Origin of the sequence: Polaromonas sp. (assembly GCF_010365105.1) — a bacterium.
GTDB lineage: Bacteria > Pseudomonadota > Gammaproteobacteria > Burkholderiales > Burkholderiaceae_C > Polaromonas.
The window spans coordinates 170,395-227,058 of record NZ_JAAFGZ010000001.1 but is presented as its reverse complement, the minus strand read 5'-3'; the positions used below and the strand labels follow the sequence as shown (position 1 = coordinate 227,058).

Sequence of the window (56,664 nt, the reverse complement as noted above, 5' to 3'; positions counted from 1 at the left end):
TCCCGGAAATCTCTTTGTTGTAGCCGCCCCCAGCGGGGCCGGCAAATCCAGTCTGGTCAAAGCCCTGATGGAACTCGATTCAGCCATCCAGCCAGCGGTATCACACACCACCCGCCCGCCACGCGGACAGGAAAAGCATGGCAGGGAATACTTTTTTCTCTCGACCGAAGAGTTTGACGGCATGGTGACGCGCGATGCCTTCCTGGAATGGGCCCATGTGCACGGCCACCGCTACGGCACGTCGCGCCACACCATCGAAGAACGGGTGGCGCATGGTGCCGACGTGATCCTGGAAATCGATTTCCAGGGGGCCATCAACATCAAGCAGATTTTTGCCAACGCGATCCTGATCTTCATTCTTCCGCCAAGCTGGGAAGAACTGCGCTCGCGCCTGCAACGTCGCGGCGAAGACAGTGCGGAGGTCATCGAGTTGCGGCTCCAGAATGCTGCCGTGGAGATGGCACAGGCGCAAAAATTCGACTTCGTTATAATCAATGAGTTGTTTGAGAGGGCAGTTTTCGACTTGAAAACCATTGTGCATGCCCAGCGGCTGAAATACTCAGCCCAGCGACGCGCCAGAGCCGAAACTTTCATGGCGCTTCACATTCCTTAAGTCATAACTCACCGATCACCTGAAAGAACACCATGGCCCGCATTACCGTCGAAGACTGCCTCGAAAAAATCCCGAACCGCTTCCAGCTGGTTCTGGCCGCCACCTACCGCGCACGCATGCTCAGCCAGGGTCATGCCGCCAGGATCGAGAGCAAAAACAAGCCCCGCCGTGACTGCCCTGCGGGAAATCGCCGCGGGCAAGGTTGGCCTGGAAATGCTGAAAAAAGTCCCCAACTAAAATTGCTGAATTCATGAAAAATAGCACCTTTCGAGGTGCTATTTTCATTTTAAAAGCTTTCTAAAGCCACTTTCCTTTGGCTTTGTTCAGCTAGGGTTACAGTGAGGGATATGAACGCAATGCCGACCACCGCCGTTCCCCACAAGCCGACACCTGCCGCAGCCAATGCGGCGGCGGCAAGTTTTGCGGCCCTGACCGCCAAACTCGACTACCTGAACGCCGCCGACATAGAAAATGTCCGGCAGGCTTACCGCTTTGCCGACCAGGCCCATCTGGGGCAGTTAAGAAACAGTGGCGAGCCCTACATCACGCATCCGATTGCGGTGGCCCAGCAATGCGCCGAATGGAAACTTGATGCGCAGGCCCTGATGGCGGCGCTGCTCCACGACGCCATGGAAGACTGCGATGTCAGCAAGCCGGAGCTGATCGAGCGCTTTGGTGCGCCGGTGGCCGATCTGGTCGATGGGCTGACCAAGCTGGAAAAACTCGAATTCAACACCCGCGAAGAAAACCAGTCGGAGTCCTTCCGCAAGATGCTGCTGGCCATGGCGCGCGATGTCCGGGTCATCCTGATCAAGCTGGCAGACCGCATACACAACATGCGAACGCTTGGCGACGCGCCGCGCTCGAAGTGGAACCGGATTGCCAGCGAGACGCTGGACATCTATGCGCCGATTGCCTACCGCCTGGGCCTGAACTCAACCTACCGCGAACTGCAGGACCGGTCCTTCCAGCACCTGCATCCGTGGCGCTATGCCATTTTGGCCAAAGCCCTGACCCGTGCGCGGGGACGCCGGCGCGACGTGATCAAGCGGGTGCAGTCGGAAGTTGAGGCGGCCTTTGCCACGGCGCAAATTCCTGCTCGGATTTACGGGCGTGAAAAAACGCTTTATTCGATTTACCACAAGATGGACCAAAAGCATCTGTCTTTTGCGCAAGTGACCGACCTGTACGGGTTTCGGGTCATCCTGAACGAGGTGACGACCTGCTACAGCGCCATGGGCATCCTGCACCAGCTCTACAAGCCCTTGCCGGGAAAGTTCAAGGACTACATTGCCATTCCCAAGGTCAATGGCTACCAGTCGCTGCACACCACGCTGGTCGGCCCGTTTGGCACCAATATCGAGTTCCAGATGCGAACCGAGGCGATGCATGTGGTGGCCGAGGCCGGCGTGGCGGCCCACTGGCTGTACAAGGCATCCGATCCGAACAGCGACACCTCGCAGCGCCTGGGAACCAAGTGGCTGCAGTCGCTGCTCGACATCCAGAATGAAACCCATGACGCGGCCGAGTTCTGGGACCATGTCAAGATTGACCTGTTTCCCGAAGCGGTTTACGTCTTCACACCGAAAAGCCAGATCATGGCGATGCCGCGCGGCGCCACGATTGTCGACTTTGCCTATGCCATTCACAGCGATGTGGGCCACCATGCGATTGCCGCCAAGGTCAATGGCGAGCAGGTTCCGCTGCGTACCGAACTGCTGAACGGCGATGTCATTGAAATCGTCACCGCGCCGGTTTCCACGCCGAATCCGGCCTGGCTGGGATTTGTCCGGACCGGCAAGGCGCGCTCAAAAATCCGCCACCACCTCAAGAGCATGGCGATCACCGAATCGCAGGAACTGGGTGAAAAAATGCTTGCCCAGGCGCTGCGGGCCGAAGGCATAGACCGGCAGCGTCTTTCGGAAGACGACGACGCCCATCACGCAACCTGGGAAAAAATCCTTCGTTTCACCGGCAACCGTTCGCGCGCCGAGTTGCTGACCGACATCGGCATGGGCAAGCGCATTGCCAGCATGATCGCCAAGCGCATCGTCGCCTTTCTGGCTGAGAAAGGCGAGAAACCCGATGCCTTGCTGATGAGCCGGGAACGCTACATCCCGCAGGAAGCCATCGCGCAGGGCGGCCTGGTGCTCGACGGCAGCGAGAAAAGCTCTGTCCAGTTCGCCCGCTGCTGCAGCCCGATTCCCGGCGATGCCATCGTGGGCTATCTCGGGCGGGGCGAAGGCCTGTTTGTGCACACCGAGGACTGTGCAGTGGCCAAGCGGCTTCAGCAACGCGACATTGAACGCTTCATTGCCGTGGACTGGGCAGACGAGCCCACCAGAACGTTTGAAACCAATCTCATGGTCACGGTCTCCAATGGCAAGGGCGTGCTGGCCAAGGTGGCTGCCGCGCTTGCCAGCGCCGAGGTGGACATCACCCATGTGGACATGGGGCATGAGCCGGCAAACGGCGCCACCGACCTGCAGTTCAGCGTGGCGGTGCGCGACCGGGTTCACCTGGCTGCAGCGATGCGCAACGTCAGGCGCGCCCCGTCGGTACTTCGGGTGCAGCGCATCAAGGCCAGCGCCTGAAGGGCTTGGCCCTTGCATGAGTGGATGGAGCGGATCAGGCTTGCCCGGCCTCCGTGCCGGCCTTCGGATAGTCCACTTTCAGCACTTCCAGCAACTGCATTCCCTGGGGCGTGACCAGGGTCACTTCATCGCCCGTCCGCGCTTTCAGCAACGCACGGGCCACGGGCGAAATCCAGCTGATCTGCCCCATTGCACTGACGGCCTCGTCAACGCCCAGAATGGTCACCGTTCTTTCATGCCCCTGGTCATCGGCATAGGTGACGGTGGCGCCAAAAAATACCTGGTCGTTGCCGTGGTGAAGGCTGGGGTCGCTGATTTCAGCGATTTCCAGCCGCTGGGTCAAAAAGCGGATGCGCCGGTCAATCTCCCGAAGGCGCTTCTTGCCGTACAGGTAATCGCCGTTTTCCGACCGGTCGCCATTGCTTGCCGCCCAGTGCACGATATCGACGACCTTGGGCCGCTCGTTGTCGATCAGATCCAGCAGTTCCAGCCGCAAGCGGTCATAGCCCTGAGGCGTGATGTAGTTCTTGCCGCTTGCCGGCGGACGGGGTACGGGGAGTTCGTCTTCGTCGTCAGCATCGGTTTCTTTGGTGAAGGCTTTGTTCATGCTGGCACCAGAATAGCATTCACCTGCAGCCCTTGCCGGCGCCGAACCTATTCCAGCGCCTTGAGTTTGCGGTAAAGGGAGCGCTCGCTGATGCCCAGCTTGTTCGCCAAATCTGCCCGGCTGCCCTGGTGGCTGCTGACCCATTGCTGCAGCGCAGCGCGTTCGATGGTCTTGAGAGCGCCCGGCCCCAAGGTCAAGTCCTTCAGGCTGCTGGCGGCAGCGTCACTAACGCCGTTAACGCCGAAAATGCCGGTCTCTAAAGCTTGCAGAGGCAGACGCGGCCCGGCCGGCGGGCGCCTTCCCGAGGACAAAGCCTGCTGGACATGGCTGGCTTCGACCGTATGGCCATCGCACAGCAGCGCTGCACGTTCCAGCAGGTTGCGAAGTTCCCTGACATTGCCGGGGTAATCCTGCGCCTGCAGCAAGCGCAGTGCGGATTCGCTGATGCGCAGCTTGCGCTGAGGAGCCACGCGCTCCAGCAAGGCGGCTGCCAGCAGCACAATGTCGTCCCGTCGCTCGCGCAAGGCGGGCAGGTGAATCGGAAACGTGCTCAGGCGGTAGTACAGGTCTTCCCGAAACAGCTCCTGCGACACCATGCGGTCCAGGTCGCGATGGGTGGCCGAGACCACGCGGATGTCGGCATGGCGCAGTTCGGTGCTGCCCACGCGGCGGTAGGTGCCGGTTTCCAGCAGGCGCAGCAGCTTGACCTGCATGGTCAGGGGAATATCACCCACCTCGTCCAGGAACAGCGTGCCGCCGCTGGCCGCCTCGATCAGCCCGCCCCGGGCGGTGCTGGCACCGGTGAAGGCGCCCCGCTCGTGGCCAAACAGCTCGGACTCGAACAGGTTTTCCGGCAGGCTGGAGCAGTCCACCGCCACCAGCGCACGATGGGCGCGCGGGCTGGCCGCGTGGATCGCCTGGGCGACCAGTTCCTTGCCGGTTCCGGATTCTCCCAGCAGCAGCACCGTGGCCTGCGAGGGCGCAACGCGTGCCACCAGCGCCAGCATGTGCTGAAAGGCAGGCGCCCGTCCGATCAACCCGTGAGCTGCCGGCTGACCCTGCGCCACCCGCAGCCGCTCCATTTTCTCGACGAAAAAAGCCTGTGCGCCATCGGCATCCAGCAGCGGCGTCAGCTCGATGTTGACGTACTCCTCGCCTTTGGGCGTGTGGTGCAGGTGCAGCACCCGTTCGCGCTGGCCGGAAGCGCGTGATTGCGCCAGCGGGCACGACTCACCGGCTTGGTCACACGGCACGTTGAAATGGTGCGACACCTCATAACAGGTGCGCCCCACCACGCTTTGCACCGGACTGAACTGCTGCCGGTAAGCCGCGTTGGCCGCCAGGATGCGGTATTGGGTGTCAAACAGGATGTGCGGCTCGCTCAAGCCCTCCAGGTAAGACGTCAATTCGGGCAATGGCTTCACGGCGGCTCCTTGGTTGGACTGACATGCAGTCTATGCCTGAATTGGCAGTTTCTGCCAAATATGGCGGCCAACTCCCTTCTGCTGCCTGATGCCGACCTTATTCAATGTCGTAACGCATTGAAGTTAAACGATATTTATTATTTTTACGCTGTGGCACGGTTCTTGGAATACAGAGCGCATGCGCGTTTTGATGGTCATGCCCCGCCTGAAAAATCCTCTCGTCAAAAAACGCTCCGATCCCTGCCGCTTGCGCAATGGTCTGCGCGGCCACCTTACTGAAGGAAACTCCATGATTCCAACTGCTGCCCTTTCAGCGTTCCCGGCCATTGCCAGTGCTACGCACGAACATGACGCCGAGCGCCGCCGCATGATCCTGCTCACGGCCGCCACGGCCAGCGCAGGCCTGGGCGCTGTCGCCGTGCCTTTCGTGTCTAGCTTTGCCCCCAGCGAGCGCGCCCGTGCTTCGGGGGCGAGTGTGGAAGTTGACATCTCGGACCTTGCGCCCGGCGCCCTTAAAACCGTGGAGTGGCGAGGCAAACCGGTGTGGATCATGCGCCGCACGCCCGAGATGCTGGCGCTCTTGCCAACGCTTGACGCCCGCCTGGCCGACCCGGCTTCTTTGAGGGATCAGCAACCCGACTACGCGCGAAATGCGCAGCGCTCGATCAGGCCCGAGGTGTTTGTCGGCGTGGGCATCTGCACCCACCTGGGCTGCTCGCCCAGCCGTGTGCCCGCAGGCAGCAGCAACCCCAGCGTGGGCGACGACTGGAAAGGCGGCTTTTTCTGCCCCTGCCACGGCTCCACCTTTGACCTGGCGGGCCGGGTGTTTTTGAACAAGCCCGCCCCCACCAATCTGGAAGTGCCGCCCCACAAGTACCTGGCCGACAGCAAATTGCTGATCGGCGAGGATGACCTCGGCACCGCCTGAAGATGGACATGTACTTCCGCATCCTGCATGACGAGGCCAGCGGCGAGCTGACTTACCTGCTGGCCGACCAGGACACCCGCGAGGCGGTGCTGGTGGACCCGCGCGGCCGCGATCTGCCGGTGCTGGCCGCCTTGCTGGCGGAGCGCGAGTTGCGTCTGCGCTGGGTATTGCGCACTCATCAGCACGACGCTCTGCACGTCCGGGAGCCGGCGCAACTGGCCCGCCTGGGCGCGCCGCTGGTGCAGGGCGCTGCCGGTGAAAACCTGCGCCTGGCTAGAGATGGCGACGTACTGCCCTTTGGCCATGAACTGATTCGCGTGCTGGCCACGCCGGGCCATACCGCCGGATGCCTGAGCTTTGCCTGGCGCGACCGGCTGTTTTGCGGTGGCCTGCTGGCGGTCGATGCCTGCCCGCACCAGCCTCTCCCCGCCCAGCCCGAAGCCCTGTGGGACAGCGTGACGCAGCGCGTGTTCACCCTGCCCGACGAGACGCTGCTGTTCGCCGGCCATGAGCGCCGCGCCCGCGCCGTCAGCACCGTGCTGGAGCAGCGCCGCTGGCATCCGTTTTTTGCCGGCCTGTCGCGCGACGAGTTCCTGGCGCGCGTCGCTGCCCTGCCGCTTGCTTTGCATCATGCAGCGCCTGATGCGTTTAACGCGCTGGTCTGAACCTGTCCAACTGACGCTTCCCTTCTAAAAAAACCATCATGACCACTCCCCGCAAAGTCATCCCGATCATCGCGCAAGCGGCAGACACCCAAATGATCTCCCCGTACGCGGCGCACGAAAAAATCTATCCCCGCAGCGTTTCGGGCTTTTTTGCGCATTGGCGCTGGGCCGTGGTGTTTTTGACCCAGCTGGTGTTCTACGGCCTGCCGTGGATCGAATGGGGACAGCGCCAGGCCGTGCTGTTTGACCTGGCCTCGCGGCGGTTTTACATCTTCGGGCTGGTGCTGTATCCGCAGGACTTCATCTACCTGACGGGCATGCTGGTCATCTCGGCGCTGTCGCTGTTCCTGTTCACGGCAGTGGCCGGACGTCTGTGGTGCGGCTACGCCTGTCCACAGACGGTCTATACCGAAATTTTCCTCTGGATAGAAAGGAAGATGGAGGGTGACCGCGCGGTCCAGATGCGCCGCGATGGCCAGCCCTGGTCGTTTGACCGGTTGTGGCGAAAAGGCGGCAAGCACCTGCTGTGGCTGGCAGTGGCCTTGTGGACCGGCTTCACCTTTGTCGGCTACTTCACGCCCATCAAGGTGCTGGGCCTGGAATTCGTGCAGATGAGCATCACGTCCTGGGAATCCTTCTGGGTCTTTTTCTATGGCTTTGCCACCTACGGCAATGCCGGCTTCATGCGCGAACAGGTGTGCAAGCACATGTGCCCTTATGCACGCTTTCAAAGCGCCATGTTTGACAAGGACACCTTGATCGTCACCTACGACGCCGAGCGCGGCGACCCGCGCGGCGCTCGCTCGCGCAAGGCCGACCCGGCAACCTTGAGTCTGGGTTCGTGCATCGACTGCAACCTGTGCGTCCAGGTCTGCCCCACCGGCATCGACATCCGCAACGGCCTGCAGTACGAGTGCATTGGCTGCGGCGCCTGCGCCGATGTGTGCAACACGGTGATGGACAAGATGGGCTACGAGCGCGGGCTGGTGAAATACACCACCGAAAACGCCATGAAGAACAAGTGGACCCAGGCGCAGACCTGGCGCCATGTGCTGCGCCCCCGCATATTGGTCTACACGGCCATCTTGCTGGGCATTGTCATGGCCATGCTGATCAGCTTGAGCCTGCGCACGCAGTTCAAGGTGAATGTGGTGCGCGACCGTGGCGTCATGGCGCGCATTGTCTCGGGCGGCAACATCGAGAACGTCTATCAGCTGCAGGTGATGAACGCCACCGAGGCCGACCAGCACTACAAGCTCCGCGTCACCGGTCTGCCGGGCCTGGCCATCACGTCGGAAGACGTGGTGATGGTCGAATCCACGCAGGCACGCCGGCTGGCCGTCCGGGTGCAGGTGCCCTACGAGGCAGCGGCGCCGGGAACACACCCGATCACCTTTGAAATCGATGCGCTGGACTCTGCCGGTCATTTGTCAGAAAAATCAGTGTTCATGGTTCCGCGCTAGCGCGAAATCAGGCGGGCTTTCAAGCACGGTGCTTAAGGCAGCCTGCAGGTTTTGCTACTGGATTCATAGCTGCTTGCGCATACTGCGCTTGCGCAAACGGCCTATTTAATACATAAAAGCAATTTTCTGGCCAAAAGGAAGACGCCCATGAAGTCCGGCAAGCCCTTGAGGTGGCCGAGGCAGGGGGCTCGCGGGCCTTGACTTGAAGACATCTACCCAAGGAACCATCGATGACGACCGAAGCCACCGCAACACCCTATGACGCCCTTGGCGGCGGGACCGGCATCCGACGCCTGGTTTACCGTTTTTATGAACTGATGGACGAGTTGCCTGAAGCCTATACCGTGCGGCAAATGCACCCGGAAAGCCTGCAAGGCAGTGCGCAAAGCCTGTTTGAATTTCTATCGGGCTGGTTTGGCGGCCCCGCCTTGTACATCGCGAAGAAAGGCCACCCCCGGCTTCGCATGCGCCATGCGCCGTATGCAGTCGGCCCGGTGGTGCGCGATGAGTGGATGCTTTGCATGCGTCAGGCGCTGACGGAGCAGGTCACCGATGAAGGGCTGCGCGGCCGCCTGATTGAAACCTTTTCCCAAATGGCCAGCCATTTGCTCAACACCCCTGAACAGCACGGCTGCGCCGCACACGGCCTTGGCGTCTCGAAAGCGGCTGTCGCGCTGTGATGAAACGCCTGCGTCAAGGGGTGCATGCGCAGATACTGCGCCGGCTGCGCGCGCCGCGCCTGCCCCACCACAGCGAGCCCTCCGCGCTGGGTCTGGACGCGCAACCGCTGCGCCTGCTGACCGCCGGCGGGAAAACCTTGTTTTCCTGGTTTGTGCCTGCGCCGGGCGCAGCGCCCGCGCCCGCTGTGGTGGTGATGCATGGCTGGGGGGCCAACGCCAGCCTGATGTTGCCGGCAGCAGCACCCCTGCATGCTGCCGGCTTTGCCGTGCTGCTGATGGATGCGCGCTGCCACGGCGCCAGCGACGATGAAGACTTCACCTCGCTGCCCCGCTTTGCCGAGGACATTGAAACCGGGCTTGACTGGCTGAAGCAGCAGTCCGGCGTTGACAGCGCCCGCCTGGCCCTCATGGGCCATTCGGTCGGTGCCGGCGCTTCGCTGCTGTGCGCCGCGCGCCGCGCAGACGTGCGCGCCGTGGTGAGCCTGAGTGCTTTTGCGCATCCCCGCGAGGTGATGCTGAGGTTTATGGCCGAAGCGCATATCCCTTACGCGGTGCTGGGCTGGTATGTGCTGCGCCATGTGCAGCATGTCATCGGCGCTCGCTTTGACGACTTTGCCCCGCTGACCAGCATGCGCCGGATACGCTGCCCGGTGCTGCTGGTGCATGGCACCGACGACGAAGTGGTGCCGTTCGATGATGCCCGACGCTTGCAGGCCGTCGGCCTTCAGGGTACGGTGCAGCGTCTTTCGGTGGCGGGTGGGCATGACCCGAGCCAGGCGATTGAAGAACACTTTCCTCAGCTGATTGAATTTTTGCAGCGTTCTTTCGCTACCGCTATAGCGCCGGGCAAGCCCGTTCTGCAGTGGCATGGCAACGAAAGCAATTTATGCAAATCGTGAATGACCTCTGGAATAGAGGCGCTAGCTTCAAAGAACCAGGCCTGGAACGCCGTTCTCCGTCAGGGAACATCCATTTTTGGCCATTCAGCAAATTTTTTGTATCAAACTGGCCTCTTGCGCATATCCAGCGTGCGCAAGTAGCTATGAATTAGCTAGCAATTAACGGCCAGATCGCGGCCTGCCGGAAAATCAGTTGCACACCCCGCCTTGACCATCCTTGAATAAGCGCCCAAACACCATGAAAACTCCCACCATTCAATCGTTTTTTGACCCTGACACGTCGACCGTCACCCACGTCGTGTCCGATCCTGCGACGGGGCACGCGGCCATCATCGACAGTGTGCTGGACTACGACCCCAAGTCGGGCCGCACCTCGCATGCCAGCGCTGACAAGGTGATGGCCTATGTCGAGCAGGCTGGACTCAAAGTGGACTGGCTGCTGGAAACCCACGCACATGCCGATCACCTGTCTGCGGCGCCCTACCTCCAGGAAAAGCTGGGCGGCAAGATCGCCATCGGGCGGCACATCTGTGAGGTCCAGGAAGTCTTCAAGAAAATCTTCAATGCCAAAGACATGAACACCGAAGGCGCAGATTTTGACCACCTGTTTGACGACGGTGAAACCTTCAAGATCGGCCAGATTGAAGTCCGCGTGATGCACACACCGGGACACACGCCCGCCTGCCTGACCTACCTTATGGGCCAGGATGCGTTTGTCGGTGACACCTTGTTCATGCCGGATTACGGCTCGGCACGCTGTGACTTTCCCGGTGGCGATGCGGCTGTGCTTTACCGCTCGATCCGCAACGTGCTGGCACTCGCGCCCGATACGCGCCTGCACCTGTGCCACGACTACCCGCCGGATGGCCGCGCCCCCGCCTGGGTGAGCACCGTGGCCGACCAGCGCGCCAGCAACATCCATGTCCATGATGGTGTGACCGAAGCCCAATTCGTCAGCCTGCGCACCGCGCGCGACAAGACGCTGTCCATGCCGGTGCTGATCCTGCCGGCCGTGCAGGTCAATGTGCGCGCAGGCAAATTGCCGCCACCCGAGGACAACGGCGTGCGTTACCTGAAGATTCCTGTCAACCTGCTCTGAGCGGCGGGCCATGGATCCCACAACTCTGGCGCTTGCACTGGGCGCCATCATTGGACTGGTGCTGGCGCTCACCGGCGCGGGCGGCGGCGTACTGGCCATCCCGCTGCTGGTGTTCGGTCTTCATTTGCCGCTGCAACAGGCCGCCCCCGTCGGCCTGGTCGCGGTGGGGCTTGCATCGGCCATTGGTGCGTATCTAGGCCTGCGCCAGCGCATCGTGCGTTACCGCGCTGCGGCAGTGATTGGGATAGCGGGCATGCTGATGGCGCCCATTGGCGTCTTCATGGCCCAGCGCTTGCCAAACCGGCCTTTGCTGGCCGCCTTTGCCTTGGTGTTGATGTACACCGCATGGCGCATGCTGCGGCGTGGCGCGCAGGCCGAACCAAGTGCCGCAAGCGTGCCATGCCGCGTCAGCAGCACCGATCAGCGGCTGACCTGGACCCAGCCTTGTGCCCGCGCACTGGCCGGCACCGGCCTGGTCTCTGGCATCCTGAGCGGCTTGCTGGGCGTGGGCGGCGGCTTTGTCATCGTGCCTGCGCTGACACGCTACACCAACCTGGAAATGCGCAGCATCCAGGCCACCTCACTGGCGGTGATTGCACTGGTTTCGATGAGCGGGGTCTCTGCGGCGGCCCTGGAAGGCACGCTTCCCTGGGAAGTGGCCCTTCCCTTTGCTTCAGGCGCCGTACTGGCCTTGGTGATGGGACAACTGGTGGCGGGCAAGCTCAATGCAAAAAGCCTGCAGCAGGCGTTTGCCTGGTTCACTTTGTCAATTTCGATTTTGATGCTCGCAAGGGCTTTTGGATGGTTCACTGCATGAATTTTTGGGATCAACAATTTTCTCTGCCTGCCTTCAAGTACGGCCAGCAACCCAACCGTTTTTTGAGCGAACAGGCCGCGCGCCTCAAGCCCCACAGCCGGGTGCTGCTGCCGGGTGACGGCGAAGGCCGTAACAGTGTCTGGCTGGCCGGGCAGGGGCACCACTGCACGGCGATGGACAGCTCACGCGTCGGGCTGGACAAGGCGGTGTCACTGGCTGCGCAAAGAGGCGTCAGCATCTCGGTCATCCATGCCGATCTGGCCGACTGGGTGCCCGAGCCTGCAAGCTTTGACGCCATCGTGCTGACCTATGTGCATCTGCCGGCAGCGCTTCGCCCGCTGGCTCATCAGCGGCTTGCGGCGGCCTTGCGCCCGGGCGGGTGGTTCATCCTGGAGGCTTTTCATCCGCGACAGTTTGGCTACCACAGCGGTGGCCCGAAATCACAGGACATGCTTTATTCAGCCGACATGATTCGCGCTGACCTGAACCCACGCGTGGTCCCGGCCCATGAGGAAATCATGGCCTGGGAAGGTGAGGCGCTGCTTGACGAAGGCAGCGGTCACCAGGGACTGGCTTACCTCACGCGATACATAGCCCGACGCACATCAACCTTGGAGAACTCATGAAAGCATTTCAGGACTATTACCCCGAAAATCTGGCGCATTGCTACGGCTGCGGCCGGCTGAACACGCAGGGCCACCAGATCAAGACCTACTGGGACGGCGACGAGACGGTCACGCGGTTCACGCCCGAGCCTTGTCACACCGCCGTTCCCGGCTTCACCTACGGCGGCCTGATCGCCTCGCTGATCGACTGCCACAGCACCGGCACGGCGGCAGCCGCCATGTACCGCGCCGAAGGGCGCGAGATGGACACGCAGCCGGCTTTTCGCTTCGTCACCGGCTCGCTCAAGGTGGACTTTCTCAAGCCCACGCCGATTGCAAGTGCGCTTGAGATTCGCGGCCGCGTGAAGGAAATCAAGGGCCGCAAGGTCATCGTTGAAACCACTGTGTGGGTCGATGGCATCGCCACGGCGCGCGGCGAGATGGTGGCGGTGCAAATGCCCGAGAACTTTGGCGCATAAGACGTTTGGAGCGCAGCCGTTTTAACCAGCAAACGGCTTTTTTGCATCAAATGTGCCTCTTGCGCACGCTGTGCATGCATATTCAGCTATGAATTAAGTAGCAAAAGCTATCGGGCCTGAATAGCCCGGAGCTTGACTCAGATCAAGCGCAGGAACGATGGGATCGGTAGATTCATGAGTATGCGTCCCTCAATACGTGATTCATTGGGTGGGGGGAAAGACCTGGTGCTTTCGGGCTGCTTGCTGCAGTTGCTGCGCAATCTTGCCGCAGACCAGATCGCACAGTTCGTACACCGACTCATCGGCAATACGGTAATAAGCGCTGGTGCCCCGGCTTTCGCGGGCCACCAAGCCGTGCTTGGTCAGCATCGTCAGGTGGCGTGAAATGTTGGCCGCCGTGAAACCGCACAGCTGCGCCAGTTCGCCCACGTTGCGCTCTTGCTGCCTGAGCAGGTTGAGGATTTGAAGCCGTGTCGGCTCCGACAGGGCCTGGAAATAGGCGGCGATTTCAGTCAGCGCCTCGGGCGGCAAATTTTCCATGATGGGAAGTCCTCATCGAACTGCTTTTTTAGAACCGGTCAAAACTGTTGCGAGGCAAACAGTACACGCAGATTATTATACAATTTGACTAATTAACTAAGTAGCTAAATAATCAACAATGATTCGCCGATGCACCGCCGTCGGGAAACACATGAGGAAATCCGGATGTCCCCAAACCGTCTTGTCGCGATGGCAGCCTTGACCAGCCTGCTGGTCTGCGCGCCCGCTTGGGCCGCTGAAAACAGCCCGCTCGCCACCGTGGCGGTTCAGTCGTCTGGCAATAGCGCCGCCGGCAGCATCAGCCTGGATGCCGTGGTGGAAGCGGTGCGCCAGACCACCCTGTCGGCCCAGGTGCCCGGAGCCATCGTGTCACTGCGTGTGAAGGCGGGCGACAGCGTCAAGGCCGGCCAGGAGCTGCTGCGAATCGATGCCCGCTCTGCCAGCCAGAATGCTGCCGCCAGCGATGCGCAGGTGCAGGCCGCGCAGGCCAGCCTGAATGTGGCCACCAAAGACTACGAACGGCAAAAGCAGTTGCTTCAGAAGCAGTACATCAGCCAGTCAGCACTGGACCGCGCACAGGCCCAGTGGTTGGCAGCGCAGGCGCAGGTCAAGGCGCTGCAGGCGCAAGCCGGTGTTGCAAGAACCCAGTCGGGATTTTTTGTGCTCAGCGCGCCTTATGCCGGGGTCATCAGCGAAGTGCCCGTTGCCTTGGGCGACATGGCGATGCCGGGCCGCGCGCTGGTCACGATGCATGACCCATCCGACCTGCGGGTGACGGCGGCCGTGCCGCAGAGCGTGATGGCGAGCCTGGGTGACACCAGCGCCGTCCAGTTCGAGTTGCCCGGCCTGGCCATCGGCCTGCTGCGCCCTACTAGCGTGCAGGTGCTGCCGGTGGTCGATGCCGCGACGCACACGGCCCAGGTGCGGCTGGGCCTGCCCAGCGGTATCAAGGGCGTGACGCCTGGTGCGTTTGCGCGCATCTGGCTGCCCATCGGGCCGGCAAAGGGCGCCATGACCAAGGAAGAACGTTTTTATGTTCCCGCCAGTGCCGTGGTCAGGCGCTCCGAAATGACCGGCTTGTATGTGGTCAACCCGCAAGGGCTGGCGTTGTTGCGCCAAGTGCGGCTTGGCAGCACCAAGGGTGATCTGGTGGAAATACTGAGCGGCGTCAGCAAGGACGACAAGGTGGCGGTGGACCCCCAGGCTGCCGCGCGGGTGCGCTGACATGAGCACGAAACAAACCCTTGGCGTTTCCGGCCGCATCGCCGCGCTCTTCCAGAGTGCGCAGATCACCCCGCTGCTGGCGCTGGTCGCCTTGCTGCTGGGCATTTTTGCGGTGCTGGTCACGCCACGCGAGGAAGAGCCGCAGATCAACGTCACCATGGCCAATGTGCTGGTGCCGTTTCCGGGCGCCTCGGTGCGCGATGTCGAGCAGATGGTGGCCACGCCGGGCGAACAGGTGCTGTCGCAGATTGCCGGCGTGGAGCATGTGATGTCAGTGTCGCGCCCCGGCATGGCGGTGCTGACCGTGCAGTTCAAGGTCGGCGTGCCGCGCACCGAGGCGCTGGTGCGGCTGCACGACACCATTCAGGACAACGCCGACTGGCTGCCCCAGGGCCTGGGCGTGATGGCGCCGATCATCAAGCCCAAGGGCATTGACGACGTGCCCATCGTCACGCTGACGCTCTACAGCAAGGACGCAACCACCAGCGCGTACGACCTGGAGCGGGTGGCGCACAGCATCGAGGCCGACATCAAGCGCGTACCCGGCACGCGCGAAGTGCAGACCCTGGGCGGCCCCGGCCGCGCCGTGCTGGTCGAGCTGGACCCGGGGCGCATGGCCGGCTCGGGCGTGACGGTGCCCGAGATGCGCCAGGCGCTGCAGTCGGCGAACATGGGCATGCCGGTCGGCGAGCTGATTGCCGGCAACCAGAGCATCGCCATCGAGGCCGGACCTTTCTTGTCGCAGGCCAGCGAGGTGGCCGACCTGATGGTCAGCGTGCGCGATGGCCGGCCGGTGTTTCTGAAAGACGTGGCCACGGTGCGCGACGGCCCCCTGCCCGCCAGCCGCTATGTCTGGCACGGCCTGTCCGCCCAGAGCGGCGGCGGCGAGTATGCGGCCGTGACCCTGGCAGTGACCAAAAAACCCGGAGAAAACGCCATTGACGTGGCCAACGCCGTCATGGCGCGGGTGGCGCAACTGCGCAATTCCGTGATTCCCGACGCGGTGCAGGTCGCCGAGACGCGCAACTACGGCGCCAGCGCCAACGACAAGGCCAAAAAACTGATCCAGAAACTGCTGTTTGCCACGGCCTCGGTGGTGGCGCTGGTGTTTCTGGCACTGGGCCGGCGCGAAGCGGCGATCGTCGGCAGCGCGGTGATTCTGACGCTGACCGTGACCCTGTTCGCCTCCTGGGCCTGGGGCTTCACGCTGAACCGCGTGTCGCTGTTCGCGCTGATCTTTTCCATCGGCATCCTGGTGGACGATGCCATCGTGGTGGTCGAAAACATTCACCGCCATCAAAAGCTCTTTCCCGGCAAGACCCTGACCGAGATCATTCCGGGCGCCGTCGATGAGGTCGGCGGCCCGACCATCCTGGCCACGCTGACGGTGATTGCCGCGCTGCTGCCGATGGCGTTCGTCAGCGGCCTGATGGGGCCCTACATGAGCCCCATCCCCATCAATGCAAGCATGGGCATGCTGCTGTCGCTGGCGATTGCCTTTGTCGTCACGCCGTGGCTGGCCCGGCTGTGGATGAAGGAAAGCCACAGCCACGGCGATGCCACCGGCAAGGCCACCGGTATGGCGGGCAAGCTCGCGCCGCTGTTCGAACGGGTATTCAAGCCCCTGCTGGACGACCAGCGCGGCGGCCGCAACCGGGGCCTGCTGGGCCTGGGCATTGCCGGGCTGATTGTGCTGTCTTTGGTGCTGCCAGCCACTGGGCTGGTGCTGCTGAAAATGCTGCCCTTCGACAACAAGTCCGAATTCCAGGTCATCGTCGATATGCCGGCCGGCACGCCGGTCGAAAGAACCGCCGCCGTGCTGCACGAACTGGGCGCCTACCTGGCCGGCGTGCCGGAAGTGACCGATTTCCAGGCCTATGCCGGCACCGCCGCCCCGATCAACTTCAACGGCCTGGTGCGCCAGTATTACCTGCGCGCCGGCGGCGAGGTGGGCGACATTCAGGTGAATCTGGTGGACAAGCACCAGCGCAGCGACCAGAGCCATGCGATTGCCACCCGGGTCCGTCCGGAATTGCAGAAGATTGGCCTGCGCTTTGGTGCCAACGTGAAGGTGGTCGAAGTGCCGCCCGGCCCGCCGGTGCTGTCGCCCATCGTGGCCGAGATTTATGGCCCGGACGCCGACGGCCGCCGCGCCGTGGCCAAGGCGGTGCGCGCCGTTTTCGAGAAAACCGACAACGTGGTTGATGTGGATGACAGCAGCATCGCCAGCGCCCCGCGCCTGGTGTTGCTGGTGGACCGCCGCAAGGCCGCCATGCTGGGCGTGCCGCAGCAGGCCATTGTCAGCACCCTGCGTGCCGGGCTGGCGGGCGAAGCCGTCACCTACCTGCACGACGGCAGCAAATACCCGGCACCGGCGCTGCTGCAACTGCCCGCCCAAAGCCATGGCGACCTCGATGCGCTGCTGCAGCTTGCCGTGCGCAGCGCCTCGGGCAAGCTGGTGCCGATTCGCGAACTGGTCACCTTCAGCGACACCCAGCGCGAGCAGCCGGTGATCCACAAGGACTTGCTGCCGGTGAACTTCGTGACGGCCGACATGGCCGGCAAGCTCGACAGCCCGCTGTACGGCGTGTTCAAGATGCGCAGCCAGATCAACGCCATCACGACGCCTGACGGCGGCAAGCTGGCAGAGTATTTCATCAGCCAGCCCACGGACGCCTGGCGCGGCTATGCGCTCAAGTGGGACGGCGAGTCGCAGATCACCTATGAAACCTTTCGCGACATGGGCGCGGCCTATGGCGTCGGCCTGATCCTGATTTACCTGCTGGTGGTGGCACAGTTCGGCTCCTACCTGACGCCGCTGATCATCATGGCGCCGATTCCGCTGACCATCATCGGCGTGATGCCCGGCCATGCGCTGCTGCATTCGCAGTACACCGCCACCAGCATGATCGGCATGATTGCGCTGGCCGGCATCATCGTGCGCAACTCCATCTTGCTGGTCGATTTCATCAATCTGCAAACGCGCGAAGGCATGCCGTTCAAGCAGGCCATCGTGCATTCGGCCATTACCCGCGCCCAGCCCATCATGCTGACCGGGCTGGCCGCCATGCTCGGCGCCTTCTTCATCCTGGACGACCCGATCTTCAACGGCCTGGCGATTTCGCTGATCTTTGGCATCTTTGTCTCCACCGTGCTCACGCTGGTGGTGATCCCGACGCTGTACTACGCGGCGTACCGCAAGAAGTTCTCGTCCCCTGAAACCCTCACTTCCAAGGAGTAAAAAAATGAAATCATGGCAACTCGTCCGGCTGCTGGCCGGCCTATTTATCCTGCTCTCGCTCGCACTGGGCGTACCTAGCAGTCCCGTGTTTGTCAGCCAATGGTGGCTGGCGTTCACCGCTTTTGTCGGCATCAACCTGCTGCAAAGCGCCCTGACCCACTGGTGCCTGATGGAGTCCATCCTGCGCAAGCTGGGCGTGCAGCCCGGCTGCTGAGCAAAGGCCTGCCGTGAAGCAACACCATTTTCTGGCCGCTGCCGCCCTGGCGCTGTGCGCCGTCTCGGCGCAGGCCACCGACCTGATGCAGGCCTGGCAGGCGGCGCGCCAGCATGACCCGCAAGCCGCCGTGGCCGATGCTGCCCGCGCTGCCGGGGAAACCCGCCGCGCGCAGGCGGCATCGTTGTGGCGGCCCAACGTGGCGCTCAGCGGCGGCGCGGGCCGCATGAGCGCCAACAGCGCCACCAGCGGCGCGCAGTTTGCCGCGCCCGGCTTTGGCCAGTCCAGCGGCGTGTCGTTTGACACCTCGGTCAACAACGGCAGCTCCACACGCTGGTCGGTGACGGCACGCCAGCCCCTGTACAACCCCGAGCGCAGCGCCCAACGCCAGCAGTTGGAAATTGGCGCCGACTCGGCAGATTTGCAATGGCAGGCAGCGCAGCAGGACTTGATGCTTGTTACCACCCAGCGCTATTTCGACATGGTGCTGGCCGAGCGCAAGCTGGCCTTGCTGCGCCAGCAACAGACGGCCGTGGACAGGGCCTTTACCGAAGCCAAGGACCGGTTTGAACTGGGCGATGCACCCATCACCGACACCCACGAGGCCTCGGCCCGGGCGCGCGGCCTGCAGGCGCAAGTGCTGGCCGCCCAAAGCGAGCTGGAACTGGCCCAAACCATTCTGCTTGATGCCACCGGCCTGTCGCCCGATGCCCTGCAGGTGATGGCGCCTGCCGGCGAGGTGGCGCCCCGCGACCTGCCGCCGCTGGCGCAGTGGCTCACCCTGGCGCAGGAAAACAATCCGCTGCTGCGCCTGCAGCGGGCCAATGCCGACGCCGCCCGCCAGGAAACACGCAAGCACAGCGCGCTTGCGGCGCCCACGCTGGACCTGGTGGCGCAGGCGGGGCGCGAGCGCCTGAGCGGCAGCGGCGACTTCGGCGCGGCCAGCAATACCTCGCGCCAGCAGATGATCGGCCTGCAATTGAATGTGCCGCTCTACACCGGCGGCATGCGCAGCGCCAAGCTGGACGAAGCCCTGCGGCTCGAAGACAAGGCGCGTGCCGAAGTCGAACTGGCCAGCCAGCAGACCCGCCAGCAAACCCGCGCCGCCTGGCTCGGGCTACAGACCGGACAGGCGCGCTTGAGCGCACTGGCCGAAGCCGTGACCGCCAGCCAGGCCCGGCTGGGTGCCACCCGGCTTGGCCGGCAGGTGGGCGACCGCACCACGCTGGATTTGCTCAATGCCGAAAACGATGCCAGCGCCGCCGACCTGGCGCTGCTGCAGGCGCGCATCGAGGTGCTGCAAAACCGCTTGCGCCTGCAGGCGCTGGCCGGACAGCTTGACGAAGCGCAGCTACTTCAGGTCAGCGCACTGCTGCAGAACTGAGCGTGCACTTGCCGGAAACGTCCATGAACATGCCGCCCACAAACGCCACCGCCCCTACTCGCCGCAGAGCACTGATGCGCACTTTCTGGCGCAGTGTTTTTGATTGCCACCTCTTTTGATTGGACCTGACCATGATGAACACGCCCTCCCTGCTCCTTGCTGCTGCGCTGTTGCCACTCTTGGGCGGGTGCGACACGCTGGCGCCCGAGAAGATCACGGCCGCCACCCCACCTGAACCGGCCTGGGTCCGGGAGGCGCGTGCCAGCGCGACCGCCCTTCCGCCGAAGCTGATGGCTGTGCTGAGCACCGCCATCCAGGCATCCGGCCCTGCAGACGCCATCGACGTTTGCAAGGAGGCCGCGCCCAGGATGGCACAGGCCGCCTCGGCGCAAAGCGGCTGGCAGATCAGGCGCGTCAGCCTGGGCAACCGCAATCCCAAAGCCAGCCCCGACGCCTGGGAACGCCGGGCGCTGGAAGCATTCGATCGCAGCCAGAAAGCGGGCGTTGCGCCGGCAAAGCTGGAGCACTGGGAAGTCGTGACCGAGAACGGGCAAGCCATGCGCCGCTACATGCGCGCCTTGCCGACCCAGCCGCTGTGCATCCAATGCCATGGCACAGCCGACCAGCTGGGCGCCGGCGTCGCCCAGCGCCTGCAGCAACTCTACCCGCAGGACCGGGCCACGGGCTATGCCGTCGGGCAGATTCGCGGCGCCATGACCCTGCAGCAGCCCGGGCCGCTCGATGAAACACGGCGACAGACCGTGAACGAGCTGCTCAAGCCCTGAAGACTTTTCCCCTTTATCTGTTACCCGGCCCATTCCAACCACAAAGGAGACAAACCATGGCCCATATCATCATCCTCGGCGCAGGCACGGGCGGCATGCCCGCCGCCTACGAATTGCGCGAAAAACTCGGCGCGCAGCACCAGGTCACCGTCGTCAACGCGGTGGACTATTTCCAGTTCGTGCCGTCCAACCCGTGGGTGGCGGTGGGCTGGCGCCAGCGCGATGCCATCACCTTCCCGATCCGGCCGCACCTTGAAAAAAAGGGCATCGGCTTTGTCGCGCAGCCGGTCAAGCGCATTGATGCCGAGCACAACGCGCTGGAGCTGAACGACGGCAGCCGCCTGGACTATGACTACCTGGTCATCACCACCGGCCCCAAGCTGTCGTTTGACGAAGTATCCGGCGCTGGCCCGGCGGGCCACACGCATTCGATCTGCACCATCGACCATGCCGAGAAGACCTGGGCGGATTACCAGGAGTTCCTGAAAGCGCCGGGGCCGGCGATCATCGGCGCCATGCCGGGCGCTTCGTGCTTCGGCCCGGCCTACGAGTTCGCGTTCATCTTCAACAAGGACTTGCAGCGCCGCAAGCTGCGCAACAAGGTGCCGATGACCTACATCAGCCCCGAGCCCTATGTCGGCCACATGGGCCTGGGCGGCGTGGGCGACTCCAAGTCGATGCTGGAGAGCGAGTTCCGCAACAACGACATCAAGTGGATCACCAACGCCCGCGTCACCAAAGTCGAAGCCGGCAAGATGTTCGTCAGCGAGATGGACGACAGCGGCCAGCTCAAGAAAGAGCATGAGCTGCCTTTCAAGTTCAGCATGATGCTGCCGGCCTTCAAGGGCGTGGACCCGGTGGCCGCCGTTGAAGGACTGTGCAACCCGCGCGGATTTGTGCTGATCGACGACTACCAGCGCAGCAAGAAATACCGCAACATCTTCTCGGCCGGCGTGTGTGTGGCCATTCCGCCGGTCGAGGTCACGCCCGTGCCGACCGGCGCGCCCAAGACCGGCTACATGATCGAGACCATGGTGACGGCCATCGTGCACAACATCGCCGCCGACCTGGCCGGCCAGAGCGCCACCGCCAAGGCCAGCTGGAACGCCATCTGCCTGGCCGACATGGGCGACACCGGCGCGGCCTTCGTGGCGCTGCCGCAAATCCCGCCGCGCAACGTCAACTGGTTCAAGAAAGGCAAGTGGGTGCATGTGGCCAAGGTCGGCTTCGAGAAATACTTTCTCTACAAGATGAAGAACGGCACCTCCGAGCCGATCTATGAAAAATACCTGCTCAAGGCGCTGGGCATCGAGCGGCTTGAGCGTTGAGCTTGAAGCCTGATTTTTTTGATCCTGAAAGAAGCCTATGAACTGGTTCTCCAGAATGCGCGGCGCCACTGAACCGGCCGCCGCCCCCCTCGCCGGCAACGCCCTGGTGATCGACGTTCGCTCGCCAGGCGAATATGCCTCGGGCCATGTGCAAGGCGCGATCAACCTGCCCCTGAACCGCCTTGAGCAAGAAATCAGGCACGTGGCGCCCGACAAAAGCGTGCCTGTCATGATGTACTGCCTGTCGGGTAGCCGCTCGGGCGGCGCTTGCCAGCTGATGCAGCAGCTTGGCTACCAACAGGTGGTCAATGGCGGTTCGGTCGGCGCCGTGGCACTCAAACTCAACCGGCCCATCGAACGGGCCTGACCCTGGAAAAAAACACCCCATGAGCGAGAACTCCGTCACTGTCGAGCTGATACAACAGCACGATTACCGTTTTGACATCCACTTCGCAGACAGCATCCCGGTTCTCACTGGCGACGAGCCTGCGCCGCTGGGCACGGGCCAGGGGCCTTCGCCCGTGCAATTGCTGTGCGCCGCCGTGGGCAACTGCCTGAGCGACTCGCTGCTGTTTGCGCTGCGAAAGTTCAAGCAGGCGCCCGAGCCGCTGCGCTGCACCGTTGAGGCCGAAGTCGGCCGCAATACCGACAACCGGCTGCGCGTGCTGCGAATGACGGCGACCCTGCGCCTGGGTGTGCCCGCCGCCCAGCTGGAGCATCTCGATCGGGTGCTGGCGCAATTTGAAGCGTACTGCACCGTCACCCAAAGCATCAGCCAGAGCATTCCGGTCACACTGCAGGTGTTTGACAGCACGGGAATGCAGCTGCGACAGAACCCACTCACCCTTCAGGAGACGACATGAAAACTGCCCACGATCTGGTGGCCGCCGCCAAAACCCGCGTGCAGGAAATTTCCATCCTTGACGCCGATCAGGCCATCGGTGAAGCCGACCTGCTGCTGGATGTACGCGAAGCCGACGAATACGCCGCCGGCCACCTGAGCGGCGCGGTTCACATCTCGCGCGGCATGCTGGAGTTCAAGTTCAGCAGCAACCCCGCGCTGCAGCCGCGCGACCTCAAGATCGTGCTGTACTGCAAGACCAGTGGCCGCGCCGCGCTGAGTGCCGTCGCGCTGCATGAGATGGGTTATCTGAACGTGCAGTCGCTGGCAGGCGGCTTTGATGCCTGGGTGTCCGCCGGCAAGCCGGTGGTCAAGCCGCAGTCGCCATCGTTCGAATAAACCGCTCGCGCCAAGGCGCATTCAGCGGGGCGCTGCCGTGCGGGTGGAACCATCTGAATGCTATGAATTAAATAGCTGCTTGTGCCTGCAGCTATTGCGCAAAAGCCTTTTTTTACTTAAAAACTCATAAATTTTGCGTCCCTGCTGTGCGCATTTCCCAAACGCTGCAGCTCCGTTATGGATAGGCCTTCTCTTGGAAGGTCGAAGTCGTTTTCAAAGGCTTCTCCCCTCGCCCGCTTCCTCGATCGTCTGGCCGTCCCGGATGTGATAAATCCGCTTGAAGGTCGGAATGATTTTTTCGTCGTGCGTCACCACGATGATGGCGGTCTGCGCCTGCCGGGCCATCTGGTTCAGGATACGCATCACGGCCAGGGCGCGTTCGCTGTCAAGCGGCGCGGTGGGCTCGTCGGCCAGGATCACCGGCGGGCGGTTTGCCAATGCACGCGCAATCGACACGCGCTGCTGCTCGCCGCCCGACAGTTGCGAAGGCTCGGCCTTGGCGCGGTGGGCCACGTCCAGCGCGGTCAGCAGTTCCAGCGCGCGGCGCCTGGCCTCGGCGTTGGGCACGCCGGCCAGCATGGGCAGCAGGGCGACGTTGTCGGTCACGTCCAGGAAAGGAATCAGATACGGCGCCTGGAACACAAAGCCGATGCGGTCGCGCCGCAGCGCGCGCAGGTCGGTCACTTTCCAGCCGTCGTCATAAATGACTTCCTGGCCCAGCGTCATGCGGCCCGACGTGGGCTCGATGATGGCGCCCAGGCACTTGAGCAGCGTGCTTTTGCCCGAGCCCGACGGGCCTACCAGCCCGACCACTTCGCCGGGGCCGACCGTCATGTTGACGTTTTTGAGCGCCTCGACCGCCGTATCGCCGTGGCCGTACACCTTGCGCAGGCCTTCAATCAGGATGCCGCCGGGGCTGGTGGACTGTGTCATGTGGTTCATTGCGCTCATCCGATGGCCGTTGCCGGATCGACCTTGAGCGCGGCGCGAATCGCCAGCGTGCTGGCCAGCGCGCAGATCAGCATCGTGGCGGCCAGGCCGGTCAGTGCATCCTGCGTCAGCAGCAGCACGAATTTCGGGAAGATGGGCGCCCAGAGCGTGGCCACCACCTTGCCCACCACAAAACCTATAAGCCCAAGCCCCAGCGCCTGCTGCAGGATCATGCTGGCGATGGTGCGGTTGCGCGTGCCAATCAGTTTCAGCACGGCAATCTCGCGGATCTTGCCCAGCGTCATGGTGTAGATGATGAAGGACACGATGGCGGCGCTGACCACCGCCAAAATAGCCAGGAACATGCCAATCTGCCGGGCCGACGTGGCGATCAGCTTGGCCACCAGAATCTCCTCCATGCCCGCGCGGGTGAACACCTCCAGGTGCTTCCAGCGGCGAATCGGCTCGGCCACCTGTTCGGCCTCGAAGCCGGGCGCCAACTGCACCAGCACCGCGTTGACGTTGCGGCTGCTGGTTTGCAGCGCCTGCACCGCGTCCAGCAGGCCGGGCACACCGGGGCGGTTGAAGGCAGGGTTACTGGCCGTTCGGGTACGGTCGTTGACGATGGCGTCGTTGTCTTTCAAAAACTGCGCTTCCTGCGCGTCTTTCAGTGCAATGAAGACCATCGGGTCGCCGCCCGAGGACACCATGCGCTGCGTCAGCCCGACCACGCGGTAGTCGTGGCGGCGGATGCGGATGCGCTGGCCCAGCGTAAAACCGGCCTTGACATCGGCCACCGCCTCATAGTGACTGCGCGTGAGCTGGCGGCCTGCCACCAGGTAGCCCGGCTCACCGGGTCCATCGGGCTCGATGCCGACCACCATGGCGCGCGTTTCACCGCCATCGTCGTTACTCACCTGCATCGTGAAGTAGGTCACATTGGCCGCCTGCGCCACGCCCGGCATGCCGCGCACGCTGCGCACCACGTCGTCCTTCAGGCTCGACGATTCGGCATACGGCCCCTGCGTGTCTTTTTGCACCACCCACAGGTCGGCACGGCTATTGGTCAGCAGCGCCTGCGCGTCATCGACCATGCCTCGGTAAATGCCGGCCATGCTCAGCGTCACGCCGATCAGCAGGCCCAGGCCCAGGCCGGTCAGCACGAACTTGCCCCAGCTGTGGGCAATGTCGCGCCCGGCCAGGCTGATCATGGGGTGGCTCCGGCGGGAGTTTTGACCAGCGCATCGACCACCTGCACACGGGCTCCGGCGCTCAGGGCTTTCTGGCTATAGACCACAACCTCGTCACCGGCTTTCACGCCACCGAGCACCTGCACCTGGCCGTCCAGGCTGTGGGTACCCAGTTGAACCGGCGTGAATACCGGCTTACCGCCGTCGAGCCGCCAGACGCCGGTCTGGCCTTGCTGGCGCTGGATGCTGGCGTTGGGCAGCAGCAGCGAGGTCGGGGTTTCGGGCAGCTGCAGCGTGACTTCGGCCAGTTCCCCGACCGAAGCCCCGGAAGTCCCGGCGGCGGCGGCAAAGGCCACCTGCGCAATGCGCTCTTCGGTCACGCTGTCGGCCAGCAGCTCAACCCGCGCGACCTGGCCGGCCAGTGGCGTGCGCGGCCGGGAGCGCAGCACGATGCTGGCTTTCAGGCCAGGCGCCAGCCCGGCGGAGCGGCCCTGGTCCACGCGCAGGCGTACCCACAGGCTGGCCGGGTCGATCAGCCGCAGCACCGGCTGGCCGGCCACCACCGTGCTGCCGGCTTCGGCGTCGCGGCTGGTCACCACGCCGTCGGCTGGCGCCTGCAGGCGCACGTTGCCGCGTTGCTGCGCCAGTGCAGCCCGCTCGGCTCTCAGGCGGGTGATGTCCTGACCCGTGCCGCTCAGGTTGGCCTGTGCCGCCTGCAGCGTGGCGTCGGCCGAAACTTTTTCCTGCATTCGGGCTTCAAGCGCGCTGGCGCTGATGAAGTTTTGCGCGGCCAGGTCCTGGTTGCGCCTGGCGTTTATTACGGCCAGTTCCCGCCGCGCCGTGGCATCGCGGACCTGGGCTTGCGTGGCCGCCTGCGTGCTGCCCGCGCGGGCCAGCGAAGCGTCGAGGGCGCTCAGGCGCTGGTCCAGATCGACCGGATCCATTTCGGCCAGCAGCTGCCCGGCCTTGACCGCATCGCCCACATCCACCTTCACGCTCAGCACCCGGCCGGCCACCGTGGGGCCGACCATCCAGCTGCGCCGCGCTTCCACCGTACCGATGCCAAAGAGGGCCGGGCTCAGCCGCCCTTCCTGCACTTTCGTGACGGTGACCCGCGTTGCCGCCAGCGGGCCGGTTCGCAGTGCCACAAAAGCCAACCCACCCACCAGCAACAACGCCAGTGCGCCCAGGGCCAGGCGACGCGAAAGAAGAAGCTTGAGCTTCATGGGGTGTCCTTTATCGTGAGGTGCCTGCTTCCCGTGGCAGCCAGCCCGCGTAAATAGATAGCGAACACCGCAGGCGCCTGTTGGGCCATGGCACGCACTTCGCCGCTGATCAGCGACTGCATGACCAAGCCCTGGACCGAACCGACAAACAGCACCGCAGCGGCCTGCAGGTCGCTGCCCGGCGCCAGCAGGCGTTGCTCCTGCGCGCGCTCCAGCACACCCATGAGCAATGTCCGGTACTGCTGCATCAGGCCGCGAACGCGGGCCTTGAGCGCCGTGTCCTGCGCCTGCTGCAACTCCTGAAAAATCACCCGCGGCACGCCGGGATGAGCCACCACGAAATCCACATGCGCCATGAAGACCGCTTTTAGCGCAGCCAGCGGGGCGAGCTTGTCCGGTTTGGCCAATTCAGCTTCAGCGGCTATTTGCAACCGGCGCATCAGCGTGTCTGCAGTCCAGTCCAGCACGGCCAGCCAAACCGCTTCCTTACTGGAAAAGTGGCGGAACACAGCGCCTTGCGTAATCCCCACGGCCTGCGCCAGATCGCTGGTGGTGATGTCCGCCGGGCTGCGCTGCGCTGCCAGTCTCAAGGCCGCATCGACCAGCCCCGCCTGACGTATTTCTGTGGACTGCTTGACGCTCTTCACCAGTATTTCCATCAGCGATCCAAGTAATTGATCAATTACTTTAATTATAGAGCCGACTTCGATTTCGTGAGACCGAATCAGAGTTCTCACCAATTTAGTACTGTCAATGGCACCGGATTTTTCACATCGACCTGAAATTCAAAGATTCATGTCGTGGTGAACCTATCAAAGCCCAGGAGGGCCATGACCACAAACAAAGACCAGCACCTTGAACTCGCCCATACCCAGCGCCACCAGGCCGGGGCCCGGGGAGAAACCGGCGATGCTCCAGCCGTTGCCGAACTGTGTGCTGCCTGTGACCAGACGCCAGTCGATATGACTTGCAGTGAACAATTTCATCTCTGGCCCCACGAGCAACATGGGTCCATGTTGTTGGCCAGAACCCACTTGAGCCGACGGAATTCGCTCTCGTTTGTGAATTCACAGCTTGTAGAGTCAAAAGTCGTCCAGAACCAGCCTGAGAGCCAAAACCGAACGCACAAAGAAAAACAGCCTAGAGACTTTTGATCTCTAAGCTGTTGTTCTATAACGCTATTGTTATGGTGCGGCTGGCAGGAATTGAACCCACGACCCCTTGGTTCGTAGCCAGTTTCTTATGGATTTGAATGGATTACAGCGGACAATAAATCCTTTTAAAAACAACAACTTATAAAATATACTCGTCCAACCTTGTCCATCGACGTACACTCGAATCCAGCGATTTTTAGGACATGGCTAGGAGACGTATGGCAAAACTCACAGTTAGAGCAATTGAGGCTGCAAGGCCGAAACCTACTGCGTATCGGCTAACAGTCGATCGCGGTTTATATCTCCGAGTAGCGGCAGATGGCGTGAAAACCTGGCACGTTCGGTATGTTGTCAATGGTTCACAAATCGAAGTTCGGTTGCCAAAACCCTACGGAAGTGGAGATGGCTACATGTCGTTGGCTGAAGCAAACACGGAAAACGTCCGAATTCAATCTCTCGCTCGTGACGGCACCGATTTCAAGAAACAGCGCGCCAAGCAGGAAAAAGATCAAGCTGATGCGGAACTACAGGCGTTAACGACAAGGTTACCCGTCCGGACTTTGTTCGAAAAGTGGTTGACCAATGGCGTAGCCCGAAAAAATAACAATCAATCCCTTCGACGAGCCTTTGAAAAAGATGTGCTACCCCAAATTGGGGATGTCCCGGTCAAGGACGTGACGGCTGACCACATTCGCGACCTATTACGGAAAGTTGCGATCCGTGGCGTTAATCGCACCATTGTTCTTTTGCTCGCTGACATTCAGCAAATGTTTCGCTGGGCTGAGGAAGAACAACCATGGCGCCGTCTATTGGTAGACGGTGACCCTTCCAAGCGGATTCAAATCCAGACTTTGGTGACGCCTGACTATGATCTTTCAAACATATCGAACAGAATCTTGACGGACAACGAAATTCGCGAGTTACAGGATATTTTCGATAGGATGCAGCATCAGTACAACGATGCGCCAGACCGACGCAACGCTACCAGGCCAGTAAAAAGCGAGACAAAAATCGCGTTATGGCTTTGCTTGAGCACGATGTGCCGAATTGGCGAATTGCTAATGGCACGTTGGGAACACGTAAATCTGGAAAAGGGTGAATGGAGAATCCCTCGAGGAAACTTCAAACACGAACGAACTGATACGAGGCCAGATTTCGTGATTTTTCTTTCGACTTTTTCGAAGGCGCAATTTCTGTCACTGAATCAGATTACCGGTAATAGTCCATGGTGTTTTCCAGCCAAGAATTTGGGCGATCAGTACGTCGCAACCAATAGCGTGTCAAAGCAGGTCGGCGACCGGCAGACAAGATTTAAGCAGAGGTCCAAACCGCTCAAGGGTCGTCGTTGTGACGATTCACTTGTTTTGGGCGGTGGGCAAAACGGTGACTGGTCTCCGCATGACTTACGACGGACAGGCTCGACGTTTATGCAGCGCGAGAAGGTCGATGACGATACGAGAAACCGATGCCTCAACCACACGGTAGGATCCAAACTGGATCGCGTGTATGGCCCGTATGACTACGCTGAAGAGAAACGCAAGGCTTGGGAGCTTCTTGGCGCTAAAGTTGCAGCGATTCTAGGGCCGCAGCACTAGCCTAATGTGGGGTAGTGGCTCTCGCTTGAATTGAGTAGCCATCGTGTTTTTTGCTGGCTGCATTGGGTGGTGCGTCATTGACCAGGGCGGGATGAAGTGATCGCCGACTCAGGTGATTGCCTTTAGACCAAATTTTCAGACGAAGTATGCAACTCGTTACGTGGAACATCCAATGGGGACGCGGCGCCGACGGCAGGGTTGATCTTGACCGGGTTGTGGCCCATGCACGCCGCCTGGTCGATTTCGACGTGCTCTGCGTCCAAGAGGTTTCAGCCGGTTATCCCGAATTGCCAGGCTGCGATGGTCGAGACCAGTTCCAGTACCTGGCCGATCTTCTGCCGGGCTATACCGCAGTCGTGGGCGTGGCCACCGACACCCCCCATCCAGCAGGTGGCCGCCGAACATTCGGCAACATGATTTTTTCGCGTTTTCCTGTGCAGCAGGTATTCCGTCACCTGTTGCCATGGCCGGCTGACCCGGATGTTCTCAGAATGCAACGGATTGCCCTAGAGGCCACACTGAACACGCCATTAGGTTTGGTGCGTGTCACCACCACCCATCTGGAATACTATTCCAGCCGGCAACGCATGTCCCAGATTGAACGACTGCGCCAATTGCATCAGGAAGCCATGGCACAGGCAGGTAACTTGCGACCAGGCCAGGTATCCGAAGGTCCATTCTTCTTCGTGCCACGTGCTGCAGCATCGATCCTCACCGGTGACTTCAACTGCCAGCCCGGCTCCGCTGAAATGGCGCGAATGCTGGCTGCGACGGACAGTGCCACGCACCCTTACCGCAATGCTTAGGAAATTACCCATTGCGGCGAGTCGCATGCCCCCACAGTGGGCATCTACGATAAGGCCCAGTGGCCAGACCAGCCGTTTACCTTCGACTTCATCTTGGTTAGCGAGGATCTTGCGCCCCGGGTAAAGGAAATCCGAGTGGATGCGATGGGTGACGCGTCTGATCACAAACCTGTGCTGCTTGTACTAAGGTGAGGAGGAAAAAGTCCGATTCAGCGTCTGGTTTGGCATCAAACGCCAAGATTTCTGCAGCAACTCAGCGTCTGCCAAGCCAGATTTTTAGTGCGGAGGCATGGAGAACTCTTCCTTGCGCTCCCGGTATCGCCCTTGGTTTTCACTGTGACGATTCTTTGAATACCGGGTCACGTTTGAGTCAATTTCATGCTTCACCTGCATGACCAATTCATCGTCCTGGCCATACCGGAACTGCAGTTTTTGGCAGAGTCTTTCGAGGTTTTGAAGGTTTTTGTGCATCCGCTTTTTCTCCATTTGAAAGGAACAATAGCTTCTGAAAGCGCCTCAAACCCAGCAACTCTGCACAGAAGGTGTGAAAGTTCGTGTCAGTGGCAACGAATCCATGCAAAACCGCATGGGAGTATTGAATTAGCCAGTGCAACTAAACCGGGCATGGTCAATTACGCGACGCAGTGACTGCACTGGCGACGATTTCCTTGCTCATGCCTTGTCTGCGAGCTGTCATGCCATGTATTTTGGATGCTTGTCCTAAAGTGGGCCACCTTGAAATTGGTAGTAAATCGTAACTTGAAACGGGACTCATGAAGGCTCGCCATACAGCCCTCCTGAGCTTGAGCGACTCTGGATAAAGATTGACGACAGCGGCCGTAACAATTTTCGGTTGCATACCTTCAGACAGCCCGGCATCCTCTTTGGGTAGCTGCTCCTTGAGCCATTAACTTGTGAACTTTAGACGGAACGCCATGAAAAAAAACGACGCCTTATCCCCCCGACCACAAGAGATAGAACTCAAGCTTGCGCTACCAGCATGCGACCCGGCTGAACTGGAAAAAAAACTGGCCCGCATGCCGGGGCTGGCGCGCCGCAAGCCAAGCCATCTGCAGCTGCACAATACCTACTACGACACCCCTGAGCAAACGCTGCGCCGCAAGCGCGTAGCCTTGCGGCTCAGGCGCGTGGGCAGTGATGCAAAGCCTGAATGGCTTCAGACCCTCAAGATGGGCGGCACAGGCAACTCGGCCTTGAGCCAGCGCGGCGAATGGGAAACCTCCGTGCCCGGTGCCCAATTGGCCTTGCCGGCGCTTGAAGCCACGCCTTGGATAGACATCGATCCTGACGGCGATCTGTTTCGCAAGCTTGCGCCATGCTTTGTCACCAGCTTTGACCGGACCAGCTGGACCGTGCGCAAGCCGGGCGGCAGCATCGTGGAGGTGTCGCTCGACGTCGGGCAGATTGTGGTTGAGGGCAAGCGCATACCTATTTGCGAGCTTGAACTCGAACTGCTGGCAGGCCAGCCAGCAGCGCTGTTCGGTATTGCACAGCAGATCGCCCGCAGCATCGCGGTGATGCCAGAAACCCGGAGCAAGGCCGAGCGTGGCTATGCATTGGCCGAGGGCTCCCTGGACCGCCCACTGCGAGCGCAGCCGCCAACGTTGCACGCCAAAATGGTTCCCGCCGAGGCGGCGCAGCGCGTGCTCCAAGAGATGTTTTGTCAGTTCACAGCCAACCTCAATACACTGCGTCATTCAAATTCCCCTGAGGTGCTACATCAGGCACGGGTCGGCTGGCGACGCTTCAGAAGTGCCTACCGGCTTTTCAAGCTCCTCCTTGATGCCGATACAGTGCCCTCCTGGGAGCCCCTGAAAACGCTTTTGACGCTGGTCGGCGAACTGCGAGACCTGGATGTGGCACGAACTGAAACCCTGCCGAAGTTCGCGGACGCCTACATGGCGGGCAATGTCCGCCGGGAAGAAAAGTGGCAGGCATTGAATCAAGCCTTGACGCAGTCGGCAGACGTTCAGCGCAAAGCCATTTGCTACGCACTCGAAGTGCCAAGTGTCGGCGCGGCTTTGCTTGGAATCACGCAATGGCTGGAAGAGCTGCCTCGGCAGAAGGAATCAGGGGAAGCTCGGGATGCTCTCGACATGTCATTTCGCCGCTGGGCCAGGCGCCGCATTGCCCGCCTGCATAAGCAGCTCAAAGGGGCGCTCCACGATGCCGATACGCTCGAAGGTCAACACCAAGCTCGCATTCTGGCTAAGCGAACGCGCTACGGCATCGAAGCATTGAAGCCCCTCCTGAACCGGCAGCGCACCAAACGCTGGTATCGGCAGGCCACGGATTTGCAGACGAACATCGGCATGGCGCGCGATGTTGTGCAGGCAAATCTGCTAGTGGTGAAGGTGGAAGCAGACCATGAACTGGCAGAGTTCTTGCGCGGCGTCGCAGTGGGGCAGGATCGTTCTGGCTGACTTTCACGCAAGGTGCCGCAATGGAGATTGTGATGGATCGCGATGTCCGAGATGCGCAGCCCTTCCCTCTTTAGTTCAGCCGAAGGCGGAGCGCGCTCCAAGCCTTGGCATAGGCCGCCAATCTGCAGCACAGATCAGTCCGCTACGCGCGCGAAGCATTCGCCGTCGGTTCCACTCTGCAGACAATCAAGCAATGGCTGAAAGCGTTCCCTCAACACAATGGGCCAGGCAATGCAAAGGCTGATCTGAAAGTGCCCTTGCGGCGCTGCAGACGAACATCGGGACGTCAAATGACATCGTGCAAGCTGCAATATGGGCAGCCAAGCGGGATGCGAACCTTGGACTGGCGAAATTCCTGCGTGGCGTCGCCGTTGGTGGGCCAAGCCGGTTTGACATACCACTATGCGAGGCCAGTCGCGTGGCGCACAGTGATGGCGCATGAGGGCGATAAGATCGCATATCTTGCTGCCCCAAATGGCCATCAGGATGATGGCCATCACCACACCTCGCGCGACAACGACATCGTTTGCGAGTTCATGCCCTGCAACAGCACAAAATTTTCTCATTTTCATAGAAGATAAACCCATGAATGCCCTCAAGAAAGCTCGAAAATTTATTGAGAAAAACCCTGCCAATCCGGACGCTCAGACACTCTCCAGTCTCGTGCTGGCGCTGGGAGCCAAAAAGAATTTTCCGATTGCGGACATCTACGAACTCGATTTTGATCGCTTCAACCTGGCAATGGAAATTCTTCAGGAATGGCGGCTTGACCGGTACTACGCTGGCAAGGCAAAACTTTTCGATATTTCCATGCAGACGGCAGAATTACGGCAGCCGCAGCAATAACGCGCAGAAGCCTCTTGCCCGCGAGCTGCTTCTGCGCAAAGACTCTGTACCAGCGGTCAAGGCGCCCTCAGAGAACAATCACCGAAACGCAAGCGAAGTAGATCAGCAGGGTCAGCACGTCCTGCACGATTGTCGCCAGGGGCCCGATGCCATACGCCGGGTCGAACCTGAAGCGCGCCAGCAGCGAGGGCAGCAGCAACCCAAGGGTCGAGGCCACGATGCTGGCCGCGGCCAGCGCCAAGGTCACGGCGGCGGCCATTCGCAGTTCACCGAACCCCAACCACACCATAGGGAACGCCAGGAGCGCAAGCACCACGCCAATCAGGATTCCGGTTCGCAACTCTACTACACGCTCGAACACGGCCGGTAAACGCCCTTTGGTTCAGGTTCCGGAAAAATTGGGTGTCCACCATACCGTTCTGTGAGTTGTTGCTTTTCACGTCGGCGTTGGCTGGTACGACTTTGCTCAGCATGCCGTTCCTTGCGGTCAGATCGTTGTTTGCGGTTTTCGCTCATTCGATACCTTTAATGATCAGCAAAAAAATAGGTTCCGAGAAAAAAGACTACCAGAATTGCGCATACGAACTATGACGAAGACGCGGATAAATAAGGCGTATTGAGACGAAAACAAGTCAGATTCAGAGTGACTTCGTGCCTCCATGGATGACTGTTACCCATGCATCGCCATTGACCTGATGTGAATCGAACGAACTCAATCTCGTCATAAAAAATGCATTATTTAATTCAAGATGTAAGAAGTTCAAAGACAAAGGCTGTCGTTGTCATCCATTCGACACATCCAACTTTTAGTATTGCCTGTGAATTTCATTCCAGATCGAGAGTTCACATGCTTAAAGAAAAAGCGGTCGCATCCCTGGGACAGTCATCCCTGCTGATGCCCGCCTGGGTCAAGGCGGCACTGCTGGCGAATGATCGCCTGAAGTTGTACCTGTCAATGATCCAGTCCGCTGCCCAGCATGCCGCTTCGCCGGATAACCCTGCGGCAGACTGGGGACGGGAGCTTGCGCAGTGCGGCCTGCATGGCGCGGCCTGGCTCCAGGAACTGGTCAAGACGGCTTACCTTGATGACCGGACGCTGGTTATTCCCCAACTGGAGCAGTTGCTTGGTGCGATGGCGTCGGATTTATCCCTGATGGCCCGTCCTCTTGCCGAAGGGGGGCGTGAACATCATCCGCAACTGATAGCCCGCCGGGATATTTGGTTGCAAAAAATTCATGTCATGGAAGACGAGGAAGGGCTTGGGCCTCAGGCACTGGCTGACCTGACCCGTGGAGACCGAAAGCATGGCGACAGTTTCCATATCCTGGTGATGGATTTGCACAAGCAACTCAACGCCACGGCCAGCGAGATCGCCACCGAAGACATTGATGGCGCACACGTCTGGCAAATCGACGAAACCGACCGCCCGCTGATCAAGGCCTTCATGCGGGGCCTGCATCGAACGGCGCCGCTAAAATTTTCTCACCCCGGTCTGGACACCGCCGTGACCCGCAATGGCTCGCAACTCCTGATCCAGAACGACATTGGCACCAACGATGTGCATGTCTTGGTGATCGAGGTGGAGCAGCGCACCATCAACCTGACCTATTCCGATCTTCATGCCGGGCGCTTTGAATTTTTTCGCCAGATGCTGGAGGTTGCAGGTTTCGAATGGACGGTGTACGACCCCGTAACCTCCGACGGTCTCAATGCAGGCAAGCCGTACCAGGTGGGGAAGGCCCACCTCAAAGCCGATGATGACGAGATACTCATGGACGGACTTGAGGCCGTCGCCTCGCGCATCGTGTTCGTCATTGACTGGAACCGCGCCCGCAAGCGCCTGCAGAACTTCGTTAAAAAGCCTCAGGCGCAGGCGATCCTGCGCCGCGCCGCAGAGGAGGAACTGGGGCACATGGCATGGCTTCTGGCAGGCGGGGAACGACTGGTTTTCAATGCGATGCAGGCGGTGGACAGCGAGGCTTTTCGGGTCGGTGATCGTCTCGATGACATTCTGGGGGAGGCTTCGGCAAGCGACTTTTTGCTGGAGATCCTGCGCATGTCCAGCATCATGCTGCGTCAGCAGCAGCCTGTGGCGCTGGTGGCTGACGAGGCGCAAATGCTACTCGCTCGCGTGCTGCGCCAGCGCACTTTTGAGTTCGATTTGCTGGCCGAGCATGCGGCCTACTGCCATGCGATTGCGCAGGCACTGTGCGAGGCGCTCGAAAACGCAACAGCCGTTGATGAAAACCAAAATGCCAGCCTCGTGCTGCGCGCCAAAACCTGGGAACGGCAAGCTGACCACCTGCTGATAGATGCCCGACAACGCGCAGAGCGACAAAGCCGCTGGCGCCCGGTGGTCGAACTTCTGGAAAAGGCAGATGATGTGGCCGATGCGCTGGAGGAAGCCTTCTTCATCCACTCCATGACGCTGGGCGAGCCTCTTCAGGGGCTTCCGGCACCGGTCACCGAAGTGCTGCGCCATCTAGCGGACACGACCCTGGCAGCCATTCAGGACCAAGTCAAAGCCATTGAGATCGCGCGCCAAGTCAGTGAGTACGGCGACGCGGTCGACAGCGACTTGTTTCTGCAGACACTCTGGCGCATGTTGCGCGCGGAGCGGCTGTGCGACGAATTGTCGCGTCAAGCTCGCAAGAGCATTGTCATCTCGCTTCATGCCTCCCCTGCCGGCCTGCTCCTGGCCAGCGACCTGGCCACCACGATCGAAAAAGCTTCTGACGGCCTGCTAGCAGCCGGTTATGCGCTGCGCAAGATGGTCCTCACCAAAACTGGGATGACGGCATGAACTCACTAAGCCTCTGGCCCAAACATCTGTATCTGATTGCCGAGGGCAACACGCCCCCCCATCACAAGCCGAACCGGGAGACCATGGGGTCCAAGGCCTACAACCTTCTGCGCATGACAGGTATCGGACTGCCCGTTCCGCCGGCACTGGTGATCGGCACGCACTACGCAAAATCACCCGAAGAGTGCATGCTGCCCGTGTTCACCATCGGGCTGCCGGCCTTGCAAGACGCGACGGGACGCGTACTTGGCGATGTGCGCAGGCCGTTGATCGTGTCAGTCCGCTCCGGAGCCCCCGTGTCCATGCCGGGCATGATGGAGACGCTGCTCAACATCGGGTTGTGTGACCAGACCCTGCCCGGCCTGCTGCGCCAGACCGGCAATCCCAGACTGGTCTGGGATGCTTACCGGCGGCTTATTGCCAGCTATGGCGAAGTAGTGGCAGGCTTGCCGGGCTCCCTGTTCGAGGACGAGATCGAGCATGCCACCCAAGGGCGCGACGAGCGGCAGTTGGACTTCGCAGAATTACGCAGCCTGACGCGCCAGTTTCTGGCGCTGTACCAGTTGCACAGCGGGCAGCCGTTCCCGCAGGATGCCAATGCACAGCTGTCCGGAGCTATTCGGGGGGTTTTCATGTCATGGCACGCGGAAAAGGCACAGGCCTACCGCGAGATCAATCAGATCGACGCTGCCATGGGGACGGCCGTGACGATTCAAAGCATGGTGTTTGGCAACAGCGGTGGACATGCGGGTGCCGGCGTCGGCTTCACCCGCAATCCCACGACCGGCGAGCGCCAGCCATGGGTGGATTTTCTGGCCAATGCCCAGGGCGAAGACGTTGTTTCAGGTCGGAGGAATGCCCATGGACACGAGGCGCTGGCCAGCGTGGCGCCGGACGCCTGGCGCAAGCTGCAGGACGCGGTGCAGACCCTGGAGCGGGAGTTCTCGGATATGCAGGATTTCGAATTCACGGTGCAAGACGGCGTGCTGCACATGCTGCAGACACGCTCTGGCAAACGAACACCCCTGGCGGCCGCCCGCATCGCACTCGATCTCCTGGATGAAGGCCTGATAGACGCCGCCACCGCCCTGGAGCGCACGAAGGACTTTAGCGAGGAAGACCTTGGCACGGTGCAACTGGCGTCCCAAGGCGACCCGGATACCACGCCGGGGCAGGCCAGCCCGATCGGCCGTGCCATGTCGGCCTGCTCCGGCGTGGTGTCCGGTGAAATTGTGCTGGACAGCGCACGCGCCGCAGCCCGTGCCGCTGAAGGTGCCAGCCTGGTTCTGGTCCGCCAGGACGCCGAAACCAGTGACATCGCGGCCCTTGAATTTGCAGCCGGCTTGCTGACGCAGCGGGGCGCGCGCACTTCCCACGCTGCTGTGGTGGCCCGACAACTGGGAAAAGTCTGTCTGGTCGGGTGTGAAACACTGCGAATCGACCTGAGCGCACGGACCATCCGCCTGGGGGACCTGCTGCTTAAAGAAGGCGATGTCATCAGCCTGGACGGCAACGAAGGCAACGTCTACGCCGGCGAGGTTGCCGCCGTCTTCGTGCCCGATGCCGCTCTGGTCGATCGGCTCAGAGCACTTCGAGCGGCGCAGGCCCCCGCCAATCATCATCACCACCACCACAAACACAGCACTTCATGAGTGCCGCCATTCCGGCATGACCAACCAGACAATTTACGTCGATGGCGGTTGCCACGCCGCTGCCTGATTCTTCAATCCATTCGCACAAGACCGCATGAAATCCATACCTTCTGCGTTGACACTCAAACCGTCACCTCCGGTCGAGACATCGGTTGACAGGGCGTTGCATTTGCAGCTTTCCAAGTCCAGCATGGGCCTGTCACCAATCTCGCTCGGTTTGGCATTTGCAGATTGGGCCCTGCACCTTGCCGTCTCGCCGAGCCGCCAAGCGCGCCTGGGCAGGTTAGGCATGTCGCTTTCCTGGGAGGCCTGGGTCCATACCTTGCAAACCCAAACTAGCGTCGATGGGCATGACACACCAGTCCAGGAAAATGACCACCGCTTTAACGATGAAGCATGGAAATCATGGCCTTTCAAGGCACTGAAAGAAGGCTTCAAGGCCAGTGACTCCTGGCGGCGGGAATCCGCCAGAGTGGATGGCGTGGCCAAACATCACCAGCATGTCGTGGACTTTTTCAGCCGCCAATGGCTCGATGCGCTGTCGCCTTCCAACTGGCCGCTGACCAACCCCGAAGTGCTCAAGAAGAGCCAGGCGTCCATGGGGCAGAGCTTGCTTCAGGGGCAAAAAAACTATCTTCGAGACCTGAAGGAAGATTACAAGGCCCGAAGCGTCATCAGCCCCGGATCGCTCAAACCACTGACTTTCGAAGTTGGCAAGGACGTGGCGGTGACTCCGGGCAAGGTGGTGTTCCGCAATCACCTGGTGGAGCTGGTTCAGTACCTACCGACCACTGACAAGGTGCTGCCGGAGCCTTTGCTGATCGTACCCTCGTGCATCATGAAGTATTACATTCTTGACTTGTCGCCCGCCAATTCCATGGTGCGCTACCTGGTCGGCCAGGGGTATACGGTGTTCATGATCTCGTGGCGCAACCCGGATGCCCGCGATCGCGATCTGGGCATGCAAGACTACCTGCAGATGGGCGTGATGGAAGCTATGGCCGCCGTCAGGTCGCTTACGGGCGCCCCCCGCATTCACGCGATGGGCTATTGCCTGGGCGGCACGTTCCTGTCCATCGTGGCCGCCGCGCTGGGCCTGAAGGAAAATGCCGCCCGATGGGGCTATCTGCCCGAGTTGGCCACGGTCACCCTGCTGGCGTCGTTGACCGACTTTAGTGAACCCGGCGAACTTGGCGTTTTTATCGACGAAGACCAGATTCAGACCTTGCGCGAGACCATGGCACGCACCGGCTACATATCGGGGCGGCAGATGGGCGGCGCCTTCCAGTTTCTCAATTCCCGTGACTTGATCTGGGCTCGCCAGACGCATCGTTACCTGCTGGGCGAGGACGATGTGGGCAATGACATGATGAGCTGGAACACCGACGTGACGCGCCTGACCGAGCGCATGCATTCGGAATACCTGTCTTCGCTTTATCTCAACAACGCACTGGCCTCCGGGCATTACCGTTTGGGGGGCACGGGCGTGTCCCTCATAGACATCAAGGCGCCCATGCTGGTAGTGGGCACCGTGCGGGATCACGTCTCGCCTTGGCGCTCTGTCTACAAAATTCACCTTTTCACGGATACCCACACCATGTTCATCCTGGCCGCTGGCGGGCATAACGCGGGAATTGTCTCGGAGCCGGGCCACCCCCGCCGCAGCTACCAACGGGGTAGCGTGGAGCCAGGCCACGGTTGGACAGACCCGGACGAATGGGCTGTCAATGCGCCCTCGTTTGAGGGTTCCTGGTGGGAGGCCATGGACGTCTGGTTGAAGGAGCGTTCGGGCGCACCCGTAGCGCCTGCACCCCTCAATCCTGCCTGCGTACTGGGTGATGCGCCTGGCAACTACATACAAATTCGTTATGCAGACTGAGAGGCTACTCCTCCGGGAGTAGCACCTGTCATCAGTTGTACCAGGCTTGCAACCAGTTTTACTCCGGCGGCAACATCATTGCGATGCGCTCGCTCAAGCCATCGGCTCGTTCCGAGCCCGCAATTTCTTCCACTTTCACAATGATGTCGCGAGCAATAGCCACCATGGATTCACGGTCACGTGCTTGTCGCAGTTGATCTCGGTATTGATGGGCCAGTGCGGGTGCCTTTTTGGAAAACATTCGCTCGCAAATGTCAAACAGGAACATTCGGGTGGTTGCCAAGGAGCGTTTGCCGTCGAAGTTGTCGCTGGATGATCCAGGTGGTGCAACAGGGGCCGGGGGCAACTGAAGCGCTGGAGCCACCACTTTAGTCTCAAGAGCCAATGCACGGTGACCGCTTGCCTCAAGGCGGACCAGATACCCGTCAGAAATCAGCTTTTGCAAGATGCTGCCATCATCGCGCAGCAATACCTGCATTTCATCTTGCGTTTTACAACCATCCGCGAGAAAAAGTGCACCCCGTTCGCGAATATTGAGCACACGCTGCCTGGAGCTGAGTTCGCGCTTGGCCTTTTCTGACTTGTGGAGGTGCATGCACGGCGCCTAATTTTTATTTGTAATGAAGTGATGCATCGTAGAAATTTCCCGTGTCTTATTTATGACTGTTGGCTCCCGTGTCATGTTTCCATCCATCCATACAACGACCGTTAGAACAGTCAATTCCCGCCAGCGGAAGTTTTTAAAGGCACAGATAGAGAGTTGATCCGTGACCGAATTGCCGAGGCGCCGAGCAGTGCGGCTAGTTCGGCTGGCGGGGGCATGCTGGCAAAAGCATTCAGCGGTGAGCCGGGCGTTGCAGTAACTACTCTCGGCCTTTGGCGTCACGAAACTGACACCGTCACTGCCTACAGTGCCACGGTGCTGTCCCAACTGGCTTGAGATTCTGAAAGAGTTGCATGATGAATAAAACTTTCTTGGCCGCTGCCGCACTGTCGTTGGTGGCAGGCTCTGTACTGGTGGCCTGCGGCGGCAGCGATGCCATCACGGTCGCCACACCCACACCGCTGGCCGAGCCTTTCACCATCAAGGTGATGGGGTTCAACGACTATCACGGCACGCTGGAGTCGCCCGGTACGTTTGGCGAAACTACCGCAGTGCCTGCTGCCAGCCGTCCGGCCGTGGGCGGCGCGGAATTCATGGCAGCCCATATCGCGAGCCTTAAAAAGAAAAATCCGCTGAACGTGGTGGTTGGCGCGGGTGACTCGATTGGTGCCTCACCGCTGATTTCATCGCTGTTTTTCGACGAGCCTTCGGTAGAAACGCTCAACCGCATCGGCCTGGAATTCAATTCAGTCGGCAACCACGAGTTCGACAAAGGCTCGGCCGAACTGCTGCGCCTGCAAAACGGCGGCTGCAAGATGACTGCCGGTGTGGTGGACCCCAACAGCTGCCAGGGTGCAGCAGCCGGTACGCCGGTACCGTTCGAGGGTGCCAAGTTCCAATGGCTGTCGGCCAACGTAATTTCGACTGCCACCGGCAAGCCACTGTTGCCTGCGTATGGCGTCAAGACGTTCAACGGTGTCAAGGTGGCCTTCATTGGCATGACGCTCAAGGCCACGCCCACCATCGTCACGCCGTCGGGCGTTGCCGGACTGGAGTTCCGCGACGAGGCGCAAACCGTCAACGCGCTGATTCCCGAATTGCGCGCAGCAGGCATTTCCTCCATCGTCGTCTTGGTGCATGAAGGCGGCTTTCAGGCTGGCACGCTGGGCGACATCAATGCCTGCGAAGGCCAGTTGGCTGGATCAGCGATTGCCAGCATTGTCAGCAAGTTCGACAACGCCGTAGACCTGGTGGTCAGCGGCCACACCCACGCGGCCTACAACTGCATGCTGCCCAACACAACCGGCCGCCGCATCTCGGTCACCAGCGCCAGTTCGTTCGGCCGGGTGTTGACCGATATTGATGTGACGATTGACCCCTCGACCGGCGACATCATCAAAGCCTTGGCCACCAATCGGCTGGTGGTGCGCAACGACCCCGCCATCACCGCAGACACCGTGGTGGCGAAGATCGTGGCCGGCTACAAAAGCCTGGTTTCGCCGCTGGCCAACAGCATCATTGGCGGCATCACTGCCGACCTGCCCAACACCCGCACCGACGGCGCGTGCAACATGCCGGCAGGCAACCTGATCGCCGACTCACAGCTGGCGGCCACTCAGCCGGCCGGCTTTGGCGGCGCCGTGATGGCCTTCATGAACGGTGGCGGTGTGCGCAGCCCCGGCTTTACCTTTGCCTCCAGCACGGCGGGCGAAGGCAACGGCAATGTGACCTACGGCGAGGCTTTCACGGTCCAGCCCTTCGGCAACAGCCTGGTCACTTTGTCACTGACCACGCAGAACATCAAGGACTTTCTGGAAGAGCAGTTCGCCGGCTGCCTGGGCCAGTCGCCCACTGCCACCCGCTTTGCGATTCCTTCGGCCGGTTTCAAGTACACGTGGGACGGCGCCAAGGCCTGCGGCGCGCGCGTCAGCAACGTCACGCTGCGGAGTAGCAGCGTTGTTGAAACACTGGTGGACGCCAGCGGCACGGTGCAAAACCCCGCCAAGTCTTACCGCGTGACGGTCAACAACTTCATGGCCGATGGCGGCGACGGCTACGCCACGCTGGTCAAGGGCACCGACCGAATCGGCGGGGCGCAGGACATTGATGCGCTGACGGCCTACTTGGCCGACTTTAAGGCGTCCAAGGCGGCTTATGCGCCTGGCGCCAACGTGCTTGATGCAGGTACGCCACGCATTAACCGCGTAGGTACCAGCGCCATCTGCCCGGGTGGCGCCAACGTCAATCCGTGAGGAAAAAACGACAGGCGAACGGCATTTCGCCAAAATGCCGCACGGTTTTACTGATGATGCTTGGCTTGGTGGCGGTAGCTGAAGACAGGGCAATGGCGGCGGGGGCTGACGGCAACGTCCATCTACACCCTTACATGGAACAAGGGCGATCTGTACCTCCTGCTGGCGATGCGCATCATGAAGTGGAAGCAGCAACGCCAGCCCGTTTGCAGGAACGTGCTGAGTTGCTCAAGAAAGGCGAAACCGCGCTGGCCCGGCTTGACGTGACCGGCGCGCTCAATGCGTTCGAACGTGCTGCGCTGATCCTGCATGCCGCCGACACTGAAATCGCCTTGGTTCGTGCCTACATGCAGTCCGGCGACTACCGACGCGCATTGGCATTTGGCGCACATACCGCCGGCGCCCACCTTGACGAGGTGGGCGGATCGCTGCTCTATGTGTGGCTGCTGCATGCGGGCGGCCAGCCTGCCATTGCCCAGCGGCTGCTGGCCAACGCCGAAACCCGCATACCGGGCAACCCAAGGGTTCAGGCGGTGCAGCAACAACTGCGCTCGGGCATGCCGGTTGCCAGCGGCCCGCTGCTGACGCTGCCAACACGGCTGGCGCCGTATGGCGGCATGAACGGCTTGCCTGCCTCCGCCCGCGTCGTGGGCAGTGCGGTGCTGCTCCACGGCGGCACGAAAGCGCTGCTGCCTTTGAGCCTGCTGCCGGCCTCTGGCCGCCTCTGGCTACGCAACGGGCTGGGCCAGCTGGTGCAAGCCCGGACCGATCAAAAATTCAGCGCACTGGGCGTGGCGCTGGTGCGCCTGCAGAGCCGGCTACCCGTCCCAGACGACCAGTTGGTGGCCGCCAGCGATGCTTTTCCTGGAAGTCCTGGTTTCGCCGTGGAATATGCCGCAACGCCAGATGCCGCGCCTGCCTGGCCCCTGTTGCGTACCGGCTTTCTGGGCAGCGCCAGTGGAACCACCGGCGAGCGACTGCTGGGCTTAGCTCTGCCGGCCGGGCCGCGTGGCGGGCCGGTGTTTAATGCGGGCGGACAACTCATCGGCCTGGCGCTGCCGGGTCGGGTCGGGCAAGGCGGCGACCGTCTGGTTCCGGCTTCGGAACTCAGAAACGCGCTTGGTGCCACCTTCTCGGCCGTACCGCCGCAGGCAGGAATACCAGCAGCCCCTGCAAGTGCCAGACCGCGCGCCTCTGTGGACAAGATTTACGAGGCCAGCCTGAAAACCAGCCTGCAGGTAATTGCCGTGCCCTGAAAACGCGCCGGCTTTTGCTCAACATGTTGCGCCCAACAGCAGCCCCGGTTTCACCGCATTGTCACAACGCTGGGACATACTGAAAAGCTAATTCAATACAGGAGTTTGTTCCATGATGCTTCCTGCAAAACCCGCTCGTTTGGCTCATTTTGCGATGGCGGCAGTCGCCTTGCTGGTCCTTTCTGCCTGCGGCGGCGGTGATGACTCGCCAGTCAGCACTGTGCAGCCTTTTAAGACCCTGTCCAACGGGCAACCTCTGGTCATTGGCCACCGCGGCGCTTCGGGCTACCTGCCTGAACACACCCTGGAGGCTTATGGACGTGCTATCGAAATGGGTGCAGACTTTGTCGAGCCAGATCTGGTGGTCACCAAGGACGGCGTTCTGATCGCCCGCCACGAACCCAATATCACAAGCACCACAAACGTTTCTACCTTGACGAAGTTTGCCAGCCGCAAGACCACCAAAAAGGTCGATGGCGTGGACGAAACCGGCTGGTTTGCGAGCGATTTCACTCTGGCCGAAATCAAGGAGCTGGGCGCGCTGATTACCGATGCCGAGCGTCCTCAGCAGTTCAACGGTCTCTACCAGATCCCGACCCTGCAGGAAATCGTCGACTTGGTCAAAGCCCGCCGCGTTTCATCAGGCCGCGATATTGGCATCTACCCTGAAACCAAACACCCGACCTTTCACCGCGCACTCGGTCTGGGCATCGAAGACCGGCTGATTGCCAGCCTGAACGCAGCCGGCTGGAACAGCCGCAGCGCGCCGGTGCTGGTGCAAAGCTTTGAGCCCGGCAGCCTGAAAGAGATGAAGGTCAAGGGCCTAACCACCCGCATGGTCCAGCTGATCGACGCGGACGACTATGACCTGAAAACCGGCAAGCTGAGCTACGCCGCACCCTATGACCGCCCGTATGACTGGGCCGTCAACGGCGACACCCGCCTGTTCAGCGCCATGGTGACCCCCGCTGGGCTGGCCGAGATCAAGACCTATGCCGATGGGATTGGCCCCTGGAAGCCCTACATCGTGCCAATCAAGGCAACGCTGGATTCAGCAGGCAACATCGTTGACCGCAATGGCGACGGCAAGCGCGACTACAACGATGCCAGCAGCCAGAGCGCAACCAGCCTGATAGACGACGCCCACAAAGCCGGCCTGTTCGTGCATGCCTACACGTTTCGGAGCGAAGCACGCCGCCTGGCTTTTGACTACAACAAGGACCCGAAAGTCGAATACCTGCAGTTCTACCGCCTGGGGCTCGATGGCCTGTTCAGCGACTTTCCCGATACCGCGCTGCAAGCACGCAAAGATTACCTGAAGGAGTTGGGCCGCTGATCGGGGGATTCTCAAGACGTGTCGGAAAGATGAAGGGCGCGAATTAAGCCGCATGCGCCTTTCAGCTTCGGCTCATCGCAAAGAGTTGCACAATTCAGTGCTGAAACGCGCCTTCGTCATAAGCACTGGCAAAAGTCGCGGCATCGAGCATGGTCTGCTTGGCGAGGTCTTGCGTTGATTCCAGCAACTGACTTTGCCATTTCTTGCCCTGGGCATAGTCCATTAGCTCGTCGGCAATGGCCGAGCCTTGCCGACCCGCACTGCGCAACTGGCCCCACGCCACGATGCGTCCCATGGTGGCAATCACCTGCTTGATGTCCCCTTGGGACTGCTTGGCACCGTCCAGCGAGACACGGTCTTCTGAGGGCTGCAGTTCGCGCAACACATAAGCCTGACGGCCGATGAAAACCGGCTGTAAAAACGCCATCGGGACGGCCTGCAGGCGCCGCTGCATCTCCACGATGCGGTGTGCCTCGGACTTCCACTTGGGCTGTTTGACTGTCGCATGCCTGGCCAGCGACGAGGGGAAGGACGCCTTGAGATCGAGGAGGTAATGCCCGTCGGGCGACCCCTTGCCTTGCACCAGGATGACGTAGCGCTCCACACCCAGGCTGCCCGTACCCGCAATGCGGCGTGCCACGTCCAGCACCTTGAAAAACCCTGGGTCGGATTGCGCCTTGGCGAAACCAGCCATGAAGTTTTCCACCTTCTTGCGATCGGTCTTGCCTGCCGGCAAGGCTTTCTGGCCATCGACCTTGATGACGCATTTCTTGTCCTTGAGCTGCGTGCGCGAATCGATGAAGTCGCCTCGCTTGCGCTCGCCCAGGCCATCGAGCAGATCCTGCACTAGGCCATTGGCCGTGCGCGGATCGACCCAATACGCCTTGCCCTGTGCCAGCGCGGACCCATAGGCCTGCAGGAATGTCGCGCAGAGCTCCTGGGTCTCGCCTGGCTTGATCCCCAGGCTGTGGGCCGCTAGGCGCAGGCTGGTCAGCATGCGCACCACATCCCAGGTGGCTGGCGCCAGAAGGCCTTCATCGAAGTCATTCATGTCGAAATAGACCGGCCGGTTGTCGCCCTTGTAACTGCCGAAGTTCTCCAGATGCAGGTCACCACATGACCAGACCAAGGGCGCCGACTTGAACAGGCCTTTGCAGGGCAACCGATCGTAAAACAGGTGGCAGGCGCCTCGCAGAAACACGAAGGGGTCACTGCGCATCTTGGCGTACTTGAGCGCCAGCCGCTCGGGGTCACGGCCGGCATTGAAGGCACGAATTTGCTGAACCACATCCATTGTTGAAATCTCCCTGTTGATACTGGCCGTCAAGGCAACCCTGCTTCGCTGGCACACAAACTTGGCGTCAAACTTCTTATCAAACGATATAAACTGTATACCCTGTTTAATGAAGAGGTATTACACCATGACCGCCACCGACGCAACAATCACCACAGCCATTTCGGAACCAGCCCAGGCAGCCACTCCAACTCCATCTCAAACAGCCACTACAGCCATCGCGTCGCAAGATGCGGCGAATCTGCCCGCCAATGAAGGGACAGCGCCGGTGGCCAAAGAACCCGCTGTAGCGGCAAAGCCAGCAACTAAAGCACCCCCCAAGGTGTCAGCCAAAGCAGCGATGCCAGCGGCTCAAAAATCCGCCGTCGCTGCAAAGCCAGGGGTCAAATCAAACGCCAAGTTGCCCGCCAAAGCAGCCGCAACACCGGTTGCCAAAAAAACCGCAGTCGCTGCAAAGGCAGCAGTTCAAGCCGTGTCCAAAATGCCCGCCAAGCCAGCGGGTAAAACGGCACCAGCGGTGCAAGCGGTATTCAAGTCCTCGGTGAAACCAATTCTCAAGGCACCTGCCAAAGCATTGGTCAAGCAGGCCGTTAGCCAGAAAGCCGAAAAGACGCTCAAGGAGAAAAAACCGAAACTGGTGCGTGACAGTTTCACCATTCCCAAAGCGGAGTACACGGTGCTCGATGAACTCAAGCACCGTGCAGGTAAGCTGGGCACTTCAATCAAAAAAAGCGAGTTGATTCGTGCAGGTATCAAGGCCTTGGCTGCCATGCCGGATGCCATGTATTTAAGTGCATTGAAGGTTGTCCCCACAGTGAAGACCGGCCGTCCTTCCAAAAAATAGCCACTACGCAGCAGACGGCCGGCCAATACGCGCGGCAGAAATATCGCAGAAAAGCAGGAACCCTACGCCGTGGCTTGGCCAGGCGCGGCGTACTTGTCGATGTCAAGGGCTTGCCCCATACCGTCAGGTTCACGCGAACAGTTTGCGATCAATCCTGAAGAAACATGCCGTACGCCGCTACAGGTGTTGCAGAACAATAACGCAGCCGCTGTCCTTGGCGTTAAATCATGGCGGGTCAATTCTCCGCCGCTTGCAGCGCTCCACTGCAAGGCGAACATAAGCGCTCCGTATGGTGGTGGCGTACTGCATGGGTCAACAGATTGGACATTGCGCTGTGAGGCCCGGTTTGTACGCCAGCGATTTCACACGGCTGACCGCCTTCAAACTCGATCCGGTGCATGTGTGAGCCAACACACCAGAAAGTGACTTGGTTTGCGTCTCGCACTGGATCAGTCCCAAAAATTGCGGCTCGCCAAGTCTTCTCGCCGATAACTCGCGGGAAAGCGTGTCACGCAAGTGCCATTGAACTGACATTACTTCGTCACCCCCAGCGCCCAAAATTCCATCATTCCCGCATGGAGTTCGCTTCGGAGTTCAATATGAAACCCACCAGCCAGCTTGAAAAATGTGTCGCTCACACCACTGGCGCCAGCATTCACGACCTCGACAACCAGCGCCGGCGGATTGTTCGCTGCACCACGCACGCCATGACGCGCAGCCCCGGTGAACTGCGCTTCAAATCCGGCATCCGTCCACGCCCCCAAGGTCTGCCGCCCAGCCGGTTAACGTCATCCAGACGCCATGTCCAACCCAGATGGTCGGAAATGCAGTCCTCTGCCTGCTGATCTTTACGCCGTTGCAAGCCCTTTGCAAGGGCTTTTTGACAACTCTTCCGGTTGGGGCGGACTGGAAGGGGCACTGTGTGATTGCCCCGTAAACCAAGGACATTGTCATGAAAGAATTGCCTACCCCAACTTTTGCCTTTTCACCAGTTGAAATGCCTCGGAGGTCACTTCATCGAACCCCTCATGAACGCATTTCAATCCCTGTGGAGCCGAAGCCCACCCCGTTCATGGGAAAAATTTCGGTTAGCTGGGCCCGCAATCAAGATGAGGTCCGGGAAGCGCAGCGGCTGAGATACCAGGTGTTTGCACTCGAAATGGGTGCCAATTTGTCCCAGGTGCTGCCCATGCATGATGTTGATGTGTTCGACGATTACTGTGAGCACCTACTGGTGCGGGACACGACCAGCCAGGAGGTGATCGGCACCTACCGGGTGCTGACCCCGGCGCAGGCCAAGCGCGCGGGTGGTACCTACAGCGACACCGAGTTCGACCTGGCCAAGCTTGGACCCCTGCGTGAGCGCATGGTCGAGCTGGGCCGGAGTTGCGTACATGCTGACCATCGCCATGGCGGTGTAATTCTCGCGCTCTGGGGCGCGCTGGCCGAGTTCATGGCCCGCAATCGGCTCGACACCATGATCGGGTGCGCGAGTATTCCCATGCAGCACAACGGGGTGCTGGGCGGCCACGCGGCCGCCAGCATCTGGCGCCAGGTCAGGCAAACGCACCTAGCCCCTATCGACTACCGGGTCACACCGCGCTTGGCGCTGCCGGTCGAGCAGCTTGACGACTCGCTGGTGGTCGAGCCGCCCGCGCTGATTAAGGGCTATCTGCGACTGGGGGCCAGGGTGCTTGGTGCGCCGGCATGGGATCCGGATTTCAACTCGGCGGACCTGCCCATGATGATGCAGATTGCAGATTTGCCAGCACGCTACCTAAAGCATTTTTCGGTACAAACGGTGCTGGATTGATGTCGCCCCATGCACCGCAGAAGCAGAATCGGCTACTTCTGCTGCCATCATGAGGGCGGCCTCCAGTTGACCTGTCAGCAATTGCCGTAGCCGTGGAGCCACGAACAACAGACAAGACGACTGCAACGATCAGTTCTGCGCGCGTCGGGCCCTATAACGGGAACGCTGCAAGGCAAGAAACTCGGCAAAGCCTAGCATGACGCTGCTGCACAGCACCAGCAACTTGAACCCCATTTTGGAAGCGTTGAGATGTCCAATCATTTTTTGAGCCCGCAACGCTTGCCATCATCAAGGCAGATCCAGTCGCTGCCAAAAATCCAGTCAAGTTTCTTCGGCAAATCAAACAGTTTCCAGAGCATGGTGGGATCCTTGGCGTGATGGATGACTTGCAAACAATAGCCACTTTACGTGACGGTTTTGCGTCAACCCGCGTCTTGCCTTGCCCGACCTCTTTTGCTGATGACCGCAATTCATGGGTGCGTTGCCGGCTTTTGATGGATCCCGGGCGCCGGAATGGCGATTCACACGGTGCGTGAACCTTCATTACTCGAGTTGTCGGCGCTCGAAAACGTCATTGAACTGGGCGGCTCGCACCTGGACGTCAGCCTGTTGCGCCAAGTCTCCGGGCTAGGGGCGTCGCGTTATCCCATCTATGCGATCGCCCTGGGCAATCCCAGTCCCGACACACCATCAGTTGGGTTTTTTGGTGGTGTGCATGGACTTGAGCGCATCGGAGCCCAAGTGGTGATTTCCTACCTGGAAAGCCTGGTGATGCGGCTACGCTGGGACACCAGCTTGCACCGCCAGCTCGAAAGCGTTCGACTTGTGTTTATGCCGATCGTCAATCCGGCAGGCATGGCATTGGGTACTCGGGCCAATCCGCGTGGCGTAGATCTGATGCGCAACGCCCCAGTCGATGCCACTGAAAAGGTGCCTTTTCTGGCCGGTGGCCAGCGCATCAGCCCCGGCCTGCCCTGGTATCGGGGCAAATCGGGCCAGCCTCTGGAACAAGAAAGTCAGGCCCTGTGTGAGGTGGTGACGTCTGAGCTTTTGCCTCGGAAATTCAGTATTGCCCTCGACTGCCATTCTGGACTGGGCTTCAAAGACCGGATCTGGTTTCCGTATGCGCATACCAAAACACCCATCGCGCATCTGGCTGAAATGCATGCGCTCAAGGAGATTTATTTGCAAGCCTATAGTCACCATCAGTATGTCTTCGAGCCGCAGAGCGTTCAGTATCTGGCCCACGGCGATTTATGGGATCACCTGTATCTGCAGGCTTGTCAAAATAGGGAAAGCATTTTTCTACCCTTGACGCTGGAGATGGGATCGTGGTCATGGATCAAGAAAAACCCGAGGCAGGCGTTTTCCCGCCACGGAATGTTTAACCCCCTGATCGCGCACCGCGAGCACCGGGTGCTGCGGCGCCATATCGGGCTGCTGGACTTTCTGGGAAGGGCTGCTTGCGGTCACGCGCTTTGGACGCCCGCGCCTGCAGAGCGTGCCCAGCTCCATGCCGATGCGCTTGCCCAGTGGTATGGCTAGGCCCTCGAAATGCTCTGGATCTTCCTGCGCGGATTGACCCGTGAAACGGCCCATTGGGGCGGCTTCCCCGCTGATTTTGAACAAGCCCTGCCCGGATCAAAGGTGATCTGTCTTGATCTGCCTGGAAACGGTGAGCTTCACCACATGACCAGTCCGATGTCCATCGTCACGATGGTGACGTACTGCCGCGATGAACTCATCAGGCGCGGTCATCCGCCGCCCTACTTCTTGCTGGCCATGTCGCTCGGCGCCATGGTGGCGACCGAATGGTCTTACCAAGGCTCCGGTGAAGTGATGGGGTGCGTCCTCATCAACAGCAGTTTGGGTAAATTCAGCCCTTTCTACCACCGGATGCGGCCACGCAACTACCTGCCGCTTCTGCGGCTTGTCCTGCTGATCCGGGACCCTGCGGAGGCCGAGCACATTATTTTGGAGTTGACCAGCAACCGGGCGGAACAGCGCGCGCAGATCATTGATCACTGGATTCAGGCACGCATCAAGCACCCCGTTAGCCGGACCAATGCGCTCAGGCAAGTCGTGGCGGCCCTTCGGTATCGAGTCCGTTCAGGGGCGCCTGATACGGATGTGTTGATCTTGTCCAGCAAGCAAGATGCGCTGGTGCATGTCAACTGTTCCCTGGCCATCTCATCTAGCTGGAAATGCCCGATGCAGCTTCACCCAATGGCCGGACATGACCTTGTCCTGGACGATCCCAGCTGGGTGATTGAAAAGATCCAGCGGTGGTCAGGCAGGCAGTAGCTTCGTGGTCAACCCGCCAAGTTGCACACCGCCAAGTAGTGACAACTCGTCCCAACAACAACAAACCCATGCCAGACCGCATGGGCGTAGCGCACGCGGGCATCCATCATGAAAAAAAGGGTTCCAACGGTGTAGGCAATTCCGCCTGCGATCAGCCAGATCATGCTTGCCACGGGCAGATGATCGATGAGCGGCAGCGCGGCCATCAGTACCGCCCAGCCCATCAAAACATATAACACCGTGGACAGCCCAGGCTGCCTCAATCGGTTTGAAATCTTCAGCGCCATGCCAACAATGGCCATCAACCATACGGTCCCAAGCAATGCCCAATCGGGTCCTTCGTCGCGAGCACTCAGCGCGAAGGGGGTATAACTTCCCGCGATGAACAAGAAGATGGCGCCGTAATCGAGTTTGAGGAGCACCTGTTTGGCGCGGCCGATCGGTAGCGCGTGGTAAATGGTCGAGGTTAGATATAAACACACCATCGTTCCCGCAAAAACCATGGCCCCGGCGAAGCTTGCGGGGGTTTTGTAGTGGTCAGAGGCCAGAGACCATGTGGCTGCGATCACTGCCAGCAATGCAATCCCATGACTGACGCTATTGGCTATTTCTTCACCCACGCTTTGTGTATGTGAGGTCATGGCGACGATTTTCGTTGGACTCACTCACACATAGGGTACATAGAGTCTTATGGAAAAGGGCATGCTTTGGTTAAGGGCCACGTCGTTTGAACTGGACTTGGCCGTGCTCAAAGCAGCACAGTCAACATCTTTTTCTCGTAATGGGCCAGATCGGGTGTCGACTTGTTTGGAACTTTTGCCAAGTCGTCATACCGGCGAAGACGCAAGGCCTCCTCTGCAAAAGGCTGAGCCATGAATGTGGCCAACTCGTCGTGTGAGTAAGCGCCACCCTGCAACTCAAGGCTGCGTTTAGAGGCAGGAGACAGCGTAGCCCAGTAGCTCTGTTCGGCGCCGCAAAGGTAACGCTTGGCATCCACATGCAGACGTATGGGCTCGAGGGTCGCATCGGGCAGCACGCCGCGCAAAAACGGCAGAGCGATGTTCTGATGCAGGTCATCCCGCGCTTGCATATCGTCCCGCTGACCTTGTTTTTCAGCGGCGATCAAATGCCCCAGATCATGAAGCAATGCCGCCACGATGGTCTCATCTGCTTCACCTGCCTGCTCGGCAAGCTGGGCGCACTGCAGTGCGTGCTGGAGTTGGGTGACGGCCTCAAAGCCGTACTGACTCCTTGCGCGTGTTTGAAACAGATGGATGATTTCGTCAGAAGTGAGCATCTTGATATACCTTTCCTTAAACCAGGACTTTACGGATACGGGCAGAGATGACGTCAATCACGCTGACCGTCCCCACAATGATGATCATGACGGCGCAGGTTTCTGCGTACTGGAAACCGCGAATGATGTCCCACAGCACCACGCCAATTCCGCCAGCCCCCACCATGCCCACCACGGAAGCCGAGCGCACATTGCTTTCAAAGCGGTACAGAGTGAACGAAATCCACAAAGGCATGACCTGTGGAATCACGCCGTACACAATCTCATGCAGGGCGCTGGCGCCAGTGGAGCGAATGCCTTCGACTGGCTGGGGATCAATCGCTTCTACCGCTTCGGAAAACAGCTTGGCCAAAACGCCAGTGGTGTGAATCCAGAGCGCCAGCACACCGGCAAACGGCCCCAGGCCTACCGCTACTACAAACAGCATGGCAAACACCATCTCGTTGATGGCTCGGCTGGCATCCATCAAGCGGCGCATGGGCTGGTACACCCACCATGGCACCAGGTTGGCAGAAGCCATCAATGCCATGGGAACGGCGGTGATGACGGCCAGCGCAGTGCCCCAGAGGGCAATCTGCAGCGTGACGACCATTTCCTGCACATACATTCGCCACTGGCCAAAGTTGGGCGGGAAAAATTCGGCCATATAAGCAGCCATGTTGCCGGAGTCACGCAGCAAGTCCAGCGGGCGCATGTCGGCGCCTCCCCACGAAGCGCCCAACAACAGCAAAAGCAGTCCCCAGGAGACATGCCAGGCCAGGCTACGCTTTGGAATGACGGCCAATGGCACGGCAGGGGTGGCAGAGGTCAGAGTTGGGTGCATGGCGAAAGGTACGTCATTTGCAGGCGCTATCTGCAAATCAGTTCAAAGCAGCGAGTTGCTTATCGATGTTGGCCAGGCGGGTGCTCTTGTCCGCATCGCTCATGGACATGTCCGCTTGCGCCTTGTTGCGTTGACTGAACAACTCAAGCTGGCGGATGGGCAGCAACTGGCGGTTGGTGGACTCTTTAAAACCCGAGAGCTTGGAAATTTTCATCAACACTTCCTTCTCGCGCGCATCGGTCTTGCCGTAGTTGTAGAAGAAAGCTTTCAGTTTGGCCTTGTCGGAATCCGACAGGTCTTTGCGCATCACCAGTGGGTCCAGGGGTATCAACGGCGAAGTCCAGACGATCTTGATGCTCTTGAACTTTTCAGGATAGCGCTGCTGGATCTTGTCGAGGTTTTCGCTGTTGTTGGTGGCGACATCGACCTGCTTGTTGGCCACTGCCAGAGCGTTGGCTTCGTGATTGGCACCACGAGTGATCTTGAAGTGGGTCTTGGCGTCAATCTTGTTTTGTGCAAACACATAAAAGCCCGGCACCAAGTAACCGGACGTGGAGTTTGGGTCCCCATTTCCAAAGCTCAGGTTCTTGCCATTTTTCAGTACGTCGTCCAGCGTGTTGTAGGGACTGTCTGCGTTGACGATGAGGTGCGAGTAATAGCCCTGGGTACCATCGGCATTGACCATCTGAGCGAAGACTTCGCCATTGGCGCGGTCAACCGCCTCCATGGCTGACTTGTTGCCCAGCCAGGCAATCTGCACCTTGTTGAAACGCATGCCTTCAATGATGCCAGCGTAGTCAGGCGCAAAAAATGCAGTGACATTGAACCCGGTCTGGCGCTTCATGTCTTCGATCAATGGCACCCAATCTTGCTTCAGATTTTGTGTCGCTTCGGTCGAGATGATGCCAAAGTTGATGTCCTGGGCGATCGAACTGGCGCTTGCCAGGCCCAAAGCCAGGGTTACGGCCGTGCTGATCAACAGTTGCTTAAGCATAAAAAAACTCCTATGAATACTCAAAAAATTCATGCAGCCTGCACCAGCGGTGCAGACCAAGAAGGCAGGCGCGGAGAAAGTTGCGCTGGCGAAGCGCTCGCAGGTGCAGAATCGGCCAATATTTCATGGGCATCCACGCCATACAACTCGCGTAGCAGCGCGGGTGTCAGCAGTGAAGAAGAGCCATCAAACACCACACGACCTTGATGCAGGGCAATCACCCGAGGGCAGTATTTAATGGCCATTTCCACCTGATGGAGCGACACAATGACAGTGCAGCCGTCTTCACGATTGATGCGGGCCAGTATTTCCATGACATTGCGCGAAGACTCGGGGTCCAGCGAGGCAATGGGCTCATCGGCCAAGACTACTTTGGCCCCTTGGACCAGGGTGCGGGCAATGGCGGCGCGCTGCTGTTGCCCGCCTGAAAGGGTCGATGCGCGCTGGGCGTAGCAATCCGCAATACCCACACGCTTTAGTGCATCGAGCGCATGGGATCTTTCCTGCACACTGAAAAATCGGAACAGGCTGCGCCACCACGGCATGCGGTGCAGTTGCCCCACCAGGACGTTAACCAACACAGGCAGGCGGTCCACCAAGTTGAACTGCTGGAATACAAAGCCCACCTGCGAACGCACACGGCGAATGTCGCGGTGAATGCGCCCACTTTGCTGCACACAGCAGCCATCAATCTCGATCAGCGAGTCCGACTGGCCATCGGCGGCCACCAGACCGGCCATGTGTCGCATCAAGGTGGACTTTCCCGAACCTGAGGCGCCAATCAAAGCCACCATTTCGCCCTTTTTCACTGATAGATTGATGTCGCACAAGGCCTGTTTCCCATTGGCAAAATGCTTGTTGAGCTTGTGAACTCGAAGTGCTGTTTCCATCGTGGCCTCTGTATTTGTCTAGACAGGTTTAGTCTCAATGACGTGCATGACGCTTTGATGAAGGTTCAGGGAAGTTTGCGTGACACTGGGCGCTGGACTCACAGCACACGCTGGCCTTCACGCCACACGGCGCGCACCACGGCATGGCGGGCGCCATCGGGCAACACAGCCATGCGGACCTGAATCAGGTCGGCGCGCAAGCCGACTGCCAAGGCGCCCCGGTCTGCCAGACCGGTGGCCAGTGCTGGCGTACGAGTCACGGTGGCGATGGCCTGAGGCAATGTCAGTACCTCGTCGCTCACCAGCCGAACTGCTGCACTGAGCATGCTGCCAGGCACATAGTCTGAAGACAGTATGTCAAGCAAGCCCAGGCGTGCCAGCTCATGGGCGGCCACATTGCCCGAGTGCGAGCCACCGCGAACTACATTGGGCCCACCCATGACAGTGCACAGACCGCGCGCATGGGCTTCGCGGGCGGCCGCCACCGTGGTGGGGAATTCCGACATGCTTGCGCCCTCTTCGTGGGCTTGCTGCACATGGGCCACAGTGGTGTCGTCATGGCTGGCCAGCGCGATGCCGTGGGTGCGGCAATAGTCCACAAAGTAGCGCCGGTGGGGGTGGGCATACTCGGCCTGCAGAACGTGGGCATGGGCCACCTGGCGCTCAAACTTTTCCTGGCTCCAGCCCTTTTTCCCGGTGTAGTACACGCGGGCATGCTCGATGTTTTCCCATTGCCGCTGCCCTGGCGTATGGTCCATGAGTGAGATCAGGGACAAGCGCGGATGCTCATGAAAAGGTGCAAACAGCTCGATGGTGTTAGGCGCTGGCAGCTCGCAGCGAACATGCAAATGATGGTCTGCGCGCAGCAGGCCCTGCTTGGTACAGGTATCGAGTGTCTTGAGCACGCCAGTCCAGGCGCTGCCGCGCAGGCTCTCCACATCGGCCTCACCCACACCCAGCGCATCGAACACGGTGGTAATCCCAGCAGCAGCAATCTCGGCGTCATGCGCCAGCAGTGCCGGCAACTCGGCCCAGTACACCTTGGGCCGGGGCATAAGGTGGCGCTCAAGGTTATCGGTGTGCATTTCCACCAGGCCCGGCAGCAAATAGTCGCCCTCCAGGTCCATCGCGCCCATGGCGGAGGTGTTGCCGCTGTCGATGTGGGCTATGCGGCCATCCGCAGAAATCAGGCTGCCCAGCACGACTTCGTCAGGCATCACCATGCGTGCGTTTTTGAACGTGGTGGAGGTGTTCACGCAGCCCTCCTGAAGGCGGCGACATTCACGCGCCGGGTCGCCACGGCGTTGCCAACATGCACGTCATGAAAAATTCCCACGACGGCAGTACCCCCAGCGGTTGCTTCGCAGATCAGGTCGATCACGGTCTGCGTGTTGGCCGCATCCAACGAAGCGGTGGGCTCGTCGAGCAGCAACAAAGGACGTGCCTTAATCATGTTTCGTGCAATGTTGATGCGCTGCTGCTCACCGCCCGAGAAGGTGGCCGGCGGCAGGTGCCACAAGCGCTCTGGAATGCGCAGGCGGGTGAGCAAGGCACAGGCCTGTTCGCGGGCAGATTCCAGAGCCTCGGGGTCATCGCCGGCGTC

55 protein-coding genes and 1 pseudogene (2 of these 56 cut by a window edge) are annotated in these 56,664 nt (G+C 60.4%); 36 read left to right on the top strand and 20 right to left on the bottom strand.

The features are described 5' to 3' along the window. From gmk to GZ092_RS01055, 3 genes and pseudogenes are all read left to right on the top strand, one after another. On the top strand, window positions 1–613 hold the 3' portion of the coding sequence (gmk, locus tag GZ092_RS01065) for a guanylate kinase (protein ID WP_293633711.1). The gene continues 8 nt to the left of window position 1, outside the view; only the last 613 of its 621 coding nucleotides appear in the window; its start codon lies beyond the left edge, outside the window; it ends in the stop codon at window positions 611–613. 32 nt (window positions 614–645) lie between these two features. Further along, window positions 646–850 (top strand): annotated as a pseudogene (gene rpoZ / locus GZ092_RS01060) (DNA-directed RNA polymerase subunit omega). A gap of 119 nt (window positions 851–969) precedes the next feature. Continuing rightward, window positions 970–3,207, top strand: a complete 2,238-nt coding sequence (locus GZ092_RS01055) for a bifunctional (p)ppGpp synthetase/guanosine-3',5'-bis(diphosphate) 3'-pyrophosphohydrolase (RefSeq protein WP_293633880.1) — start codon at window positions 970–972, stop codon at window positions 3,205–3,207. Between the two features lie 34 nt (window positions 3,208–3,241). On the opposite strand, the gene greB is transcribed toward GZ092_RS01055, so the two are convergent. The 3 genes from greB to GZ092_RS01040 all read right to left on the bottom strand — a co-directional run bounded on the left by greB (window position 3,242) and on the right by GZ092_RS01040 (window position 5,509). Next, a complete protein-coding gene (gene greB, locus GZ092_RS01050) occupies window positions 3,242–3,814 on the bottom strand; it encodes a transcription elongation factor GreB (protein WP_293633710.1) in 573 nt (190 codons plus the stop codon). Window positions 3,815–3,861: 47 nt separating this feature from the next. Next, the gene (locus tag GZ092_RS01045) at window positions 3,862–5,238 is read right to left on the bottom strand and encodes a sigma 54-interacting transcriptional regulator (RefSeq protein WP_293633709.1); all 1,377 of its coding nucleotides are present in this window, start codon (window positions 5,236–5,238) and stop codon (window positions 3,862–3,864) included. A gap of 97 nt (window positions 5,239–5,335) precedes the next feature. Next, the gene (locus GZ092_RS01040) at window positions 5,336–5,509 is read right to left on the bottom strand and encodes a hypothetical protein (RefSeq protein ID WP_293633708.1); all 174 of its coding nucleotides are present in this window, start codon (window positions 5,507–5,509) and stop codon (window positions 5,336–5,338) included. A gap of 18 nt (window positions 5,510–5,527) precedes the next feature. Between GZ092_RS01040 and petA the strand changes: the two genes are divergently transcribed. The 9 genes from petA to GZ092_RS00995 all read left to right on the top strand — a co-directional run bounded on the left by petA (window position 5,528) and on the right by GZ092_RS00995 (window position 12,873). Further along, window positions 5,528–6,166 (top strand): ubiquinol-cytochrome c reductase iron-sulfur subunit, encoded by a 639-nt coding sequence (gene petA, locus GZ092_RS01035; protein WP_293633707.1) that lies wholly within the window; start codon window positions 5,528–5,530, stop codon window positions 6,164–6,166. A gap of 2 nt (window positions 6,167–6,168) precedes the next feature. Then, window positions 6,169–6,831, top strand: coding sequence for an MBL fold metallo-hydrolase (locus tag GZ092_RS01030; protein WP_293633706.1), 663 nt, complete (start codon window positions 6,169–6,171; stop codon window positions 6,829–6,831). Window positions 6,832–6,869: 38 nt separating this feature from the next. Continuing rightward, window positions 6,870–8,294 carry a cytochrome c oxidase accessory protein CcoG gene (gene ccoG / locus GZ092_RS01025; RefSeq protein ID WP_293633705.1) on the top strand — a complete coding sequence of 475 codons (1,425 nt, stop codon included), beginning with the start codon at window positions 6,870–6,872 and terminating at the stop codon, window positions 8,292–8,294. A 230-nt stretch (window positions 8,295–8,524) separates the two neighbouring features. Next, window positions 8,525–8,974 (top strand): group II truncated hemoglobin, encoded by a 450-nt coding sequence (locus GZ092_RS01020; RefSeq protein ID WP_293633704.1) that lies wholly within the window; start codon window positions 8,525–8,527, stop codon window positions 8,972–8,974. Next, window positions 8,974–9,873, top strand: a complete 900-nt coding sequence (locus GZ092_RS01015) for an alpha/beta fold hydrolase (RefSeq protein WP_293633703.1) — start codon at window positions 8,974–8,976, stop codon at window positions 9,871–9,873. The genes GZ092_RS01020 and GZ092_RS01015 overlap by 1 nt, the downstream gene beginning before the upstream one ends. 238 nt (window positions 9,874–10,111) lie before the next feature. Beyond that, window positions 10,112–10,972 carry an MBL fold metallo-hydrolase gene (locus tag GZ092_RS01010; RefSeq protein ID WP_293633702.1) on the top strand — a complete coding sequence of 287 codons (861 nt, stop codon included), beginning with the start codon at window positions 10,112–10,114 and terminating at the stop codon, window positions 10,970–10,972. 10 nt (window positions 10,973–10,982) lie between these two features. After that, a complete protein-coding gene (locus tag GZ092_RS01005) occupies window positions 10,983–11,789 on the top strand; it encodes a sulfite exporter TauE/SafE family protein (RefSeq protein ID WP_293633701.1) in 807 nt (268 codons plus the stop codon). Beyond that, window positions 11,786–12,415: a class I SAM-dependent methyltransferase gene (locus tag GZ092_RS01000; protein ID WP_293633700.1), complete on the top strand. Its 630-nt coding sequence runs from the start codon at window positions 11,786–11,788 to the stop codon at window positions 12,413–12,415. Before GZ092_RS01005 ends, GZ092_RS01000 begins: the two co-directional genes overlap by 4 nt. Then, entirely contained in the window at window positions 12,412–12,873 is a 462-nt protein-coding gene (locus tag GZ092_RS00995) for a PaaI family thioesterase (protein ID WP_293633699.1), read from the top strand. The genes GZ092_RS01000 and GZ092_RS00995 overlap by 4 nt, the downstream gene beginning before the upstream one ends. A gap of 201 nt (window positions 12,874–13,074) precedes the next feature. On the opposite strand, the gene GZ092_RS00990 is transcribed toward GZ092_RS00995, so the two are convergent. Further along, window positions 13,075–13,413: a metalloregulator ArsR/SmtB family transcription factor gene (locus GZ092_RS00990; protein WP_293633698.1), complete on the bottom strand. Its 339-nt coding sequence runs from the start codon at window positions 13,411–13,413 to the stop codon at window positions 13,075–13,077. 165 nt (window positions 13,414–13,578) lie between these two features. Here GZ092_RS00990 and GZ092_RS00985 point away from each other — a divergent pair, with 165 nt between their 5' ends. From GZ092_RS00985 to GZ092_RS00945, 9 genes are all read left to right on the top strand, one after another. Beyond that, a complete protein-coding gene (locus tag GZ092_RS00985; protein ID WP_293633697.1) occupies window positions 13,579–14,637 on the top strand; it encodes an efflux RND transporter periplasmic adaptor subunit in 1,059 nt (352 codons plus the stop codon). Window position 14,638: 1 nt separating this feature from the next. Continuing rightward, window positions 14,639–17,878, top strand: a complete 3,240-nt coding sequence (locus tag GZ092_RS00980) for an efflux RND transporter permease subunit (RefSeq protein WP_293633696.1) — start codon at window positions 14,639–14,641, stop codon at window positions 17,876–17,878. 4 nt (window positions 17,879–17,882) lie between these two features. Further along, on the top strand, window positions 17,883–18,092 hold the full coding sequence (locus GZ092_RS00975) for a DUF2892 domain-containing protein (RefSeq protein ID WP_293633695.1): 210 nt from the start codon (window positions 17,883–17,885) through the stop codon (window positions 18,090–18,092). Window positions 18,093–18,105: 13 nt separating this feature from the next. Continuing rightward, window positions 18,106–19,476, top strand: coding sequence for a TolC family outer membrane protein (locus GZ092_RS00970; protein WP_293633694.1), 1,371 nt, complete (start codon window positions 18,106–18,108; stop codon window positions 19,474–19,476). A 131-nt stretch (window positions 19,477–19,607) separates the two neighbouring features. Next, the gene (locus tag GZ092_RS00965) at window positions 19,608–20,261 is read left to right on the top strand and encodes a DUF3365 domain-containing protein (RefSeq protein WP_293633693.1); all 654 of its coding nucleotides are present in this window, start codon (window positions 19,608–19,610) and stop codon (window positions 20,259–20,261) included. A 56-nt stretch (window positions 20,262–20,317) separates the two neighbouring features. Continuing rightward, on the top strand, window positions 20,318–21,589 hold the full coding sequence (locus tag GZ092_RS00960) for an FAD/NAD(P)-binding oxidoreductase (RefSeq protein ID WP_293633692.1): 1,272 nt from the start codon (window positions 20,318–20,320) through the stop codon (window positions 21,587–21,589). Between the two features lie 37 nt (window positions 21,590–21,626). Next, window positions 21,627–21,956: a rhodanese-like domain-containing protein gene (locus GZ092_RS00955; RefSeq protein WP_293633691.1), complete on the top strand. Its 330-nt coding sequence runs from the start codon at window positions 21,627–21,629 to the stop codon at window positions 21,954–21,956. A gap of 19 nt (window positions 21,957–21,975) precedes the next feature. After that, entirely contained in the window at window positions 21,976–22,452 is a 477-nt protein-coding gene (locus tag GZ092_RS00950) for an OsmC family protein (RefSeq protein WP_293633690.1), read from the top strand. Then, a complete protein-coding gene (locus GZ092_RS00945) occupies window positions 22,449–22,829 on the top strand; it encodes a rhodanese-like domain-containing protein (protein ID WP_293633688.1) in 381 nt (126 codons plus the stop codon). Before GZ092_RS00950 ends, GZ092_RS00945 begins: the two co-directional genes overlap by 4 nt. A 213-nt stretch (window positions 22,830–23,042) precedes the next feature. On the opposite strand, the gene GZ092_RS00940 is transcribed toward GZ092_RS00945, so the two are convergent. From GZ092_RS00940 to GZ092_RS00920, 5 genes are all read right to left on the bottom strand, one after another. Further along, entirely contained in the window at window positions 23,043–23,780 is a 738-nt protein-coding gene (locus tag GZ092_RS00940; RefSeq protein WP_293633686.1) for an ABC transporter ATP-binding protein, read from the bottom strand. After that, window positions 23,777–24,970, bottom strand: a complete 1,194-nt coding sequence (locus GZ092_RS00935) for an ABC transporter permease (RefSeq protein ID WP_293633684.1) — start codon at window positions 24,968–24,970, stop codon at window positions 23,777–23,779. Before GZ092_RS00935 ends, GZ092_RS00940 begins: the two co-directional genes overlap by 4 nt. Continuing rightward, on the bottom strand, window positions 24,967–26,175 hold the full coding sequence (locus GZ092_RS00930) for an efflux RND transporter periplasmic adaptor subunit (protein WP_293633682.1): 1,209 nt from the start codon (window positions 26,173–26,175) through the stop codon (window positions 24,967–24,969). Before GZ092_RS00930 ends, GZ092_RS00935 begins: the two co-directional genes overlap by 4 nt. Beyond that, on the bottom strand, window positions 26,172–26,834 hold the full coding sequence (locus GZ092_RS00925; RefSeq protein ID WP_293633680.1) for a TetR family transcriptional regulator: 663 nt from the start codon (window positions 26,832–26,834) through the stop codon (window positions 26,172–26,174). Before GZ092_RS00925 ends, GZ092_RS00930 begins: the two co-directional genes overlap by 4 nt. Before the next feature lie 153 nt (window positions 26,835–26,987). After that, window positions 26,988–27,161: a DUF6691 family protein gene (locus GZ092_RS00920; RefSeq protein ID WP_363254138.1), complete on the bottom strand. Its 174-nt coding sequence runs from the start codon at window positions 27,159–27,161 to the stop codon at window positions 26,988–26,990. A gap of 386 nt (window positions 27,162–27,547) precedes the next feature. Between GZ092_RS00920 and GZ092_RS00915 the strand changes: the two genes are divergently transcribed. From GZ092_RS00915 to GZ092_RS00895, 5 genes are all read left to right on the top strand, one after another. Beyond that, window positions 27,548–28,924: a site-specific integrase gene (locus GZ092_RS00915; protein WP_293633678.1), complete on the top strand. Its 1,377-nt coding sequence runs from the start codon at window positions 27,548–27,550 to the stop codon at window positions 28,922–28,924. A gap of 146 nt (window positions 28,925–29,070) precedes the next feature. After that, window positions 29,071–29,730, top strand: a complete 660-nt coding sequence (locus tag GZ092_RS00910; RefSeq protein WP_363254137.1) for an endonuclease/exonuclease/phosphatase family protein — start codon at window positions 29,071–29,073, stop codon at window positions 29,728–29,730. 378 nt (window positions 29,731–30,108) lie between these two features. Next, a complete protein-coding gene (locus GZ092_RS00905; RefSeq protein WP_293633676.1) occupies window positions 30,109–30,378 on the top strand; it encodes a hypothetical protein in 270 nt (89 codons plus the stop codon). Window positions 30,379–30,665: 287 nt separating this feature from the next. Beyond that, window positions 30,666–32,174: a CYTH and CHAD domain-containing protein gene (locus GZ092_RS00900; protein ID WP_293633674.1), complete on the top strand. Its 1,509-nt coding sequence runs from the start codon at window positions 30,666–30,668 to the stop codon at window positions 32,172–32,174. Window positions 32,175–32,759: 585 nt separating this feature from the next. Further along, window positions 32,760–33,020, top strand: a complete 261-nt coding sequence (locus tag GZ092_RS00895; RefSeq protein ID WP_293633672.1) for a hypothetical protein — start codon at window positions 32,760–32,762, stop codon at window positions 33,018–33,020. 67 nt (window positions 33,021–33,087) lie between these two features. Here GZ092_RS00895 and GZ092_RS00890 read toward each other — a convergent pair whose 3' ends face one another. After that, entirely contained in the window at window positions 33,088–33,381 is a 294-nt protein-coding gene (locus GZ092_RS00890; protein WP_293633670.1) for a magnesium transporter, read from the bottom strand. A gap of 486 nt (window positions 33,382–33,867) precedes the next feature. Here GZ092_RS00890 and GZ092_RS00885 point away from each other — a divergent pair, with 486 nt between their 5' ends. From GZ092_RS00885 to GZ092_RS00875, 3 genes are all read left to right on the top strand, one after another. Beyond that, entirely contained in the window at window positions 33,868–35,823 is a 1,956-nt protein-coding gene (locus tag GZ092_RS00885; protein ID WP_293633668.1) for a DUF47 family protein, read from the top strand. Further along, complete coding sequence (locus tag GZ092_RS00880; RefSeq protein ID WP_293633666.1) at window positions 35,820–37,475, top strand: PEP/pyruvate-binding domain-containing protein; 1,656 nt, start codon at window positions 35,820–35,822, stop codon at window positions 37,473–37,475. The genes GZ092_RS00885 and GZ092_RS00880 overlap by 4 nt, the downstream gene beginning before the upstream one ends. Window positions 37,476–37,569: 94 nt before the next feature. After that, window positions 37,570–39,354: an alpha/beta fold hydrolase gene (locus tag GZ092_RS00875; RefSeq protein ID WP_293633664.1), complete on the top strand. Its 1,785-nt coding sequence runs from the start codon at window positions 37,570–37,572 to the stop codon at window positions 39,352–39,354. A gap of 58 nt (window positions 39,355–39,412) precedes the next feature. On the opposite strand, the gene GZ092_RS00870 is transcribed toward GZ092_RS00875, so the two are convergent. Then, complete coding sequence (locus GZ092_RS00870) at window positions 39,413–39,949, bottom strand: hypothetical protein (RefSeq protein ID WP_293633662.1); 537 nt, start codon at window positions 39,947–39,949, stop codon at window positions 39,413–39,415. Window positions 39,950–40,314: 365 nt separating this feature from the next. On the opposite strand from GZ092_RS00870, the gene GZ092_RS00865 reads away from it, so the two are divergent. The 3 genes from GZ092_RS00865 to GZ092_RS00855 all read left to right on the top strand — a co-directional run bounded on the left by GZ092_RS00865 (window position 40,315) and on the right by GZ092_RS00855 (window position 44,802). Next, window positions 40,315–42,210: a 5'-nucleotidase C-terminal domain-containing protein gene (locus GZ092_RS00865; RefSeq protein WP_293633660.1), complete on the top strand. Its 1,896-nt coding sequence runs from the start codon at window positions 40,315–40,317 to the stop codon at window positions 42,208–42,210. A gap of 134 nt (window positions 42,211–42,344) precedes the next feature. After that, on the top strand, window positions 42,345–43,466 hold the full coding sequence (locus tag GZ092_RS00860; RefSeq protein WP_293633658.1) for a hypothetical protein: 1,122 nt from the start codon (window positions 42,345–42,347) through the stop codon (window positions 43,464–43,466). A gap of 112 nt (window positions 43,467–43,578) precedes the next feature. Then, window positions 43,579–44,802, top strand: a complete 1,224-nt coding sequence (locus tag GZ092_RS00855) for a glycerophosphodiester phosphodiesterase (RefSeq protein WP_293633656.1) — start codon at window positions 43,579–43,581, stop codon at window positions 44,800–44,802. 94 nt (window positions 44,803–44,896) lie between these two features. Here the strand turns inward: GZ092_RS00855 and GZ092_RS00850 are convergent, their stop codons facing one another. Next, window positions 44,897–46,096 (bottom strand): DUF2252 family protein, encoded by a 1,200-nt coding sequence (locus GZ092_RS00850; protein WP_293633654.1) that lies wholly within the window; start codon window positions 46,094–46,096, stop codon window positions 44,897–44,899. 127 nt (window positions 46,097–46,223) lie between these two features. Between GZ092_RS00850 and GZ092_RS00845 the strand changes: the two genes are divergently transcribed. Continuing rightward, the gene (locus GZ092_RS00845; protein ID WP_293633652.1) at window positions 46,224–46,940 is read left to right on the top strand and encodes a hypothetical protein; all 717 of its coding nucleotides are present in this window, start codon (window positions 46,224–46,226) and stop codon (window positions 46,938–46,940) included. Between the two features lie 533 nt (window positions 46,941–47,473). Here the strand turns inward: GZ092_RS00845 and GZ092_RS00840 are convergent. Further along, on the bottom strand, window positions 47,474–47,704 hold the full coding sequence (locus GZ092_RS00840) for a hypothetical protein (protein ID WP_293633650.1): 231 nt from the start codon (window positions 47,702–47,704) through the stop codon (window positions 47,474–47,476). Between the two features lie 188 nt (window positions 47,705–47,892). Between GZ092_RS00840 and GZ092_RS00835 the strand changes: the two genes are divergently transcribed. From GZ092_RS00835 to GZ092_RS00825, 3 genes are all read left to right on the top strand, one after another. Beyond that, window positions 47,893–48,753 carry a GNAT family N-acyltransferase gene (locus GZ092_RS00835; protein WP_293633648.1) on the top strand — a complete coding sequence of 287 codons (861 nt, stop codon included), beginning with the start codon at window positions 47,893–47,895 and terminating at the stop codon, window positions 48,751–48,753. Between the two features lie 513 nt (window positions 48,754–49,266). Beyond that, on the top strand, window positions 49,267–50,298 hold the full coding sequence (locus tag GZ092_RS00830; protein WP_293633646.1) for a M14 family zinc carboxypeptidase: 1,032 nt from the start codon (window positions 49,267–49,269) through the stop codon (window positions 50,296–50,298). Window positions 50,299–50,307: 9 nt separating this feature from the next. Continuing rightward, window positions 50,308–51,057: an alpha/beta hydrolase gene (locus tag GZ092_RS00825; protein WP_293633644.1), complete on the top strand. Its 750-nt coding sequence runs from the start codon at window positions 50,308–50,310 to the stop codon at window positions 51,055–51,057. Window positions 51,058–51,065: 8 nt separating this feature from the next. Here GZ092_RS00825 and GZ092_RS00820 read toward each other — a convergent pair whose 3' ends face one another. The 7 genes from GZ092_RS00820 to phnL all read right to left on the bottom strand — a co-directional run. Then, window positions 51,066–51,698 carry a hemolysin III family protein gene (locus GZ092_RS00820; RefSeq protein WP_293633642.1) on the bottom strand — a complete coding sequence of 211 codons (633 nt, stop codon included), beginning with the start codon at window positions 51,696–51,698 and terminating at the stop codon, window positions 51,066–51,068. Window positions 51,699–51,805: 107 nt separating this feature from the next. Then, entirely contained in the window at window positions 51,806–52,354 is a 549-nt protein-coding gene (locus GZ092_RS00815) for a phosphonate degradation HD-domain oxygenase (protein WP_293633640.1), read from the bottom strand. A 16-nt stretch (window positions 52,355–52,370) separates the two neighbouring features. Continuing rightward, window positions 52,371–53,177, bottom strand: a complete 807-nt coding sequence (phnE, locus tag GZ092_RS00810; RefSeq protein ID WP_293633638.1) for a phosphonate ABC transporter, permease protein PhnE — start codon at window positions 53,175–53,177, stop codon at window positions 52,371–52,373. Between the two features lie 37 nt (window positions 53,178–53,214). Then, window positions 53,215–54,171, bottom strand: coding sequence for a phosphonate ABC transporter substrate-binding protein (phnD, locus tag GZ092_RS00805; RefSeq protein WP_293633636.1), 957 nt, complete (start codon window positions 54,169–54,171; stop codon window positions 53,215–53,217). Between the two features lie 29 nt (window positions 54,172–54,200). Next, window positions 54,201–55,061, bottom strand: a complete 861-nt coding sequence (gene phnC, locus GZ092_RS00800; RefSeq protein ID WP_293633634.1) for a phosphonate ABC transporter ATP-binding protein — start codon at window positions 55,059–55,061, stop codon at window positions 54,201–54,203. A 98-nt stretch (window positions 55,062–55,159) separates the two neighbouring features. Next, complete coding sequence (locus GZ092_RS00795; RefSeq protein ID WP_293633633.1) at window positions 55,160–56,317, bottom strand: alpha-D-ribose 1-methylphosphonate 5-triphosphate diphosphatase; 1,158 nt, start codon at window positions 56,315–56,317, stop codon at window positions 55,160–55,162. Then, window positions 56,314–56,664, bottom strand: the 3' portion of a protein-coding gene (gene phnL / locus GZ092_RS00790) for a phosphonate C-P lyase system protein PhnL (RefSeq protein ID WP_293633632.1). The gene runs 366 nt beyond the window's last position; only the last 351 of its 717 coding nucleotides appear in the window; the start codon falls outside the window, past its right edge — the gene reads right to left on this strand; the stop codon is at window positions 56,314–56,316. Before phnL ends, GZ092_RS00795 begins: the two co-directional genes overlap by 4 nt.

Bases quoted from the DNA above. Each gene is read 5' to 3' on its own strand.
- ccoG (WP_293633705.1), top strand. From the start codon at position 6,870: ATGACCACTCCCCGCAAAGTCATCCCGATCATCGCGCAAGCGGCAGAC.
- GZ092_RS00945 (WP_293633688.1), top strand. From the start codon at position 22,449: ATGAAAACTGCCCACGATCTGGTGGCCGCCGCCAAAACCCGCGTGCAG.
- GZ092_RS00955 (WP_293633691.1), top strand. From the start codon at position 21,627: ATGAACTGGTTCTCCAGAATGCGCGGCGCCACTGAACCGGCCGCCGCC.
- GZ092_RS00920 (WP_363254138.1), bottom strand. From the start codon at position 27,161: ATGAAATTGTTCACTGCAAGTCATATCGACTGGCGTCTGGTCACAGGC.
- GZ092_RS00860 (WP_293633658.1), top strand. From the start codon at position 42,345: ATGGAACAAGGGCGATCTGTACCTCCTGCTGGCGATGCGCATCATGAA.
- GZ092_RS00935 (WP_293633684.1), bottom strand. From the start codon at position 24,970: ATGATCAGCCTGGCCGGGCGCGACATTGCCCACAGCTGGGGCAAGTTC.
- greB (WP_293633710.1), bottom strand. From the start codon at position 3,814: ATGAACAAAGCCTTCACCAAAGAAACCGATGCTGACGACGAAGACGAA.
- GZ092_RS00910 (WP_363254137.1), top strand. From the start codon at position 29,071: ATGCAACTCGTTACGTGGAACATCCAATGGGGACGCGGCGCCGACGGC.
- phnC (WP_293633634.1), bottom strand. From the start codon at position 55,061: ATGGAAACAGCACTTCGAGTTCACAAGCTCAACAAGCATTTTGCCAAT.
- GZ092_RS00995 (WP_293633699.1), top strand. From the start codon at position 12,412: ATGAAAGCATTTCAGGACTATTACCCCGAAAATCTGGCGCATTGCTAC.
- GZ092_RS00835 (WP_293633648.1), top strand. From the start codon at position 47,893: ATGAAAGAATTGCCTACCCCAACTTTTGCCTTTTCACCAGTTGAAATG.
- petA (WP_293633707.1), top strand. From the start codon at position 5,528: ATGATTCCAACTGCTGCCCTTTCAGCGTTCCCGGCCATTGCCAGTGCT.
- GZ092_RS01055 (WP_293633880.1), top strand. From the start codon at position 970: ATGCCGACCACCGCCGTTCCCCACAAGCCGACACCTGCCGCAGCCAAT.
- GZ092_RS01005 (WP_293633701.1), top strand. From the start codon at position 10,983: ATGGATCCCACAACTCTGGCGCTTGCACTGGGCGCCATCATTGGACTG.
- GZ092_RS00900 (WP_293633674.1), top strand. From the start codon at position 30,666: ATGAAAAAAAACGACGCCTTATCCCCCCGACCACAAGAGATAGAACTC.
- GZ092_RS00990 (WP_293633698.1), bottom strand. From the start codon at position 13,413: ATGGAAAATTTGCCGCCCGAGGCGCTGACTGAAATCGCCGCCTATTTC.
- GZ092_RS00915 (WP_293633678.1), top strand. From the start codon at position 27,548: ATGGCAAAACTCACAGTTAGAGCAATTGAGGCTGCAAGGCCGAAACCT.
- GZ092_RS00850 (WP_293633654.1), bottom strand. From the start codon at position 46,096: ATGGATGTGGTTCAGCAAATTCGTGCCTTCAATGCCGGCCGTGACCCC.
- phnE (WP_293633638.1), bottom strand. From the start codon at position 53,177: ATGCACCCAACTCTGACCTCTGCCACCCCTGCCGTGCCATTGGCCGTC.
- GZ092_RS01000 (WP_293633700.1), top strand. From the start codon at position 11,786: ATGAATTTTTGGGATCAACAATTTTCTCTGCCTGCCTTCAAGTACGGC.
- GZ092_RS01010 (WP_293633702.1), top strand. From the start codon at position 10,112: ATGAAAACTCCCACCATTCAATCGTTTTTTGACCCTGACACGTCGACC.
- GZ092_RS00815 (WP_293633640.1), bottom strand. From the start codon at position 52,354: ATGCTCACTTCTGACGAAATCATCCATCTGTTTCAAACACGCGCAAGG.
- GZ092_RS00845 (WP_293633652.1), top strand. From the start codon at position 46,224: ATGACCGCCACCGACGCAACAATCACCACAGCCATTTCGGAACCAGCC.
- GZ092_RS00855 (WP_293633656.1), top strand. From the start codon at position 43,579: ATGATGCTTCCTGCAAAACCCGCTCGTTTGGCTCATTTTGCGATGGCG.
- GZ092_RS00950 (WP_293633690.1), top strand. From the start codon at position 21,976: ATGAGCGAGAACTCCGTCACTGTCGAGCTGATACAACAGCACGATTAC.
- GZ092_RS00905 (WP_293633676.1), top strand. From the start codon at position 30,109: ATGCTTCACCTGCATGACCAATTCATCGTCCTGGCCATACCGGAACTG.
- GZ092_RS00820 (WP_293633642.1), bottom strand. From the start codon at position 51,698: ATGACCTCACATACACAAAGCGTGGGTGAAGAAATAGCCAATAGCGTC.
- GZ092_RS00870 (WP_293633662.1), bottom strand. From the start codon at position 39,949: ATGCACCTCCACAAGTCAGAAAAGGCCAAGCGCGAACTCAGCTCCAGG.
- GZ092_RS01015 (WP_293633703.1), top strand. From the start codon at position 8,974: ATGAAACGCCTGCGTCAAGGGGTGCATGCGCAGATACTGCGCCGGCTG.
- GZ092_RS00925 (WP_293633680.1), bottom strand. From the start codon at position 26,834: ATGGAAATACTGGTGAAGAGCGTCAAGCAGTCCACAGAAATACGTCAG.
- GZ092_RS00940 (WP_293633686.1), bottom strand. From the start codon at position 23,780: ATGAGCGCAATGAACCACATGACACAGTCCACCAGCCCCGGCGGCATC.
- GZ092_RS00985 (WP_293633697.1), top strand. From the start codon at position 13,579: ATGTCCCCAAACCGTCTTGTCGCGATGGCAGCCTTGACCAGCCTGCTG.
- GZ092_RS00865 (WP_293633660.1), top strand. From the start codon at position 40,315: ATGAATAAAACTTTCTTGGCCGCTGCCGCACTGTCGTTGGTGGCAGGC.
- GZ092_RS01030 (WP_293633706.1), top strand. From the start codon at position 6,169: ATGGACATGTACTTCCGCATCCTGCATGACGAGGCCAGCGGCGAGCTG.
- GZ092_RS00975 (WP_293633695.1), top strand. From the start codon at position 17,883: ATGAAATCATGGCAACTCGTCCGGCTGCTGGCCGGCCTATTTATCCTG.
- GZ092_RS00960 (WP_293633692.1), top strand. From the start codon at position 20,318: ATGGCCCATATCATCATCCTCGGCGCAGGCACGGGCGGCATGCCCGCC.
- GZ092_RS00830 (WP_293633646.1), top strand. From the start codon at position 49,267: ATGGCGATTCACACGGTGCGTGAACCTTCATTACTCGAGTTGTCGGCG.
- GZ092_RS01020 (WP_293633704.1), top strand. From the start codon at position 8,525: ATGACGACCGAAGCCACCGCAACACCCTATGACGCCCTTGGCGGCGGG.
- GZ092_RS00895 (WP_293633672.1), top strand. From the start codon at position 32,760: ATGAATGCCCTCAAGAAAGCTCGAAAATTTATTGAGAAAAACCCTGCC.
- GZ092_RS00880 (WP_293633666.1), top strand. From the start codon at position 35,820: ATGAACTCACTAAGCCTCTGGCCCAAACATCTGTATCTGATTGCCGAG.
- GZ092_RS00825 (WP_293633644.1), top strand. From the start codon at position 50,308: ATGCTCTGGATCTTCCTGCGCGGATTGACCCGTGAAACGGCCCATTGG.
- GZ092_RS00980 (WP_293633696.1), top strand. From the start codon at position 14,639: ATGAGCACGAAACAAACCCTTGGCGTTTCCGGCCGCATCGCCGCGCTC.
- GZ092_RS00930 (WP_293633682.1), bottom strand. From the start codon at position 26,175: ATGAAGCTCAAGCTTCTTCTTTCGCGTCGCCTGGCCCTGGGCGCACTG.
- phnD (WP_293633636.1), bottom strand. From the start codon at position 54,171: ATGCTTAAGCAACTGTTGATCAGCACGGCCGTAACCCTGGCTTTGGGC.
- GZ092_RS00885 (WP_293633668.1), top strand. From the start codon at position 33,868: ATGCTTAAAGAAAAAGCGGTCGCATCCCTGGGACAGTCATCCCTGCTG.
- GZ092_RS00965 (WP_293633693.1), top strand. From the start codon at position 19,608: ATGATGAACACGCCCTCCCTGCTCCTTGCTGCTGCGCTGTTGCCACTC.
- GZ092_RS00875 (WP_293633664.1), top strand. From the start codon at position 37,570: ATGAAATCCATACCTTCTGCGTTGACACTCAAACCGTCACCTCCGGTC.